Annotated in this window: 52 protein-coding genes, 1 other RNA gene and 2 pseudogenes; 35 read left to right on the forward strand and 20 right to left on the reverse strand. The window is 47.8% G+C overall.

From position 1 onward, the window contains the following. The 4 genes from HMPREF1640_RS13485 to HMPREF1640_RS03265 all read left to right on the forward strand — a co-directional run. The coding region (locus tag HMPREF1640_RS13485) for a hypothetical protein (protein ID WP_036892351.1) at positions 1-1,528 on the forward strand (1,528 nt) is incomplete at its 5' end. Positions 1,529-2,009: 481 nt separating this feature from the next. Continuing rightward, entirely contained in the window at positions 2,010-2,570 is a 561-nt protein-coding gene (locus HMPREF1640_RS03255) for an RNA polymerase sigma factor (protein ID WP_036892353.1), read from the forward strand. After that, complete coding sequence (locus HMPREF1640_RS12530) at positions 2,567-3,892, forward strand: outer membrane beta-barrel protein (RefSeq protein ID WP_052051683.1); 1,326 nt, start codon at positions 2,567-2,569, stop codon at positions 3,890-3,892. The genes HMPREF1640_RS03255 and HMPREF1640_RS12530 overlap by 4 nt, the downstream gene beginning before the upstream one ends. A 183-nt stretch (positions 3,893-4,075) precedes the next feature. Further along, on the forward strand, positions 4,076-4,678 hold the full coding sequence (locus HMPREF1640_RS03265) for a DUF4840 domain-containing protein (protein ID WP_036892355.1): 603 nt from the start codon (positions 4,076-4,078) through the stop codon (positions 4,676-4,678). 372 nt (positions 4,679-5,050) lie between these two features. Here the strand turns inward: HMPREF1640_RS03265 and ssrA are convergent. Continuing rightward, positions 5,051-5,449, reverse strand: a transfer-messenger RNA (tmRNA) gene (ssrA, locus tag HMPREF1640_RS12735). On the opposite strand from ssrA, the gene HMPREF1640_RS13155 reads away from it, so the two are divergent. Further along, complete coding sequence (locus HMPREF1640_RS13155; RefSeq protein ID WP_156098697.1) at positions 5,405-5,599, forward strand: hypothetical protein; 195 nt, start codon at positions 5,405-5,407, stop codon at positions 5,597-5,599. The two genes, ssrA and HMPREF1640_RS13155, sit on opposite strands and share 45 nt — an antisense overlap. Before the next feature lie 119 nt (positions 5,600-5,718). On the opposite strand, the gene HMPREF1640_RS03270 is transcribed toward HMPREF1640_RS13155, so the two are convergent. Together HMPREF1640_RS03270 and HMPREF1640_RS03275 are read right to left on the reverse strand one after the other, a co-directional pair. Continuing rightward, positions 5,719-6,645: a Dam family site-specific DNA-(adenine-N6)-methyltransferase gene (locus HMPREF1640_RS03270; RefSeq protein WP_036892357.1), complete on the reverse strand. Its 927-nt coding sequence runs from the start codon at positions 6,643-6,645 to the stop codon at positions 5,719-5,721. 5 nt (positions 6,646-6,650) lie between these two features. Beyond that, a complete protein-coding gene (locus tag HMPREF1640_RS03275; protein ID WP_036892359.1) occupies positions 6,651-7,454 on the reverse strand; it encodes a type II restriction endonuclease in 804 nt (267 codons plus the stop codon). A 315-nt stretch (positions 7,455-7,769) separates the two neighbouring features. Between HMPREF1640_RS03275 and HMPREF1640_RS13160 the strand changes: the two genes are divergently transcribed. Continuing rightward, a complete protein-coding gene (locus tag HMPREF1640_RS13160; protein WP_156098698.1) occupies positions 7,770-7,934 on the forward strand; it encodes a hypothetical protein in 165 nt (54 codons plus the stop codon). Positions 7,935-8,101: 167 nt separating this feature from the next. Here HMPREF1640_RS13160 and HMPREF1640_RS03280 read toward each other — a convergent pair whose 3' ends face one another. Then, positions 8,102-8,392, reverse strand: coding sequence for a hypothetical protein (locus HMPREF1640_RS03280; protein WP_036892361.1), 291 nt, complete (start codon positions 8,390-8,392; stop codon positions 8,102-8,104). Positions 8,393-8,505: 113 nt separating this feature from the next. Between HMPREF1640_RS03280 and HMPREF1640_RS03285 the strand changes: the two genes are divergently transcribed. The 12 genes from HMPREF1640_RS03285 to HMPREF1640_RS03340 all read left to right on the forward strand — a co-directional run bounded on the left by HMPREF1640_RS03285 (position 8,506) and on the right by HMPREF1640_RS03340 (position 22,874). Then, positions 8,506-9,594: a bifunctional hydroxymethylpyrimidine kinase/phosphomethylpyrimidine kinase gene (locus HMPREF1640_RS03285; protein ID WP_036892363.1), complete on the forward strand. Its 1,089-nt coding sequence runs from the start codon at positions 8,506-8,508 to the stop codon at positions 9,592-9,594. Between the two features lie 99 nt (positions 9,595-9,693). Further along, positions 9,694-10,566, forward strand: coding sequence for a pyridoxal 5'-phosphate synthase lyase subunit PdxS (pdxS, locus tag HMPREF1640_RS03290; RefSeq protein ID WP_036892365.1), 873 nt, complete (start codon positions 9,694-9,696; stop codon positions 10,564-10,566). After that, positions 10,563-11,123, forward strand: coding sequence for a pyridoxal 5'-phosphate synthase glutaminase subunit PdxT (gene pdxT / locus HMPREF1640_RS03295; RefSeq protein WP_036892367.1), 561 nt, complete (start codon positions 10,563-10,565; stop codon positions 11,121-11,123). Before pdxS ends, pdxT begins: the two co-directional genes overlap by 4 nt. A 313-nt stretch (positions 11,124-11,436) precedes the next feature. Beyond that, positions 11,437-14,037, forward strand: a complete 2,601-nt coding sequence (locus tag HMPREF1640_RS03300; protein ID WP_036892369.1) for an SLBB domain-containing protein — start codon at positions 11,437-11,439, stop codon at positions 14,035-14,037. A gap of 20 nt (positions 14,038-14,057) precedes the next feature. Continuing rightward, complete coding sequence (locus HMPREF1640_RS03305; protein ID WP_036892371.1) at positions 14,058-15,392, forward strand: lipopolysaccharide biosynthesis protein; 1,335 nt, start codon at positions 14,058-14,060, stop codon at positions 15,390-15,392. Further along, positions 15,380-16,672 (forward strand): glycosyltransferase, encoded by a 1,293-nt coding sequence (locus HMPREF1640_RS03310; RefSeq protein ID WP_036892373.1) that lies wholly within the window; start codon positions 15,380-15,382, stop codon positions 16,670-16,672. Before HMPREF1640_RS03305 ends, HMPREF1640_RS03310 begins: the two co-directional genes overlap by 13 nt. An 11-nt stretch (positions 16,673-16,683) precedes the next feature. Then, entirely contained in the window at positions 16,684-17,745 is a 1,062-nt protein-coding gene (locus HMPREF1640_RS03315; RefSeq protein ID WP_036892375.1) for a Wzz/FepE/Etk N-terminal domain-containing protein, read from the forward strand. Continuing rightward, complete coding sequence (locus HMPREF1640_RS03320; protein WP_052051684.1) at positions 17,746-18,411, forward strand: acyltransferase; 666 nt, start codon at positions 17,746-17,748, stop codon at positions 18,409-18,411. Then, on the forward strand, positions 18,408-19,556 hold the full coding sequence (locus HMPREF1640_RS03325) for an EpsG family protein (protein ID WP_036892377.1): 1,149 nt from the start codon (positions 18,408-18,410) through the stop codon (positions 19,554-19,556). Before HMPREF1640_RS03320 ends, HMPREF1640_RS03325 begins: the two co-directional genes overlap by 4 nt. Before the next feature lie 20 nt (positions 19,557-19,576). Next, positions 19,577-20,671, forward strand: coding sequence for a glycosyltransferase (locus tag HMPREF1640_RS03330; protein WP_036892379.1), 1,095 nt, complete (start codon positions 19,577-19,579; stop codon positions 20,669-20,671). Then, a complete protein-coding gene (locus HMPREF1640_RS03335; RefSeq protein WP_036892381.1) occupies positions 20,668-21,801 on the forward strand; it encodes a glycosyltransferase family 1 protein in 1,134 nt (377 codons plus the stop codon). Before HMPREF1640_RS03330 ends, HMPREF1640_RS03335 begins: the two co-directional genes overlap by 4 nt. A gap of 11 nt (positions 21,802-21,812) precedes the next feature. Then, entirely contained in the window at positions 21,813-22,874 is a 1,062-nt protein-coding gene (locus HMPREF1640_RS03340; RefSeq protein ID WP_036892383.1) for a glycosyltransferase family 1 protein, read from the forward strand. Positions 22,875-22,903: 29 nt separating this feature from the next. Here the strand turns inward: HMPREF1640_RS03340 and HMPREF1640_RS03345 are convergent, their stop codons facing one another. Further along, complete coding sequence (locus tag HMPREF1640_RS03345) at positions 22,904-24,019, reverse strand: glycosyltransferase (protein ID WP_036892458.1); 1,116 nt, start codon at positions 24,017-24,019, stop codon at positions 22,904-22,906. 635 nt (positions 24,020-24,654) lie between these two features. Between HMPREF1640_RS03345 and HMPREF1640_RS03350 the strand changes: the two genes are divergently transcribed. Then, complete coding sequence (locus HMPREF1640_RS03350) at positions 24,655-25,320, forward strand: sugar transferase (protein ID WP_036892386.1); 666 nt, start codon at positions 24,655-24,657, stop codon at positions 25,318-25,320. 26 nt (positions 25,321-25,346) lie between these two features. On the opposite strand, the gene HMPREF1640_RS03355 is transcribed toward HMPREF1640_RS03350, so the two are convergent. Continuing rightward, positions 25,347-25,784 carry a lipocalin-like domain-containing protein gene (locus HMPREF1640_RS03355; protein ID WP_036892388.1) on the reverse strand — a complete coding sequence of 146 codons (438 nt, stop codon included), beginning with the start codon at positions 25,782-25,784 and terminating at the stop codon, positions 25,347-25,349. After that, entirely contained in the window at positions 25,781-27,355 is a 1,575-nt protein-coding gene (locus HMPREF1640_RS03360; protein ID WP_036892390.1) for a capsule assembly Wzi family protein, read from the reverse strand. The genes HMPREF1640_RS03355 and HMPREF1640_RS03360 overlap by 4 nt, the downstream gene beginning before the upstream one ends. Positions 27,356-27,580: 225 nt before the next feature. Between HMPREF1640_RS03360 and HMPREF1640_RS03365 the strand changes: the two genes are divergently transcribed. Next, complete coding sequence (locus HMPREF1640_RS03365; protein WP_036892459.1) at positions 27,581-28,657, forward strand: hypothetical protein; 1,077 nt, start codon at positions 27,581-27,583, stop codon at positions 28,655-28,657. 530 nt (positions 28,658-29,187) lie between these two features. Here the strand turns inward: HMPREF1640_RS03365 and HMPREF1640_RS03370 are convergent. After that, positions 29,188-29,694 carry a histidine phosphatase family protein gene (locus tag HMPREF1640_RS03370; protein ID WP_036892392.1) on the reverse strand — a complete coding sequence of 169 codons (507 nt, stop codon included), beginning with the start codon at positions 29,692-29,694 and terminating at the stop codon, positions 29,188-29,190. A 183-nt stretch (positions 29,695-29,877) separates the two neighbouring features. On the opposite strand from HMPREF1640_RS03370, the gene HMPREF1640_RS03375 reads away from it, so the two are divergent. Further along, on the forward strand, positions 29,878-30,510 hold the full coding sequence (locus HMPREF1640_RS03375; RefSeq protein ID WP_081935255.1) for a DUF308 domain-containing protein: 633 nt from the start codon (positions 29,878-29,880) through the stop codon (positions 30,508-30,510). Positions 30,511-30,703: 193 nt separating this feature from the next. Here the strand turns inward: HMPREF1640_RS03375 and udk are convergent, their stop codons facing one another. The 3 genes from udk to HMPREF1640_RS03390 form a co-directional block, all read right to left on the reverse strand. Further along, positions 30,704-31,357 (reverse strand): uridine kinase, encoded by a 654-nt coding sequence (gene udk / locus HMPREF1640_RS03380; RefSeq protein ID WP_036892394.1) that lies wholly within the window; start codon positions 31,355-31,357, stop codon positions 30,704-30,706. Between the two features lie 55 nt (positions 31,358-31,412). Next, complete coding sequence (locus HMPREF1640_RS03385; RefSeq protein ID WP_052051687.1) at positions 31,413-32,036, reverse strand: uracil-DNA glycosylase family protein; 624 nt, start codon at positions 32,034-32,036, stop codon at positions 31,413-31,415. 109 nt (positions 32,037-32,145) lie between these two features. Further along, positions 32,146-33,192 carry an endonuclease/exonuclease/phosphatase family protein gene (locus tag HMPREF1640_RS03390; protein ID WP_036892396.1) on the reverse strand — a complete coding sequence of 349 codons (1,047 nt, stop codon included), beginning with the start codon at positions 33,190-33,192 and terminating at the stop codon, positions 32,146-32,148. A gap of 145 nt (positions 33,193-33,337) precedes the next feature. Here HMPREF1640_RS03390 and HMPREF1640_RS03395 point away from each other — a divergent pair, with 145 nt between their 5' ends. The 5 genes from HMPREF1640_RS03395 (at position 33,338) to HMPREF1640_RS03415 (ending at position 39,461) form a co-directional block, all read left to right on the forward strand. Next, positions 33,338-35,818 (forward strand): hypothetical protein, encoded by a 2,481-nt coding sequence (locus tag HMPREF1640_RS03395; RefSeq protein ID WP_036892398.1) that lies wholly within the window; start codon positions 33,338-33,340, stop codon positions 35,816-35,818. 10 nt (positions 35,819-35,828) lie between these two features. Then, a complete protein-coding gene (locus HMPREF1640_RS03400) occupies positions 35,829-36,686 on the forward strand; it encodes a DUF5689 domain-containing protein (RefSeq protein WP_036892400.1) in 858 nt (285 codons plus the stop codon). A gap of 18 nt (positions 36,687-36,704) precedes the next feature. Next, positions 36,705-38,057 carry an OB-fold nucleic acid binding domain-containing protein gene (locus tag HMPREF1640_RS03405; protein ID WP_036892402.1) on the forward strand — a complete coding sequence of 451 codons (1,353 nt, stop codon included), beginning with the start codon at positions 36,705-36,707 and terminating at the stop codon, positions 38,055-38,057. A 129-nt stretch (positions 38,058-38,186) separates the two neighbouring features. Continuing rightward, complete coding sequence (locus HMPREF1640_RS03410; protein ID WP_036892405.1) at positions 38,187-38,438, forward strand: type B 50S ribosomal protein L31; 252 nt, start codon at positions 38,187-38,189, stop codon at positions 38,436-38,438. Positions 38,439-38,555: 117 nt separating this feature from the next. Next, positions 38,556-39,461 (forward strand): DNA/RNA non-specific endonuclease, encoded by a 906-nt coding sequence (locus tag HMPREF1640_RS03415; protein ID WP_036892407.1) that lies wholly within the window; start codon positions 38,556-38,558, stop codon positions 39,459-39,461. Positions 39,462-39,951: 490 nt separating this feature from the next. Here the strand turns inward: HMPREF1640_RS03415 and HMPREF1640_RS03420 are convergent, their stop codons facing one another. Together HMPREF1640_RS03420 and fldA are read right to left on the reverse strand one after the other, a co-directional pair. Beyond that, positions 39,952-40,311: a DUF2023 family protein gene (locus HMPREF1640_RS03420; protein ID WP_036892409.1), complete on the reverse strand. Its 360-nt coding sequence runs from the start codon at positions 40,309-40,311 to the stop codon at positions 39,952-39,954. A 68-nt stretch (positions 40,312-40,379) separates the two neighbouring features. After that, positions 40,380-40,868 carry a flavodoxin FldA gene (fldA, locus tag HMPREF1640_RS03425; RefSeq protein ID WP_036892410.1) on the reverse strand — a complete coding sequence of 163 codons (489 nt, stop codon included), beginning with the start codon at positions 40,866-40,868 and terminating at the stop codon, positions 40,380-40,382. Between the two features lie 463 nt (positions 40,869-41,331). On the opposite strand from fldA, the gene HMPREF1640_RS03430 reads away from it, so the two are divergent. Together HMPREF1640_RS03430 and aroC are read left to right on the forward strand one after the other, a co-directional pair. Further along, entirely contained in the window at positions 41,332-41,910 is a 579-nt protein-coding gene (locus HMPREF1640_RS03430) for a peptidylprolyl isomerase (RefSeq protein WP_052051685.1), read from the forward strand. 172 nt (positions 41,911-42,082) lie between these two features. Then, complete coding sequence (gene aroC / locus HMPREF1640_RS03435) at positions 42,083-43,159, forward strand: chorismate synthase (RefSeq protein WP_036892466.1); 1,077 nt, start codon at positions 42,083-42,085, stop codon at positions 43,157-43,159. Positions 43,160-43,466: 307 nt separating this feature from the next. Here the strand turns inward: aroC and HMPREF1640_RS03440 are convergent, their stop codons facing one another. The 4 genes from HMPREF1640_RS03440 to holA all read right to left on the reverse strand — a co-directional run bounded on the left by HMPREF1640_RS03440 (position 43,467) and on the right by holA (position 47,558). Continuing rightward, positions 43,467-44,372: a dihydroorotate dehydrogenase gene (locus HMPREF1640_RS03440; RefSeq protein WP_036892413.1), complete on the reverse strand. Its 906-nt coding sequence runs from the start codon at positions 44,370-44,372 to the stop codon at positions 43,467-43,469. After that, positions 44,366-45,139 (reverse strand): dihydroorotate dehydrogenase electron transfer subunit, encoded by a 774-nt coding sequence (locus tag HMPREF1640_RS03445; protein WP_036892416.1) that lies wholly within the window; start codon positions 45,137-45,139, stop codon positions 44,366-44,368. The genes HMPREF1640_RS03440 and HMPREF1640_RS03445 overlap by 7 nt, the downstream gene beginning before the upstream one ends. Positions 45,140-45,282: 143 nt before the next feature. After that, positions 45,283-45,747, reverse strand: coding sequence for a helix-turn-helix transcriptional regulator (locus HMPREF1640_RS03450; RefSeq protein WP_036892418.1), 465 nt, complete (start codon positions 45,745-45,747; stop codon positions 45,283-45,285). Positions 45,748-46,529: 782 nt separating this feature from the next. Next, positions 46,530-47,558: a DNA polymerase III subunit delta gene (gene holA / locus HMPREF1640_RS03455; RefSeq protein ID WP_036892420.1), complete on the reverse strand. Its 1,029-nt coding sequence runs from the start codon at positions 47,556-47,558 to the stop codon at positions 46,530-46,532. Positions 47,559-47,637: 79 nt separating this feature from the next. On the opposite strand from holA, the gene HMPREF1640_RS03460 reads away from it, so the two are divergent. Continuing rightward, on the forward strand, positions 47,638-48,087 hold the full coding sequence (locus HMPREF1640_RS03460) for a type I restriction enzyme HsdR N-terminal domain-containing protein (protein WP_036892422.1): 450 nt from the start codon (positions 47,638-47,640) through the stop codon (positions 48,085-48,087). Between the two features lie 258 nt (positions 48,088-48,345). Here HMPREF1640_RS03460 and HMPREF1640_RS13490 read toward each other — a convergent pair whose 3' ends face one another. Continuing rightward, the gene (locus HMPREF1640_RS13490; protein WP_197051476.1) at positions 48,346-48,564 is read right to left on the reverse strand and encodes a hypothetical protein; all 219 of its coding nucleotides are present in this window, start codon (positions 48,562-48,564) and stop codon (positions 48,346-48,348) included. A 129-nt stretch (positions 48,565-48,693) separates the two neighbouring features. Between HMPREF1640_RS13490 and HMPREF1640_RS03470 the strand changes: the two genes are divergently transcribed. From HMPREF1640_RS03470 to HMPREF1640_RS03480, 3 genes are all read left to right on the forward strand, one after another. Next, positions 48,694-49,512: a DnaJ domain-containing protein gene (locus HMPREF1640_RS03470; protein WP_036892426.1), complete on the forward strand. Its 819-nt coding sequence runs from the start codon at positions 48,694-48,696 to the stop codon at positions 49,510-49,512. A gap of 587 nt (positions 49,513-50,099) precedes the next feature. Continuing rightward, complete coding sequence (locus HMPREF1640_RS03475) at positions 50,100-52,460, forward strand: outer membrane beta-barrel protein (protein ID WP_036892429.1); 2,361 nt, start codon at positions 50,100-50,102, stop codon at positions 52,458-52,460. Positions 52,461-52,472: 12 nt separating this feature from the next. Beyond that, entirely contained in the window at positions 52,473-53,405 is a 933-nt protein-coding gene (locus HMPREF1640_RS03480) for an OmpA family protein (RefSeq protein WP_036892431.1), read from the forward strand. Between the two features lie 157 nt (positions 53,406-53,562). Here HMPREF1640_RS03480 and HMPREF1640_RS03485 read toward each other — a convergent pair whose 3' ends face one another. Continuing rightward, positions 53,563-54,399, reverse strand: coding sequence for a zinc ribbon domain-containing protein (locus HMPREF1640_RS03485; protein WP_036892467.1), 837 nt, complete (start codon positions 54,397-54,399; stop codon positions 53,563-53,565). A 23-nt stretch (positions 54,400-54,422) separates the two neighbouring features. Continuing rightward, complete coding sequence (locus tag HMPREF1640_RS03490; RefSeq protein WP_036892434.1) at positions 54,423-55,244, reverse strand: Nif3-like dinuclear metal center hexameric protein; 822 nt, start codon at positions 55,242-55,244, stop codon at positions 54,423-54,425. A 752-nt stretch (positions 55,245-55,996) separates the two neighbouring features. Here HMPREF1640_RS03490 and HMPREF1640_RS03495 point away from each other — a divergent pair. The 3 genes and pseudogenes from HMPREF1640_RS03495 to rhuM all read left to right on the forward strand — a co-directional run. Further along, positions 55,997-56,221, forward strand: a pseudogene (locus HMPREF1640_RS03495) (tyrosine-type recombinase/integrase); the annotation flags it as partial. A 131-nt stretch (positions 56,222-56,352) separates the two neighbouring features. After that, positions 56,353-56,418, forward strand: a pseudogene (locus tag HMPREF1640_RS13910) (XRE family transcriptional regulator); the annotation flags it as partial. A 186-nt stretch (positions 56,419-56,604) separates the two neighbouring features. Continuing rightward, positions 56,605-57,636 carry a RhuM family protein gene (gene rhuM / locus HMPREF1640_RS03500; protein WP_036892468.1) on the forward strand — a complete coding sequence of 344 codons (1,032 nt, stop codon included), beginning with the start codon at positions 56,605-56,607 and terminating at the stop codon, positions 57,634-57,636. The last annotated feature ends 35 nt before the right edge of the window (positions 57,637-57,671 follow it).

Raw genomic sequence — 57,671 nt, forward strand, 5'->3', positions numbered from 1 at the left:
AACGTCGTGCTCTCAAGAGCTTGAAGAGGGCAAAGTTCAGACGGAAAACAACAAAGCAGAGCTTAACAACGTAGTAAAACTAAACTTCGCTACCGATGCCTTGACACGGGGCACCATGTACGATGATATAGCGCAAATGCCCGACGATGCCACCTTTGGCGTATATGGCTATGCGCATAAAGATGGCGACGCCACTCCCAACGAACCCAACTTTATCAACAACGGCAGTGCGAAGAAAGACGGCAAAGTGCATGTAAGCGGCAAGGTGGCAACATACAAGACAGACATGCCGAAGGTGCAGCTCGCCGCCGTATACCCGAGATTGGACGATAGGGACGGTGACAAGTTAGTAAGGGATGGCAAAGACAAATATACCCTTACCTACTCCCTGAAAAAAGACATGGCACAGCAGAAAGACTTGATGATAGGGCAGGCTGAGGAGTTTGAGATAAATGATAAGAACTCTACCGATGAAAATATAAACAGCGGTACGAAAATAAACATGCACCATGCCCTTACAGCCATCAACTTCGCCATTGGCGACCGCGTACCTACGGGTTACACCATAGAGGGCATTCTTCTAAAAGGGTTATGCACGAATGGTACATGCAAAGTAGATTTGTCTAAAGACAAAAACGTGGAACGCTTTAAATGGGATACCAAAAACGCGAAAAAAGACTCGGTGTATATCAAGCCCAACCATGCAACCACCACAAAGATAAACGGAACCCAGTTTACCGGACTAAAAGGTAGCGACAAAAAGTACGATAACCTTACCGTCTTCATGATACCACAAGAAATCGACAAAGATGCTGTCGCTAAGGTATATTTGAAGATAGAAGGAAAAGTTAAGATTAACGAAGATAAAAGGAAAACAAAAATGATACGCATTCCTCTCCTGACCACGACAAAGACCAAAGATGATGGCGGAGGCAATGTAACCGAATATAAGGGAATAACCGAATACAGAGCTGGAGAAGTGAAACTATATCGCATAAGCGATAATACATACAAAACGATAAATCTAAAAGAAACAGATGTAAAGCTATATGTAAATCCATTGAAAATTAAAGATGTAGAAAATTATTATAATCATAAATTGGATTCTAATTATTTGAAAAATAAAAACGCATATATATACTTTAATAAAGAAACGTCATGTGAAAAAGTCAAGGACCAACCACACACATACAAGGTGTACATAGAAAGTTCTCGATACGCTGGTGATTCAAGTGGAAAAGTTGCCGAAAGAGCAGAGGTAGCTCCTCAAACTTTTAAGATTAAAAGGATAAAATATGAGATAAGTAAAGATACATATGCAGATCTGCCAGAAGGAAGTTGGAAAGCTAAGGTTGTAAAACAGCCTAAAGGGTATGACAGAGTAGGAGCTTTCACCTTGACTTTCCACCCTGAAAAATTTCCTCCAGAACTATCCAAACGTAATGCCAAAATATATATAGTAATAGTATTAGATGGTTTTGAAAAAACAGAATTGCAAATAAAGGGTAAAGGTTTTCCCACGGCTTAAAAGCCATAAACCAAACAGCTGCCAAGCGGTAAAAAGAGCAAGCGCAACGCCACGTAACGACAAACGCGGGACGTTGCGCTTTACGTTTGGTCGCTTTATATCGCACATTTTCGCGCGCCTTGTTGATTTCGTTGTCGAGTTCTTCCACACCGCTTAGAACAACGATACAGGCCGTCTTTTTATGAAAAAGCCTCTCAAGCCCAACTCGTTGGCAAATTGGGTAAACGGAAGCCATGAGAAACACTCGGCCTGTTGTGAAAATACATCATGCCATCATCCGTCGCGAGCTTTGATGGGAGTGGTTTCTGTCGCGACAAGCGGCTTGGCCAGACCACCTGCCCTGAGAAAACATCAGCAGCTTTGGCAAGAAGCTCGAAATCCTTAAAAATTGACTTGTAAAATACAAGTCAGATCGCAAGTTTGTTTAAAAACCATGCAAGTTTTACGGTCTTATGACGTTTAGAAGACAGAAAAACTATTCATGACGTACACCCAAACTGGCAAGGAGAAAGATATAATCAACCTGTTTCGCGAAGACAACGTCTTGGCGATGAATAAATTGTACGCCGAATTTGCCCCATATCTCACGGGCATTTGTGCCCGTTACATCGCGGAAGACGCAGAGTTGAAAGATGTGTTGCAAGAGTCTTTTATCAAGATTTTCACACGGATAGACCACTTTGAATATCGTGGCCAAGGTTCGTTACGGGCTTGGATGGCCCGTATTGTGATCAATGAAAGCCTGCAAACACTGCGTCAGAAAAAGAAGCTCCCTTTGACATCACTCGATAATGAACCGGTTGATTTGCCTGATGAAGAGCCCACCACTTATGGAATAGACACTGAAACGATGGCTCAACTTATCGGGAAATTACCAGCAGGATACCGAACGGTGCTCAATCTATATATCATTGAAGGTTTGTCGCACAAGGAGATAGCGAAAATGTTAGGCATTAAGCCAGACACCTCCGCGTCTCAATTACACCGCTCCAAAAACATGTTGGCTAAACTAATTTTGGACTTTAAACGAAGCAAACAATGAAAAAGCAATGGAAGAAAGACCTTGAACGCCTTGGGACGGAATACGTGAAGACTCCGCCCGAAGGGTTATTGGCCGATATCAAACGAGAGATGTTGGCCCGCGGCATTGTACCAGCTCAGCCCAAACGAAAGATTAGTCACGCGGTGTCTTGGCCACAAATGGCAGTGGCCGCAAGCGCGTTAGTTCTTCTTGGAGTAAGCGCGATAGGCTATCTACATCACTATCACAAGAGCGAGCGCACTATGGCCGACAAGACAAAGTGCGAGAAAAAAAAGACTTGGGATTACGGTACATCCCAAAACGCTGCCGCAAATGTAATTTCCACAGCTATCAATGACGCTGGGTATCAACTCAAAAAAAATGAGAAAAAAGATATGGCACAGAGTTTAGGGAAAATGGTGTCACGTCTAAAATTTGCCACGGGAAAAAGCCCATCAGCGCATACCAACCACGAGGGCAAGACTCTTTTAGCCCAGTCTGACATTGACCATGATGTGGCCCAAACACCTTTAAAGCATGAGGAAGATGCCAAAATTGTCGATCAGGATAACGCCAGCCAAACTCTTATGGGCAACGACCTGCCCCAATCTCGACACTATCGCCCTCAATATTCTACCAACCGGCATAACACATTGCATCATGCCGATACATGGCAACTCACAGCATACTATATGGGGCAACCCCATCATCAATCGGCCGATGGCGCGGACATGATGTATGCCACCAGCATGACCCTTTTTGCAAGCGAGCCAGTAAACGGGGATGACAACAATAAATCCATGTCCGCCATTAGCGCTCCGCCTGTGAAACGCGAATATCACCATCGTCCCATCAAAATAGGCGTATCAGCTCAGTACATGATTGATGATCGATGGAGCGTCCTGTCCGGCTTGACTTATAGCAAACTAATCTCCACTTTCACCGAAGAAACGGTCGTTTCCACCAAAACAACCGAGCAAACCCTGCATTATATCGGCATACCCATCAGTGTCACTTACTCTTTGTGGCAGTCTAATTATTTCAATATATATGTCAAGGCTGGGGCTGAAGTTGAGAAGCTCGTCAAGGGAAAAAGCGTCGCGAAAAGCGTTGATATAGACCATACCGCTCCTCCCGTCTCAAAGAATCTAAGCGAACATAAACTATTATTCAGCGCACACGCCGCCGCCGGATTGGCATACAAGCCAGTAAAGATGATGAGCGTTTTCGTTGAGCCAGGATTAGAATATTATTTTAAAAATCAAAGCGATATCAAATCCTCGTACACTGACAAACCTTTGGGGGGCAATGTCAATGTAGGTATTCGGCTGAACATCAAATAGCGCGAGTTTTTCAAAACTCATGCCATTGGCCCCTTCGTAGGGCAGCTATTAAGGTGAATTTTATAATATACTTATGTCTCGCGCTGTATTCCCAGCAAAAAAAAATTACCAAGACATGCAAGATTTAGACAGTCTAAGCATTTAACGAACAAGAAAAAACAAATTAATAAACATCGTTAAAACATGAAAATTATCAGATCTATCTTTCTCGCTTGCTGCGCATGTGCGGCGGTGACGTTCACATCTTGCATTGGCAATGATGAGCCGACAGTGTTGACCAAAGAACAAAAGGCGGCAGCTTTCCAACAAATTAAAGGTAACTACACTGGCAAGTTGGTTTACAAAAATCCAACTTCCACCACCGCGTCAAAATTAGACTCCGTCGATGTCAAATGGGAAATGCTGACAGACTCCACCATGCGCATCAATAATTTTCCGACCGCCCCACTGGTCAAGAACATAACTAACAAAGAGATAAGTGCCGCCCTTGCCACACTCCCACCCCAAGCGTTAAACTGCATGATAGACATACGGAAGAACGACCCATTGCTCTTTACTGTCAATCCCAAACCCTTGGAATACAACACGACGTACGAGGGCAAGGCTCATCACCTAAAAATACTATTCTATATCAATATCAGTGGTTCTTTCGGTGGATATATCCCAGCCCAAAAACGAATCCAAATTCAGATAGTCATCGCCTCCGTCTTTGTGGATGGCAAGCCCAAGCCTGAGCTTATCAAGGGTTACATCCCTGTCGTACTGGATGGAAAGAGAGAGAAATAAAGGTCAGTTAAAACAACCCATTAAGTGCCAATAATAGCCCAAGACACCCAACTTGGCAAATGGCAATTATGCGGATCACATCTCCAAGGCGTAAATACCATTCATAACATTACGGATGTTTACAGTTTTGGGCAACAATAAAGCTTGCGGCGGAGCAAGCGCCATCTGATCTAAACCATTTTAAACACACAGCCCCGTTTTTCGCGACACGCGCGGAGACGGGGCTTATCGTACGCGCCAATTACAAAACAAGGACGCCCCCATGGCGCATGCCACAATCCGCCAGAGGATATATACAAAAAAAACGCTTGAAATTAGCTACACACAGGGCTAATTTCAAGCATTCTTTCTTACTGGTCTACCTTATCCTAAAAGTGGAGCTGGCGGGAGTCGAACCCGCGTCCAAACAGGGAAATCATACGCTTTCTACACGTTTATTCCAGCCTTCGATTTTCGTGTGACGGCAAGACCTGGACCACCAACCGGCACCTTATCCTCTAAATTTCACCCTTGCATCGAGGCCCGCGAGAGCTATTTCCGATTTTTCTGCACCGCTAAGCCCTCAGATTCGGAACAACATCCTTGGAGCGATGTCTCGTTCCATCACCTTGTGACGGAATTAAGCCAGTAACTTACTGTTCTTCGGTTAGGCAGCGAGAGCGTAATTGTTTTCGCCAATTAATTTTTTGACAGCTCAGATTAAGGAGCAAGCTACCAAGGCTCCGCGTGCTTACGTACCATCTCATCCTGCTGTCAAATCCAGTCAACCCCGATACATCGCGCTCTACTGAAAATCAGCGTTCCACGTGTCGCATGGCCTTTAGCGCGAACGACGCTTGCCATCATTTCATGGGCATCGTCCTCATTCCGGCCATTTTCCAATTTGCAAAGATAGCGAGAACAAGCGAGAAGACAAAATAAAACACCCCAAAATTGCACTTCTATCTTGAATATTTACAACTTTACGTTGAAACTTGCATCTCGTTTAAACCGTTCCGCTCACATCATCATCTCCACCATTTGTCAACCGTCAAGACGAATTATGTTAATCTTGCAGATTCAAGAGTAAACAATTCCAATTGCCGATGGGCATCGCATTCCATTTTATCGCGCAAATCAAAATTAAAGACCATCGCCTCAACCATGGAATGTCGATTTTCGATTTTTCCTCCATTATGGTAAAAATGCTCCTTTGTCATCACATTGAATCGCCCCCAAAAACGCTTTATCATCTCATTAGGACGATAATTATTATGATGCCAACAGGAAAGTATAAACTTGGCGCGAGTTTTTGTCAAGGCATAGAAAAGTTCTTCCTCGTCTTTCTCCGTCCATCCATTATAGTAATCTACATACCGACCGTAATAGGGAGGGTCGCAATAGATAATATCGTCTTCGCTTGCTTGCGATATTGTTTCAATAAATGATACATTTCTAAAAACCCAATCTTTCTTTTGTATCGCCCGGGCGACGCTTCCCACCTGATTGCAAACTTTTGTTATGTACGCGGGGGCAAATCTATCCGGTTTTTTGCAGAATGGAATATTCCAAGCGCCGCGCTTATTGAAACGCATCATTCCATTGAAGCCTGCCCGAGACAGGAAAATAAAATCATACGGGCTATGCTCTTCGTTAAACCGATTGCGTACAAGGCGATAGTGTGCGTAACCATCCTCGTCCGCCGTCCTCAACAGTTTGCCTTCACAATCAAGATATGCACGCATGGTATATGGTGTAATTTCTCCTCTTTGCACTTGCTTGTAGAAATTTATGATATGGGGATTGGTGTCGCCCACTATGTGCGTCCCTTTGACAGGAGAATTGAATCCGACAACGCCCGTGCCAAAAAAAGGCTCTATCCATCGCGCGTTAAGCGAAACGCCCGATCTTAAAATCAAGTCGTTAATCCATGGCACCAATTTTGTCTTAATGCCTTGCGATTTAATGGGAGGAATGATAATAGACATGCCAATTATTTTAATTTCACGAGTATCCCATGTTCTTTTTTTAAATACTCTTGATAAGTTTTGAGATTGTTGTAACGCGGTTTGTCCAATCCGGCAGTCTTTGCGTCGGCCGCATTGTCGAAATTCATCCAATAATGATCAAAGACCTCTTCCCCAAGCTCCGCGAATGGCCCCTCCCCATTTATAAGCTTATCAATATTGACAACACCGCCAATATTTCTCGTATTGCCACTGCCGGGTCTGTCGCACGCTATCTTCCATTTAGGCTGCACAAAGAAAACAAGTCGCCCTATGACGGATTTTATCGCGTCCAACTCATCGATGCCATACACCTCCTTTTGGTTCCTTTCCACGGCGCTCTGTTTGTAAAGCATTCCAAGGACAAGATGACATTTATAGTCACCATATGGATAGTCTGTATTCCTTTTCACGTCGCGATTACGAAAATACCCCCAATAAGAACCAAGAGTAAGCCCATTTACTCGTTTGTCATCCCCATAGTAGCTTGACTTGAAATCTACCGCAAAGAGATTTCCGTCTTCATCCCTAAAAGTGATGTCAGGATAAAAATTTTGAGCAGAGGGAAATTCCATTGCCAAGCCATGGCGTTTGGCAAAAAATTCAAGTTGGGGAATAAGGATAATTTCTATAATCTTGGAAACAACCTTAGTGTCATTGGTTATTGCATAGACGTTCTTGTTCACGTCTATAAAACCTTTTACTATCCACTCATTGTCTTTTGTCTCAAGTAAGGCCTTGTATGATTTTACCTCCTCGGAAAGGATTTCCTGAAATTCCTGTTTGTTCATAGATCTATTTAGTGCAAGACATGCTTTTCTTTACATTTTGATTTTGCCCTTAAACAACAAAATGTTGCCAGGCGCCTCCGTCATATCGTAGGAATTCGTTTGATACCGTCTACAATTAGAAGCAGCGACCAGGACAATTGACAGGACAAAAATATAAATAAAAAATGAGAAACTCACCATTTACAAAGGTATTTTTCCATCATGGGGAAAGACCGTCTATCATCAAGGCAAGGGCGAAAATGGCAAATGTCTATATGCCAACGAGCATCCAAGTCATATTTCCAAGATACGATTGCCCATGAAACATAAAGGTATATGAGACATATCACCCCACAGGGCATCCAACCCAACGTAGACCAAGCCACGAGACACCCTTTTCACATCCCATCCTACGCCCCGGACCTCCCACTTTCGGCGAAACGCGTCGGTCAACAACAACCCCTACATGTCGACACCCGATGCGCCGCGAGAGCGGAATAGGCCGCGATGTCGGCATGTCAAAAGCCGGGAAATGTCAGGATAATTCCGAATTTTCAGGGGTTACGAAATGGATTCAAATAGCTTCGGAAAGGCAAGAGGCGAGCTTCCAAACGAAGAGAACAAGACTGTTATCGTGGAAAACCCATCGACTTTTACCCAAAATGCACTCAAAAAACGGACTCAAGATTGCTCTTTACTGCTTTTTCTTCATGCGACAAAGACCTAAACGGCGGGCCTTTGCTATCCCATCGCGTTGCCATCGCTATCCAATCGCGCTGCGATTGGATAGCGATGGCAACACCAATTTTTGTCAAGAAAGCACAAGCCTCTGTCTTCAAGCGCTTTGCCAAATTATCATTTTTTTGCCCATTTTTCCGCCCCCCAGCCTTGTCTTTTAGCGAGAAAGCTAAAAACAGAATGGTTTTATCCGTTTTTTTCAACGTTATTTTTTTATCCACGCTTTTGACGGAACAGCCACATCAAGCACACAGACAACCGCCCCGTGAGCATAGTGCCAATTTTTGGCGGCGGAAAGAGCGGCTTTCCATAGAGGATTTGCTATCTTTGCACCATGAAACCAATGATTTCAGTGCTAAGCATCACCGGCTCCGACAACACGGGCGCAGCCGGCATACAGGCCGACATCAAGACCATCACGGCCCTTGGCGGCAACGCCTTGACAGCCATCACCACCATGACCGTGCAAGACAGCGGCGGCATCCGCAGCCTGCTCGACCTGCCGCGCGACATGGTTGTGGGACAGGTGAAGGCCATCGTCGAGGATCTTCATCCACGCGCCGCCAAGGTGGGCATGGTGCGCGACGCCGCGACCATCCGCGCCCTGAGGCGCGAGATCATCGGATGTCCGCGGACTGTGCTCGTGCCTGGCATCGTCAGCTCGCGCGGCCAGCGACTCCTCTCCGACGACGCTGTCGACGCGTGGCGGCGAGAGCTTGTTCCCGAAGCCACGCTTCTCATCCTGCGCTGCAATGAGGCCGAGCTGCTACTGGGGGGCGCCATCCGTTCAGACGACGACATGACGGCCGCCGCCGAGGCATTGAAGGAGATGGGAGCCGAGGCCATTCTCCTGCGTGGCGGTCACCAGACGCAAGGCCGCCTCACCACCCTGCTCTACGGAGCGGGCCGGCAGCAGTTTTTCACCTCGCAAAACACCGAGGGCTGGCAGCGTCACGGTGTGGGCGGTGTGCTGTCGTCAGCCGTCGCCACCCGACTGGCCATGGGCGACGACATTGCCACGGCCATCCGATTAGCCCACGACTATCTGCACTCGCAGGTGGTCTATGCCGTGGAGCCACACGGAGGAGGACTTCGGCCCGCCGACCTCTACAACCAGTACATGACGCTCATTGCGGCCCACTACCGCACGGCCCACGGCGTGGCCTTCTACGCCGACCGGCTGGCCATCACGCCGAGATACCTCGCCCGTATCACCTCGCAGGTGGTGGGCAAGTCGCCCAAACAAATCATCGACGACTACCTGATGACGGAAGCCGAGAGCCTGTTGGGTGCCACGAGGCTGTCGGTCAGCGAGGTGGCCTATCGGTTGGGGTTCTCCTCCCCGGCCATGTTCAGCAAGTTTTTCGGCGCGAACGCCAATTGCCCGCCCAACGCATACCGGAACAAATTGGGCGACTTGTGATTTTCGGAACAACATTTTACGATAAGGGAACGACCGTCGCGCCGTTCCCTTTTTTATGTTTAGCTTTGCGGACAAACCATAAATTAATACAATCATACAATGGAAGATAGAACAACTCTTAACCGCAACTTGGCACAGATGCTCAAAGGCGGTGTGATCATGGACGTGACAACCCCCGAGCAAGCGCGCGTAGCCGAAGACGCTGGCGCGTGCGCCGTAATGGCTTTAGAGCGCATCCCAGCGGATATCAGGGCAGCTGGTGGCGTGTCGCGCATGAGCGATCCACACATGATCAAAGGTATCCAAGAGGCCGTCAGCATACCCGTGATGGCCAAATGCCGCATAGGCCATTTCGTGGAGGCGCAGATATTGCAAGCCATCGAGATAGACTACATAGACGAGAGCGAGGTGCTCTCTCCGGCCGACGATGTTTACCATATAGACAAACGCCAATTCAGCGTACCATTCGTATGTGGCGCCAAGGATCTCGGCGAGGCCCTAAGACGCATTAGCGAAGGCGCGACCATGATACGCACCAAGGGCGAGCCCGGTACCGGAGACGTCATTCAGGCCGTGCGCCACATGCGCATGATGCAAAGCGAAATACGCCGCATCACCTCACTTAACCACGATGAACTGTACGAGACTGCCAAGACGCTGCGCGTGCCGTTTGAATTGGTGGAATATGTACATGACAACGGCAAGTTGCCAGTGATCAATTTTGCCGCCGGAGGCGTGGCCACCCCCGCCGACGCAGCCTTGATGATGCAACTTGGGGCCGAGGGCGTGTTCGTGGGCAGCGGCATATTCAAGAGCGGCGATCCCGAGAAACGAGCTCGCGCCATCGTGCAGGCCGTGACAAACTATGACAACGCCAAGATGCTGGCCGAGCTGAGCGAGAACCTCGGCGAGGCCATGGTGGGCATCAACGAGAGCGAAATACAAATACTGATGGCCGAGAGAGGAAAATGAGAATAGCCATTTTAGCACTGCAAGGAGCGTTTGCCGAACACCGGCAAACGCTTCAGAAAATGGGCATCGAGACCTTTTTGGTACGAAACCTGTCAGACTGGCGGCAACCCAAGGACGGACTTGTGATACCGGGGGGCGAGAGCACCACGATGATGAGGCTTGTTCGCGACTTGGGATTGTACGAGCCCATCAGGCGGGACATCATCGACGGCCTGCCCACGTTCGGCACTTGCGCCGGCCTTATCATGCTTGATGGCGAACATTTGGGCACCATGAGCATAGACGTGAGACGCAACGCCTATGGCCGACAGCTCGGCAGCTTCGTGACAAGAGCCGAGATGAGAGGCGTGGGCAAAGTGTCAATGGTCTTCATCAGGGCACCATATATAAACAAGGTGGGCAAAGATTGCGAGGCGTTGGCCATCGTAGACGGACACATCGTGGCCGCGCGACAGGGCGACCAGTTGGTCACGTCGTTTCATCCCGAGTTGAGTGATGAGACCGCCGTGCACCAATATTTCATCGACATGTGCCAAGATCGAGCCAAACGCAAATAGGCTGAAACCGCACGCATGACATGGAACCCAATGGGCTGATAGCCCACCATGATATGTGGCGAGCGCATAAGGCATGCGCCAAATATCAAAGAGCAAAGGCATAGCGCAAGAAAAACACGCGACAGCTTTTGCCCTTGCTCTTTTAGGGTGTATTTTTGCCATCGCCATACACCCAAGCGCATGCAAACATCGCGGTTGGATGTGACACAAAAAACCTGTCAGGTTTACTTAGTTACAAATTTTTATCGTAACTTTGCACACCATCCACAACCTTTTGGCAAAAAGGTAATTTTAAATTATAATCAAGACAAGAATGAAGAAAAACATCGTTTGCATCATACTGTTGAGCTTATTGCCATTAAGTTTATGGTCACAAACGTCCATGACCGACTCGCAAGTAGCCGAATTTGTGCAGAAAGAAACGGCAAGGGGAACCTCGCGGGCACAGATAGTGACAAAACTGATGCAGAGCGGTGTGGATATAACGCAAGTGCGACGCGTAGAGAAAAAATACATGCGCATGCTCAACAACGACGGCTTGGGAGACGCGAGCCATGACGCCAACGGCAACAGACGCATGCGCGCCAACAACACGCGATACAAGGAATACGACAAACAGGCCACGGAGACAGAAGCTGAGAAACGCGCCACCGCCACCACCCAGCGACTGCAAGGAAACACAAAGTGGAAGGCGCAATACAACGAATACGACCCTGACTTCTCGCAAATGCAGGTGGCGCTCGACAATATGACCCCCACCGACTCCTTGAAACTGCTGAGAGACATCTTAAGCCACAAGGAACAAGAAAAAAACAAGGTTTTCGGGCGCGACATCTTTAACAACAAGGATCTGACTTTCGAACCAGCCATGAACATCGCCACCCCCCAGAACTACAGGCTGGGACCGGGCGACGCGGTGATTATAGACATATACGGTGCGTCGCAAAAAACGATAGACACCACTATATCGCCAGATGGCGACATAGTGATAGAAAACTACGGACCCATCCAAGTGAGCGGACTGACCGTGGCCCAAGCCAACCGCCGTATACGCGGCATGTTGGGCACGAGATACCAAAGCAGCCACATAAAGATCTCTCTGGGGCAGACACGCACCATATCCATCAACGTGATGGGCGAGGTGAAAACACCCGGCACCTATACCTTGTCAGCATTTGCCAGCGTGTTTCACGCACTGTACATGGCAGGCGGAACAAACGACATGGGAACGCTGCGCGCCATCAAGATATATCGCCACAACCGATTGGTAAGCGTATGCGACATCTACGACTATATCCTAAATGGCAAGATGAGGGGCAACGTGCGTCTGGCTGATGGCGACGTGATCATCGTGGGACCATACGATTGCTTGGTCAACATATCGGGCAAGGTGAAACGCCCCATGTTCTACGAGATGAAAAAGAGCGAGAGCGTGGAAAGCCTGCTCAAATACGCGGGTGGATTTACGGGCGACGCCTACACCAAGTCGGTACGCGTAAATCGCAAGACAGGACGCGAGCGCGCGGTATTCAACGTGGAAGAATTTGACATGAGCAGTTTTCGCGTGGCGGATGGCGACAGCGTGAGCGTGGACTCCATATTGCCCCGATACCACAACACGGTCGAGGTGAAAGGAGCCGTGTTTAGACCCGGGATGTATCAATTAGGCGAAAGTATCAACAGCGTGCGCACACTGATAAAACACGCCGAGGGATTGACAGAGGAGGCTTTTACCACTCGAGCCGTGATGCACCGCATGAAAACAGACCGAACGCTGAAAGTGATAAGCGTGGACGTGGATGGCATAATGAGCGGTCGCGTCGCGGACATACCACTGAAAGAAAACGACGTGCTCTTCATACCCAAGAAACAAGAGGCCATGACAGAGCGCACGATAACCATACACGGTGAAGTGCAATACCCCGGCATATACAAATACGCCGACAACGAGACATTGGAAGACTTTGTGCTGCAAGCCGGCGGACTGAAAGAGACGGCGTCTACCGTGAGAGTGGACGTGGCTCGCAGGGTGAACAATCCCAAAGCCCTAACCACCGATAGCATCATCGCGCGCAATTACAGTTTCGCGCTGAAAGATGGCTTCGTGATTGACGGCGAGCAAGGGTTCGCGCTGCAACCCTTTGACGAAGTGTACGTGCGCAAGAACCCCGTCTACTCAGAGCAACAAAACGTGACCATTGAGGGAGAGGTGATGTTTGGCGGCACATACACCCTAAACAAGCGCAACATGCGACTCACCGACCTGTTGCAGGCGGCAGGCGGGGTGACAGACATGGCCTATATCCAAGGGGCGCGCTTAGAACGCATACCAAACACGGCCGAACGGGCACGCATGGAGGCAGCCTTGAAAATGCAGCAAGAACAGTTGCAGCAACAACTCCTCTCGCTTGCGTCGAGCAGCAACAACGCCGCCAATATACAGCAGATAGGACAACAGGCATCATCGACACAGCTTAAGAAGTTTGAGGTGCCCAACACTTTCCCCGTCGGCATAGAGCTTGACAAGGCACTCGCCAACCCTAAGAGCGACGCCAACATCGCGCTGCGAGCTGGCGACCGCCTCATTCTGCCCCAATACACCGCCACCGTGAAGATTAATGGCGCCGTGATGTATCCGAACACCGTGGCATACAAAAAAGGAAAAAATCCAAGATATTACATCAATGCCGCAGGCGGTTTTTCTCAAAACGCATACAAGAGCAAGGCTTTCGTCATCTACATGAACGGCATGGTGAGCAAGGTGAGCCAAGGCGCGAAAATCCAGCCAGGATGCGAGATCGTGGTTCCAAGCAAGATCTCACGCAAGATGAGCATCGCAGAAACCTTGAGCCTTGGAACCGGCATGGCCAGTATCGCCGCAATGATCGCGACGATAGCGAACGTGACAAAATAGAGAAACAACCTGTATATCTGATGAGTATAATCAGAACAAAGAATGAGCGTAACAAGATGCTACGCAACAACATATTAGGTTCGGGAGCGCTGAAGTCTATCGGACTACTTACCTCTTTGCTTATAGTGCCAGTTACAATCAATTACTTAGATAATGAAGTATACGGCATATGGATGACTATCAGTTCTATGCTTTTCTGGATAGGAATTTTCGATATTGGCTTAGGCAATGGCATGCGCAATTATCTAGCAGAATCTATATCAAATGGAGACTATAAAAGAAGTAGGAAATATATTAGCACTACTTTTTCACTATTATCCATTGTGGCAATCGTTATATTTCTAATGGCACTGATTCCAATGTCATTAATGAATTTTAATTGGCTGTTTAATACCACGCACATAGACAACACCACTTTACGCGATGCGTTATTTATAGCCATTTCGTTCACCTTGCTCAACTTTGTGCTGAAAAATATCGGATTGGTTTTCGTGGCACTCCAGAAATATGCACTCAATGACTTGCTGAATGTATTAGGCAATGTTATTTCCCTGCTCATTATATACCTGCTAACCAAATTCACAACCGGCAACCTCCTTTATGTAGTGCTTGTATATACAGGAACCTATACTTGTATATATCTAATAGCTATCTTGCCCACATTTAGACGCTATCCACAACTCAAGCCTTCATTAGCAGATTTCGACAGAAGCATAGGCAAGCAAGTTATAGGCAAGGGATTAGGATTTTTTATCATACAAATCACGAGCTGCCTTTTTATTTTCGGAGCTGCCAATGTTTTTATCACACGATTTTGCGGACCCTCACAAGTGACCGTATATAACATTGCCTATAAGTATTTCAATCTTCTGGTTATAGCCTATACTATCCTTATATCTCCCATGTGGAACGCTTATACAGATGCTTATGTGAAAAAAGATTGGACTTGGATAGAAAAAAATTTTAAACGATCATTACGCTTTTGGGGACTCTCTGTAATAGGGGGCGTTATCATGTTGTTATTAGGAAACTATTTTTACTATTTATGGGTAGGCAATAAAGTCGCAGTTCCACTTTCAGTTTCTGTGAGTGTATTGGCCTATGTATGCTCCTTTAACTTAAATAATTGCGCTACTTGCCTGATTAACGGTTTAAACAAAATCAAAATACAAATTATTACATCCGTATGTTTCACGGTAATATATTTCGTGACGGTTGTTTTTTTAGGTAAACAACATGGCATCGAGGGCATCGTGACAGCTATGGCGGCAAGTTATGCACTGATGGCCATTATCCATCTCTATCAGTGCCATCTGCTTATCCAAAACAAAGCACAAGGAATATGGAATCATTGAAACTGATAAGCAAAAACAATAAAATAAGCGTAATCACCGTTGTCTTTAATGACGCGAAACATATAAGAGAGACGATGGAAAGCTTTTTCTCACAAACGTGGGAAAACAAGGAATACATTGTGATTGATGGCGGTAGTAATGACGGGACTGTCGAAATCATTCGCGAATACGAAGAAAGGATAGCTTATTGGTGCTCAGAACCCGACAAAGGCATATACGATGCCATGAACAAAGGTATCGCACACGCAACAGGAAATTGGATCAACTTTCTCAATAGTGGTGATCTTTTTGCCGAGAAACAGTCGTTGGAAAAGGCTATCAAATATACTCCAGGCATTCAAAATGTAGCTGTTATCTATGGCAACAGTATCAAACGAGATGACGATACGGACATATTCCAAGAAGCATCTCAAAATCTTGAGGATATGCGGCATGGACCAATTTACCGTCATGGATCGTCTTTGGTGAGAACGGACGTGCATCAAACACATCTGTTTGATGTCTCTCAAGCAGAGAAATATGGTTTTGCCCTTGATTGGTTGATGATCTATAAACTTTATTCCAAGGGTTATAAGTTTAAGAAAACAGATGTTACGATTCAGATATTCCTAGCAAAAGGTATATCAAATCAACTGGAGCAGAGCCTCAAACACAATAGAATAATCGTCACAGGAAGACCTCTTTCCTGCATAGACAAGTTTAAAATCAAAAAGCATATAGTGGTTGAGCGACTGAAAATGAGCCTACCCTACAAGTGGATAGTCGCATTTGGAACCGAATATCTGCTCAACGACTGGTTACCACTCATCCCTTTTTGGAAACTCAGAAAGCCTTTCATGAAGATGCTCAAAATGAAAATAGGTAATGGGACTATTATCATGAAGCGAGTTTATATCATGACTCCGCAGAAAATCAGAATAGGAAGATACTCCCATATCAATAGAGGCTGCCTGCTCGATGGACGTGGCGGGATCACAATTGGCGACAATGTATCTATATCCTATCATGTGAACATCATGACAGGAAGTCACAATCACAACACCCGACAGTTCAGAGGAGTCTTTCTCCCCATCGTGGTTGAAGACTATGCGTGGATTGGAGTCAATGCGACGATATTGCAAAATGTAAAAATTGGTAAAGGGGCGGTGGTCTGTGCCGGTGCAGTGGTCACCAAGGATGTGAAGCCATTCACCGTTGTTGCTGGAGTGCCAGCTCGTTCAATTGGAGAGAGAAATCGTGATTTAAATTACCATTGCAAGTGGGATGTTCCCTTTACTTAAAAAAAATAAAAATGGAAGAAAACAAAATATCGCATGAAATCGACCTGTTGAAATTGGCCGGAAAAGTTTTAAAAGAATGGAAAACCCTTCTGCTCTTTATATTATGCTCGATGGCTATTGGGATTATCGTTGCCTTGAGCACACCCAAAGAGTATAGTGCCAACGTGTTACTCGCTCCCGAATTATCATCCGGTGGCTTGGGATTGTCGAATAATTTGGAGGACATGGCCTCTTCTTTCGGATTTGATATCAGTGGCAAATCGTCCATGGATGCCATCTACCCAGAACTGTATCCAGATATTTTCCAGTCGACAGACTTTCTCTTAGGTTTGTTCAACACACCCGTGAGACTCAAAGACAACCCTACCATTCGTTCCTATAAAGATCATATTCAAAACGAAACTAAGTTTCCATTTTGGGACTATCCTAAGCTATGGGTTGCCAATCTTCTGAAAAAGAAAACATCAACCAGTGAACAAGCAGGACAAAAAGACCGCTTTAAGATTTCCAAAATTGACTATGATCTTTGTAACGCTATTAGTAAAAAGATCCTCTGCAACATCGATAAAAAGACCAGCGTGATATCTATTTCGGTTTCCGATCAAGATCCATTGGTGGCTGCCATCATGGCTGACACACTACAAAACCGGCTTCAAACCTACATTACCAACTACCGAACGCAGAAGGCCAGAGCCGATATGAACTACTATAAAGCACTCACTGTCAAAGCTAAGCAAGACTATGAGAAGGCCCGTAGAACCTATGGTGGATACGCAGACGCCAATACCGATATAATCCTCGAGAGCTTTAAGGCCAAACAGGAAGATCTTGAGAACGACATGCAATTAAAATATAATGCCTACACATCTCTGAATACACAGTTGCAGGCAGCTAAAGCAAAGGTACAGGAACGCACTCCGGCTTTCACCATCCTACAGAAACCCATCATGCCTTATATTGCGTCAAGCATGCCAAGGAGCCTCATGGTAATCTTCTTCATGCTCGTCGGATTCTTCCTTGATGTATTATGGATTCTCTACGGAAAAAACTATTTGAAGAAAAAAAAATCGTAAATGTCTATCGAACTGCTCCTCTCCTTGCCTAAAAGTTTCTATGTCTCGTGGCGCCTCACATCATTTAAGGAGGCATTTAGACTTCCTGTTTTGGTGAGATTCAACACAAAACTAATCTCACTGAAAGGCCATGTGTCTATCCATTCGGCTCACAAGGGAACAACTCGGCTGATTATCGGCTTCAATTCCGTAGGCATCTATGACAAAAAATATTCCCGTGCCATACTCCAAATAGATGGGAATATCGCTCTCCATGGCAAGGCCACTTTCGGCCAGGGTTCCCGCATCTGCGTCATGACAGACGCACTTCTTTCCTTGGGCAATGGGGTCAACAACACGGCTGAGGGCGCAATCGTCTGTCGAAAAAATATCAAGATTGGGCAAAATTGTCTCATATCGTGGGAAACTGTTATCATGGATTCAGATTGGCATGCCGTCAGAGATCTCGATAAAAATATGACCATGGACGACACTCAAGATATAATGATCGGGAATAATTGTTGGCTCGGGATGCGCAGTGTGGTGCTTAAAGGAAGCCGAATAGCCCATGGAAGCATCGTTGCAGCTCAATCAACCGTGACCCACGCATTCGACACGCCCAACGTTTTGTTGGCAGGCACGCCCGCAATTATCAAAAAAGAAAAAGTGACGCTTCATAGACCATGATATATTCAATACCCTACAGCCTATTGGTCATATTTTTAGGCATCCTCGCCATGTTGTTGCATCAAAGGCGTGATGATCAGGACTTCTGCTATAAGTTGAAAATTGTGGGGGTGAGTGTTTATTTTGTGTTTTTTGCTTTTCGTGGCTTTATATTTACCGACTGGCTCACTTATTACATAGAATTCGACAATGTTAACATAGATCTGCTGCTCCACTATGAGTTGGGCAAGAGTCGAGAGCCCTTGTTTCTCATCTTAATGCTGATAACGAAAGGGATTATCAACGATTTCCACTTCTTTATTTTTATTTGCACGGCCATCAACACTTGGTTGCTAATTACATTTTTCCGAAAATATACCGACAATATTTTTATATGCCTCGTGCTATATTTGGTATTTGAGGGTTTTGGTATTTCCATCAATCTAATGCGTAATTCTATTGCCATTTTCATTTTCCTCAACGCTATAGAACACCTCGAAAAACGCCAACCTCTACAATATTTCGGAATGTGCCTGATGGCCGTTGGATTCCATTTCTCTGCATTTATCTATATTCCATTATATTTTTTTTTCCATCGCAAAATGAACAAATGGGGGTATCTCACAATATTGGTACTGTGTAATGCCGTTTTTATCTTTCATATTCCTATATTCATGAGACTCATCTCCCTGTTCGGCATCGGCGGAGCATTTCTTGAGAATAAAATCGACGTGTATTCCGAGATTGGAAATCGATTAGGATTCGGCATGGGATTTATCGAGCGTTTTATCACCGGCTTACTAGTGTTTCTCTATTATGACAAACTCAACAGCATACGTCCCACAAACAAGATATTCATCAATGGACTGATCACATATTTCATTTGTAGCTTCATGTTCAGCGAATTTACAGAAATCAGCAAGCGATTGGCCATGCTCTTCGTGTTCTCCTATTGGATTATCTGGGGCGACCTCATTAAATGTTTTGCCATCAAAAACAACCGACGTCTGTTCATTGCCTATCTCTGCGTCTATTGCCTACTGAAGACAACCGTCACCATTAATCAACCAGTAGACCAATATGAGAACTTGCTGTTTGGCAAGACCAAGTCGTTTCAGGAAAGAAAGTATATATACGACCGAACCTTCGAAGAGCCAAAATATTGACCTCAACCAAGATTTACACCATGAGAAAAATACTTTTCGTGACATTTGCCAATCAAAGCGCCTATTCCGGTGGGGAACAATGTGCCAAAAGAAATTTGAAAGCCATTGAAGATATTTACGGGCAAGAGAATGTGACTGCCTATATTATCCGTCCTGACAATGCTGAGCGAAAAATTCGCGACAAGCTCGTAAGAATGGCCGAAATCATGAAATGCTATATGGGCGGATTGCGAAAGTCGGCGCTCAACGATATTATCCATATAGTCAAAGAGCAACAGATCACAGATCTTTTCATAGACAGTTCGCAATTGGGTTATCTTGCCAAGAAGATCAAGCAGATAGCCCCAAAGACCAAGGTTTATGTCTTCTTCCAAAACATAGAATACGATTTTTTTTCCTCCACAACACTTCACAGCTACGACTACCTACATCTCTTTTGGATACCCTTGTCTTTTCAAAATGAAAAATGGGCTTGCCGATGGGCTGACAAGGTGGTAGTGCTCAACCAGAAAGACTCCCATCGGTTAGAAAAGCTCTATCACAGGCAGGCCAATGCCATCATTCCCATTACAATGGTTGACGACTACGCACCCACCATGGAAGCAATGAAAGCACCCACTTCAAGACCGCTCAGTGCTGTTTTTGTAGGTAGCTATTTCACGGGGAATGTCAAAGGTCTCAAATGGTTTTGCCAAACAGTAGTGCCATGCGTCGATTTGCGCCTTACGATTGTGGGGGCAGGCATGGACAAGTTGGCCAACGACATAGCGCCGTCAGACAAAATAAGTATTCATGGCACGGTTCGAGACCTCGCCCCATACTATGAAGAAGCCGATGTGGCCTTGATCCCTATCACTTCGGGAGGAGGCATGAAAGTGAAGACAGCTGAAGCCTTGAAATATGGCAAACATATCATCGGTACCCGGAATGCATTAGAAGGGTATGAGGGCGACTGTGAAATCATCACCGAATGTAATACGGCAGATGAGTTTGTTCAAGCCATTGAGAAGTATCGCAATCCATGGAAATTTCAGCCTAAGGCGAGACAACTGTTTCTCGAAAAGTATGCCTACGAGGCATCTCTACTATTATTTCACCAACTCTTTCAATCATGAATGTACTTATCGATGGCCGGCCATTGGTCACCAGCAGTGCCGGCATTACGTTTTTTCTAATAAACAGTCTTCAAGCCTGGGCAGCGTCAAGCCCCGAAAATCTTTTTTATGTGGCTATTCCGAAGCCACTTAACAAGACGGTAGATACCACCGGCTGGCCCAACAATATCCATATCATAGAGAACCGATCCCCATTCCTTCGTCGACTCCCCAATCTGGTTTGGCTCAACCTGATTATGCCATGGTTAGTGCGCAGACTGCATGCTGACCTTTATTTTTCACCCCTACCCTGCATTCCTTTCTTGCTGCCCCAACATCTATTTCGGCTCATTGTGGTGCACGATGTGGTCAATATTGAATATCAATCGACCATGCAGTGGACCAATATAATATCTAACGCACTGTTCTTCTCACGTTCGATACGCAAGGCTGACCTCATCTGGACCAACTCGCTTTATACCCGTTCAAAGGTGCAACAGTATTTTCCCAAACGGCGATGCCAACAGATTTTCACCGGATGCTCCGTCAACCGTACATTATTTCGTCGTCTCTCGCTCACCGAAGAAGACCGAGCCGCTGTCAAGAGTAAATACCGGATCAACGACCGTTTTATACTCTTCGTAGGCTCATTAGAGCCTCGCAAAAATCTTGGCTATCTATTGGGGCTTATGCCCGACATCTACGAGACCACCAAAGTGCAATTGGTTGTAGTGGGCGGCATGAGCTGGAAAAGCTCTGCCTTAAAAGACATTATCCAACAGGATGGATTTCCTCGCGAGAGCGTTGTATTCTGCAATTTTGTGCCTAACGACGATCTCGTCAAGCTTTACAACATGGCTGACAGTTTCGTATCGACCTCGTTGAACGAGGGGTTCGGCATGCCCCAATTGGAAGCCCTGTCGTGCGGCTGTCCCGTCATCACCTCACGAAACTCGGCCATGGCCGAGATAACAGAAGGAAAAAGCGGAGCTGTGGCTATCGAAGGCTACGATAGAAAACAATGGATCAGTGTAATCAGAAAGGTAATAGACCAACGACCCACTCCGAAAGATGACGAAATAAGCTCATACGACTGGACTTCGATCATCGCCAAACTGAAAGAGCGCCTGCCGTTCCACCGTAAACATTAAAAACAACCAATATGAAAATAGCGATAGATTGCCGCCTGATCGGCTCCAGTGGCATCGGGACTTTCATCGAAAACGTTGTGAACTACATGGTAAAATATGCGGATCATTCGTATGTCCTCATTGGGAATCCAGACTATTTAGCAACTTATCGATACCATTCGCATTGTCAAATCATAACCTGTACCTATCGTAGTTTTTCCCTCAAAGAACTATTATTTTTTCCAGTCGGGATCATTAACCAATGTGACGCATTCTACACGCCAAACTTCAATGTTCCCTTAGGTATCCATGTGCCTATCTACTCCACCATCCACGACATTGTAATGCTCGATACCGAACATTTCAACAACCGACTGAAACGCTTCATTACAAAGTTGTATCTACGTCATGCTCTCTACATCTCAAATACTGTATTCACTGTCTCTAAGTTTTCGCAAGAGCGCATCCGGTCCACTTTCAAAACTAACACTTCCATAAAGGTGGTGCCTAACGGAATTTCCAACGAACTTAGAACCTATGCAAATAACCACTTGGAAACTACATGGCGCAAGGGCATTGTTTTTCTCGGCAACCTGAAGAAACATAAGGGTTTAAGTACACTCATTCAAGCTTTCGACCTCTTGGTCCGCAACGGCCTTGCCAAACAGCTCACGGTTATAGGACGATTTGACTTTCGAACCAAAGACAAAGATATTATAAAAGTGCTTAAAACCCATCACGAACACATTCGTTTTGTCTCCAATGCCAGCAATTCCGACGTTTTCCACATGGTTTCTGAGGCTGAGCTACTTGTTTCACCCTCGCTTTACGAAGGCTTCGGAATTCCTCCACTCGAAGCAATGTATCTTGGCACTCCTGTCATCATCTCCAACATACCAGCATACCAAGAAATCTATCGAGACCTACCTGTCACCTTTTTTAAGGCAGGAGACGCTAAGGACTTGTTTGAGAAAATACGAGATCACAGTCCCCACGCACTTCACATTAGGGGAAAAATAGACAAACTCTACAACTATCAAATGGCGGCAAAGCGTATAATAGACGTCATCTATGAGCAACGGCATCCACAATAAAACGTAAAAATCAAAACAACAGAAACTTTCTAAAACAACGACTGATAAATTTTGCGGCATCCATCAATCATCTCGTCAAATTGAAATATCTCTTTATAACGACGCGACGCACCCTGCGATAACCGCTTTCGGAGGCTCTCGTTTTCCATTATTGATATCAAAGCTTCGGCCAAGGCATGACTGTCCGCGACTGGCACATTCAAGCCCGAAACACCATGCGCATTGACCCACGACACACCTGACCCAGGAATGTTAGTGGCGACAATAGGCTTACCACACGACATAGCTTCCAATTGAACAATAGCAAATGCTTCAGTTCTCAAAATAGAACTCAAACAAAACAGGTCGCATGCCTGGAAATAGTTAGGCAGGTCTTCGTCTGGCACACGTCCAAGAAGCTTTACCCTATCACTGAGTCCATAGATATCAATACGATCTTGAAGTTTCTCCCGTAACTCGCCACCACCGCCAATAAGCACTACATAGTCATCGGAAAGCTCGCGAGCCGCTTCGACAAGGTACTCAAAACCTTTATAGCGCACCAGCCGACCTAACGAAAACACAATGTGCTTTCCCGGATACTGGGCTCGAATCCGTGCTACTCTCTCATCATTCCAAACCACAGGATGAGTACCGATGGGCAAATAAGTACATTTTTTTTGAACAGCCTGTAGATGTGGAGATTGCTGAACATAGACAGGAGTGGTACCCACTACAACCGCTGCACGTCTGAGCAGCCAATTTTGCAGGGGCATATAAAGCCGTAGGAGAGACCTCTGGGATAGAATATCACTGTGCCAATGAACCACCACCTTGCCTTTATAGCCCGACAATAGCAATGCTAACGCAGCCATTGGATCGGGATGATGTACATGGATGATATCGTAATTGCGACAAATACGTCTCAACTCAATTATCATCTGTATAGAAATCATCGTGGAATATTTTTTTAGCAAAGATTTCTCACAAATAATATGAGCATTCGAAGCAACTTCTACAACTCGTCGCGACGCTCCGACCACTGCATGACAACATAGCATGTCACAGATTAAGCCTTGGTCGGATAGTCCTTGCAGCAAGTCAACCATCACTCTCTCAACACCACCAGAAACTGGATAGAATTTGCCTAACTGAAGTATTCTCATTAACATTTCTTTTATGCAAAGGTATTAAATTAATTATAATACTTCAAAAGAAAAATGTATAATAATATTGATAATTGCTTATTTGCTACTTAAAAATTTTACTCTGAATGAAAATTCCACGTCAAAAAGTGACAAATCCTATCTCATTCATAGTATTGGCAACCACTCTCGTCATCTTGCCGCTACCACTGATGTCAGATCCGTAAATCAAACTCATTCAGGCGTACCCTTTGGCCAATATATCGCATGAAACCTCTTTGTTTAATTGATTTGCCAGATCAACAGAAATGGCAATGGGCCAAGCGGCCTCTTTTCAGTTTATACAACTTCCTCCCAAATTCCTTGAAGAAATAATATCAAGACAAAAAAATCCGCAAAGAGCGGCGCGACTCTGCTAAAACGTCATAAAGAACTGGAACAAAAATTAAACAGACATTGCTAAATCTCAAAACACAAGACAACACTATTACTAACCTATATCTACAAAAAAATAGAAAACAAGACAAAATCAGCCATAAAATACAAATAAAAATGAACAGCGATACAATAAAAATGAGCCGTTTGCGTTTTAATACAACAAGATACACTATAACGACAGGAAACTTTAACAGAAATTATATCTAAGACTTAATCCAATGTTCGACAATATCTTTTCAAGTACTGTATACAACGACGACACTGCCAACAAACGGTACATTCCCGATGGGATGAATGAATTTGAGCGTAATGTTAAGCGCGTCTTTGATTTTCTTGCAGCCATTGTCTGTATAATTATTTTCTCTCCTGTATTTCTTATTTGTTATTTTCTTGTCAAGCGAGAGGATGGTGGGCAAGCCATTTTTCGGCAGGAACGCGTTGGGCGTTTTGGACGACCTTTCACCATCTACAAGTTTCGCAGCATGCGGACAGATGCCGAGAAACACGGACCGCAACTGTACGGGCACGACAAAGACGACAGAATGACCAAGATTGGGCATTTTCTCCGCAACCACCATCTCGACGAGTTGCCCCAGCTATGGAATGTCGTTAAAGGCGACATGGCTTTCATCGGTCCGCGGCCAGAGCGAAAATATTATATAGACCAGATTGTCGAGCGTGACCCAAGGTATGTTTACCTTTACCAAATCCGCCCGGGTGTCACGTCTTACGCCACCCTGTACAATGGCTATACCGACACCATGGAAAAGATGCTCAAGCGCTTAGAGCTCGATCTTTATTATTTGGAGCATCGATCATGGTGGTTCGACTTGAAAATATTGGTGAAGACATTCTTCAATATCGTATTTGGAAAAAAATTCTGAGATTTCGTCATCATCAGGTTTTCAACCTAATATTTTCTGAACGTCAGCCTTAGCGTCTCGCTTCTTAGGATCATCCTTTGGCTGGTGAGTTGCTCCACCACGAACAATTCCTCCAGCTTGCTCATGCCGTAAGGTCTCAACCGGTCCACGTTGGTCACGGGCACGTCACCGGCCTCGCGATCGTTTATCCTCGCGTCATAAATTTTCAATTTGTTGTCGTTCAGCGAGAACCTGAAGATGTATCGCTTACCGTTCGCGGTGGCGTTCATCTGCAGCATTTTGCCTTGCACGGCATAATACACGCGGTTCGCCGTCGTCTCAAGGATGCCTCCCGTGGCCAAGGTGTCCATGCGGGTCATTTGCCACAAGCCGTCCAGCTTGCCGTTTCTTGATGTGTCGACCCATTCACCACAAGCGGTCAGCCCCGCCAATATCAATGCGAACGCAAAAAACAATTTCTTCATAAGTTGAACACCCCCGATTTTGCAACCGTAAATTGAAAGCCAAAATTATTTCCTATCAGCGTGCCAAAGTCCAAGCCACAGGCCGCTTTCATCTGCCAACGTCTTGGAAAACAGTATGTGGCCTCCACCATGAGGCTCGTGTCGCGCCTCTTGTCAGCGTAAGGCATGTCGTAAGTGCCCCACCCCGTCTGGCAGGTTATCATAGCCCGATAGCTTACGCGCTCCGTGGGCTGGCCATCAAAGGCGAGATGCCACGCCACGAAGCGGTTGTTCTTGAACTCTATTCTGCCATCATCGTTATATATAGGCGATGTGTACAGTGGGTTGCCCATGGCCTGGCCCCAATGCTGCCACCCCGCGAAGATATAGTGATTGTAAAAATTGTCCCTTCCGCCCAAATGGTCGGACAGCCCCTTCGAGTGGTCGTGGTAGATGGGGCCGCTCTGGTATTTTGTGCAGATATATTCCAGCACGATGTCGCGCAGCCAACCGCCCAACTTCAAATTTAGCTCGGCGCCCACCATCACGTCTTTCAGGTCGTACATGAAAAAGTGGTTGCGCTTCCTCACGTTCCATTCCTTTCCCGCGCCATATCCGTCATAATCGAGGAGGAACATGGACGAGTGGTCCTCGAAGAACTTGTCCGCGTACACGCCCAAACGCCATGTGTCCGCGTCGTAGTTCACGCGCGCCACCCAGCTGCCCACCACGTCTCCCTCCGCGTTTTCATACACGGTGCCTTTCTCCAGCACGTCTTCCCCGCCGGGGACAAAGGCTTTCAAAAAACTTCTCAACCCGGTGCCGTTACGTATCGTCACCAAATGGCCTTTTTCGTCCATGCGGCAACTCTTGCCGCCAAACAGCGTGGCCATCTCCAAGCCCATCTCCACCGACAAGGGCAACGACCTGTCCTCCTCGCTGCCTATCTTCAGGTAGCCGGCCTTGCTGTGGAAGAGCGCGTCCGCCGTGTACTTCGATTTTCCACCCGTGAAGCGTCGCTGCCAGCCATCGTCGGTCATCTTGCCGTACGCTATGTGCCCTTTCAGGTGCAGCCACCTGCCCAGCGCGGGTATCGTCCAATACTCGGGCAGGGCCAACCGCACCTGCGGCACCGGGCGGGCGTTCACTCCCAGCGTTTGCGACCCCGCGCTCAGCCGGTTGTTTTTCAGCTCCATGGCATACTCCTTGGCGCCCACGGTCAGCGTTCCGCGCAGCCATCGGCCCTCCACGAATACTTGCTGCGCCACCACGCCGGCGGCATGGTTAAGGGCCAAAGCCATGTCCACGCCATATCCACCCCCCCATCTCCGGGCAGAGTCGGCGCTCAGGGGCCGCGCCACTTGGCATCGCCAATAGCCGTTCACGGCGTCTATCGATGACAGTCCATGCTTGTTGGCGTTGAGCCACAATGGCGTGCGCCCGTCAGACACAGACGCTTGCGCCTCCACCTTGTAATGGATATTCTTGCCCAAACACAATTTTTCACGCTCGGCGCCATATTGTCGGGCATGTTGAGCCGCCACGTTTTGGGTCGCCAATGTCATGGCGAGAAGTATAGGCAAACGGTTCATTCTTCAATGTTATAAATCCAACGATTGTTTTACATAGCGCCACGTGGCGTCCGTGCCACATAGCCTGACGTAACCTTACATTGCAAAGATAACGCTTTTTTAGGGATTTTCCCCCACCCGCATAGGGAAAAACCTTTCGCGCCCTGTCACGATATGGCTATCTTTGCAATATATAAGCAGGGAGACACGCTCCTTGAAGCTGTTGAACCACAAAACATCAAGGATATGAAAAAATTAGCGTTAGCATTCGCGGCGTTGCTCGCCGTCACCATCCAAGCGTCGGCCATGAGCTATGAGCGGGCCCGCGAGCAGGCCTTGTTTCTCACCGACAAAATGGCTTACGAGCTCAATTTGACCGAAGACCAGTACGAGGCCGCCTACGAGATAAACTTAGACTACCTTATGGGCATAGAAGATTATACAGACCTTTATGGCGCGTATTGGACGCGCCGCAATCTCGACTTAAGCTATATCCTGCTCGACTGGCAGTACCGCACCTATGTCAACGCGGCCTATTTTTATCGCCCACTCTATTGGGACTCCGGCTACTGGCATTTCGGTGTATACGCGCGCTATCCACATCGCGACTATTTTTATTTTGGGAGGCCACGCTTCTACGTAACCTATAATGGCTACCACAGTTGGCATAGCAATGGCGGGCGCAGTTGGTATCGTGGCCGTAGTTTTGGCGGCAGGTGCTCTAATGGCGCGGCTCGAGTGGGCATGCGCGACGGCTTCGACCGGGGCGATTTTGGCCGCGGCACCCGTTTCACGTACAATGGCGCCCGGTCTTTTGGCAATGGCACCCGTCGCATAGACGCCGACGCGCGTTCCTTCGGCAATGGCAACGGTCGTTTTGGCTCTCGCAACAGGTCGTATGGCTACGGCGATCGTCGATTTGACGGAGACGAGCGCTCGTTTGGCGGTGGCAATCGTCGCATGGACTCCGGTTCGCGGCCATACGATTTCGGCGGTCGTTCAGACGACTCGCGCTACGGAAGCCCACGTTCTTTTGGCCATGGCTCTTTTGAGGCAAGCCCTCGCTCGTTTGGGCATGGCCGACAGAGCAGCACCCGCTCCACTGTCACTCGCCCCAATCCCAATCCCTCGTTTGGCGGCGAGGCGCCCCTATTCACAGCCCCGCGCCGCACGTTCGCGCCTCGCAACAGCGATGGCTCGCAATCATTTGGCAACCGTCCTTCCATCCGGCAGCCCAACGCGCCGGCTCGCTCTTTTGGCAGTGGCTACGGCGGCAGCCCTAACAGCCAGTCCACGGGCGGCCACTTTGGTCGTGGCAGATAATGTCGACAAATCATTCCAGGCATGCGTGCCTGTAGCCATTGGCCGCGCGCGGACTCCACGCGCGGCCATTTTTAGCAGGCGCCCACCGTGCGCCACCGTGTCGTTTGTCAATAAAACATCACAAAAAACTGCGCTTCCAAACAATTGGTTTTAGCAAGCTCCTAAACTCATCGCCGCATACTTCGCGCTCGTTTTGCCAACGCGCTCACGGCGCCGGCTCTGCCTTGAAGCGCCATTCGCGCTGCCAAAACCATCCAAACACGAGCTGGTCGCTACCCATTCAGCTTGCCTTTAGGCCTTGTTCGAGATGCGAACAAGGCCTAAAGGCAAGCCTATCAAAAAACTTTCGAGACAACACTGGCTTGAAAAATTCACAACATTTTATAATACAACCAATTACAAAAAACTCAAATGCAGCGCGTATTTGCGCCCAGCCGGCAGTCCATACGCGAATACGCCAAGCGCGCGATGGATTTTGTCATATTTTTTCAACGCCATATTCCAACGGCCGGCGCCGATCGCGCCAATTCTCACAGCATGAGCACGCGCACCTCGGCATTGCCCATCTTGCGTATCTCGCCCATGGGTTTGTCAAAGTGGACGCTCTGGATGGCCTTGTTGATGATGCCATGCCCCACGGCCAGCACCGTGCGCCCGGGATAGGTCTCCTTGAGCCACGCCATGAAATCGCGCGCCCTACCCCTCATGCGCTCCAAGCTCTCAATGTCCGGCGGCCATTCCTCGTCTCGCAGATCGGGGATATACCTGCCGGTGAACCCTCCCCAATCGCGTTCCCTGAGCAACGGCGTGGTGACCACGTCCTTGCCGTGTGGTTCGGCGACAATCTCGCAAGTGCGCACCGCTCTGCGCAAGTCGCTCGCCACAAACACGTCTATGCGCTCATGGCTCAGCGCGTCTCTCAACGCCCTGGCCTGCTCGAGCCCCTCGTCGCTGAGCCGCCCGTCTGTCTGCCCCTGCATAATCTGGGCCTTGTTCTCCACGGTCTCGCCGTGCCGTGCCAACAACAATTTTACCATCGCGCGTTTTTTAGATAGGTGTTAAAAAATAAGCGTACAGCCTGCGCCACCGTTTGTCAACGTGTTTTCGGCTCACAAGCCGTAAAATTACAAATTATATGTGACGATGCCTTGCATATCAAAAAAAATAATATAAATTTGCAAGAGGATACCCAAAGGTATCCCCAACTAAATTTTCTGACCATGAAATTACTCCGAAGTGGCATATTCCGCGCCATCTGTTCCATCATCGTCGGCGCGCTGCTTGTGAAATATCGCGAGCAGACAATGACATGGCTCACCGTGGCCATAGGCGCGCTTTTCTTTCTGCCGGGGCTCATCAGCTGCGTCGCTTACCTCGCGGACAAACACAACAGCGACAAAACTCAAGTTTTCGACTCTGAGGGCAAACTCATCCAAGGTGACAAGCCCAATTTCCCCCTCGTGGGTATTGGCAGCGTCGTGCTTGGCGCGATATTGGCCATGACGCCCAACTCGTTTATCAACGGACTGACGTACGTTCTCGCGGCAATTCTCATCCTTGGCGCCATCAACATGTTTTACAATCTCGCCTCCATCATGCGCATAGCCAAGATAGGCGTGGCGTGGTGGGTGGTACCCATATCGCTGTTGGTCACAGGCGTCACCATCATCGCCAAGCCCACCCTTCTCCCGGCCTCGGCCCTGTTCATCATAGGCTGGGCCATGATGGTTTACGGCGTGACAGACCTCGTCAACGCCATTAAAATTCAGCAGGTGGCCAAAGCCCACGACCGATCGCTCAAGGCCCAAGAGACCGCCGCCACAGAGGCGGAAGACGCCACGCCGACCGATTGATTTTCACCGCCGCCCCAATGGGCGCCGGGGCTCAACGCGATGGCCACGCAGCTTTGACCACTGACAGTGGGGCCGCGTGGCCATCGGCGTCTTCGCGTCACGGCGCGCCATCGCATGCCAAGGATAGCCGCGCCGCCGCGAGGCGGTCTCGACGAGACGGCCTGGCACGTTAGCCGCGGGGTGACGGGGGCGGCTATACCGCGCCCGTAAGCTCTGACTTCGATACCAGTCCCTCTATATATTTGCACAATATGCCTATGCCCTTAAGGTTCTCGCCGCCCTGCGGTATGATGAGGTCGGCATAGCGTTTGGTCGGCTCGATAAACTGCTCATGCATGGGCTTGAGCACCTTGAGATACCGATCCACCACCATCGACACCGTGCGGCCGCGGTCTATGGTGTCGCGCTGGATGTTGCGAATGAGGCGCTCGTCGGGGTCTGTGTCCACGAAAATCTTGAGGTCCATCATGTCGCGCAACTTCTTGTCAATAAGGGTCATGATGCCCTCAATGATGATAACGGGCTTGGGCTCTATATGGATGGTCTCGGGCAGGCGGTTGCTCAGCAGGTAGCTGTAGGTGGGCTGCTCCACGGAATGCCCCTTGCGCAACTCTTTGACGTGCTTGATGAGAAGCCTCCAGTCAAATGCGTCAGGGTGGTCAAAGTTGATGGCCTTGCGCTCTTCGTCTGTCATGCCCGTGGTGTCATTGTAATAGGAGTCCAAGGGCACCACGACCACATGGTCCGGCGGCAACGCCTCCACAATCTTGTTTACCACGGTGGTCTTGCCCGAGCCGGTGCCACCGGCTATGCCAATGATGGTGATATTGTCTGTTTTTGCGTCCATAGTGTATCTGTTGACTTATTATTAGAAATGTTGTCTCATGTCGGGGCGGCAAGCCTCACAGCAGGCCGATGTCGCCAAACATCCTCGCGTAGTACTCGGCCTTGGCCTCCAGCCTCATGGGATAGGCCCTCGACGAGCTGGGCAGGCGGTATAACGACAAGACGCGACCGTCAAACCGGAAGTCTCTATGGTCGCCCATCCTCATGCCCTTGGCGTCGATGCCATAACGCCCGGAAAATATGTGGGTGGCCAATTGCCCGGCCGCCACCACGGCCCGGCAACGCGGCAACGCGCGCAGCATGCCGTCGAGGTCTGCCTGCCGCACCACCTCGAGGTCCTTGTCCGATGCCGTGCCCTTGGTGCGGCGCACGCTCAGGCAGGTGTCAAAGATGGCTATGCCCTTGTCTCGCAGGAACGCTTTCAGCGGCTCAAGCCGGTAAGTCTTGCGCCCCTCGTCCACGAAGCGCAGCTTGTCGCCAAAAAAGCAAAGGCCAACGATGCGCCACATGTCGTTGGTGAAGTTGGGATAATACCACGGCATGCACCAACGCTTGGGCGCCGGGGGAAACGTGCCAAGCATGAGAAGCTTGGCGTTAGGTGGCAAAAATGGAACAAAGGGGTGGACTTCCACGCCACCCCGTTCCTCTTTTAGAGCCAAATCACGCGCGGATTTGGACATTTCGGCAGTATCTGACATTAACTTTTGGTTTTCAACGCCCGCGCCCTCCGGCTGTCAGCGAAGCGCGCCTTGTCGCTCCGCGCGCCGGAAACACGCACGCGGAGCGCTGTCATTTCTGCTCTTTAACCAAATAGACGCACACCGGCAGGTGGTCGGAGAAACCGTCCAGCCACACGCCCCCGGCCGAGGTGCGCTTGGGAGCTCCCTTGTATTTGCCATCGGCCTGGAACAGGTAGGGCATGCGCTGTATCTCGTTTTTCCAGTATTTCAGGGTGCGGTAGTCTTTGGAGCCCTTGGGGTTGAGCAGGTTTGGGGTCATCAAAATCTGGTCGAACAGGTTCCAGCGGCCTTGGTACATCAGCGTACCGGTGCCCTGCTTGACGAGGATGTCGTACCAAGGGTTGTACATGTCGCCCGGGCCCACTTTCGCAATCTCCTCCTTGCCACCAAGCACTTCGTACATACTCTTGTTGGTGGGATCGTCGTTCATGTCACCCATGACAAACACTTTGCGCCGCTTGTCGTCGCGGAGCAACGAGTCTTTGACGGCCTTGGCCTGCGCGGCGCCCACCTCGCGATAGTAAGAGCCGCTGAAACGACTGGGCAGGTGACACACGACGAAGGCCACGCGCTCGCCTGCCATCTCGCCGCTCACGGTGAGAAAGCCGCGCGTGGCGAAACCGCTGTCTTGCTTGGCGGTGGGCACGTATGGCACCAACTTGACGCTCTCGACCTTGAAAAGGGCCGGATTGTAGAGCAGGGCGCAGTCTATGCCTCGCTTGTCGGGACCCTCGACATGGCAAAAGCGGTAGCCGCGAGCCTTGAGCGCAGGCTGGGCGCAGAGGTCTGCCAGCGCCCTCGCGTTCTCCACCTCGGCCAGGCCGATAACGGCACAGCCCACGTTTGGCAGCACGTTTGTGCCCATGTCGCTCAGCGCGCGGGCCATGTTGTGGAGCTTGTGACCATATTTAAAGCCGTTCCAACGGTACGATCCAGTGGGGAGAAAGTCGAAATCCCTCTTCCCCTCGTCGTGACACGTGTCGAAAAGGTTCTCCTGATTGTAGAACCCCACGGCGTAAACAGAATACTTTTTTTGTGCCGACAGTGGCAAAAGCGTTGCCAATGCCAAGGCAACGAGCATAATTTTGTGTTTCATCGCGTACATTTTATATTTGTTGCAAATATCGCAATAAAATCCGAAACAGAACCGTCTTTCACAAAATTTTACCGAAAAAGCCGCGCCGATTTAAAATATATTTCGTTATTTTGTAAACACAAACACAAATATTAATCTCTTTATTATGCAAAAAAAGCTTATCATGGCCATGATGGCCCTAAGCTGCGCACCATTGGCTTATGCACAATCCGACTCGACAAGCGTTGGCGAGGCGGCATTCACCTTTACAGAAGCACAATTGGGCGAGGACGACAACATGGAGCAAAACATATCCATTGTCAACTCTAACTCGAACGCTTACGCCTCGGGGCTGGGCTATCTTTTCTCACCGATGAGATTTAGGTACAGGGCCTTGAACCAAAAGTACAACGAGATTTACATTAATGGAGCGCCCGTCAATGACATGGAGTCAGGACAGTTTCGCTACTCCTTGATAGGAGGACTAAACCAGCAAACGCGTGGCATGGAATCGGTGTTGCCCTTCGAGAGCAACAATTTCGCCATGTCGGGCATGGGAGGGTCCAACAACTACAACTTCAGGCCGGCCGCCATGCCGACAGGCCACCGCGTGACCTTGTCGGGCGCCAATCGCAACTATACACTGCGAGGCATGTACACATACAATAGCGGACTGACCAATGACGGCTGGGCCTTCTCCGCCAACGTGACCTATCGGTGGGCCAACAGGGGCTACGCGCCAGGCACATTCTACAACGCCTTGTCTTATTTCTTTGGCATCCAGAAACTCATTGGAGACCACCACTCCATCTCATTGTCCACGTGGGGCAACCCCACCGAGCGCGCGGCGCAAGGCGCGTCGACAGACGAGATGTACTGGCTGGCCAACAACTACCAGTACAACCCATATTGGGGCTACCAAAACGGCAAGAAACGCAACAGCCGCGTGGTGAACGACTTCTCGCCGGCGGCTATCTTGACATGGGACTGGGACATGAACGACAAGAACAGGTTGACCACCTCGCTATTTGGCAAATACGGCATGTACTCAAGCTCAAAGCTCAACTATAACAACGCAGAGAACCCACACCCGGACTATTACAAGCGCCTGCCGTCCAACAGTTACAACCCTTGGGGAGTCGGCGCCGCGAACTCGAGGCAGGGATACGACGATTTCATTTGCACGAGAGACTATCTCATGGGCAACGAGAGGGCGCGCCAAATAAACTTCGACGAGCTGATATTCGCCAACCGCCAAGCCGCCAAGCAGGGCGCTGACGCCATGTACTACATACAGGCCAAGCACAACGACGCACTCAACGTGACGCTCTCCTCCACGCTCTCCTCTCGCGTGACAAGGAACAGCGTTTGGAACAATGGCTTCGCCTTGGCCCACAACAACATCAACCACTACCAAACCATGGAAGACATGCTGGGAGCCTCTTCTTACCACAATGTCAACAACTACGCCTTGGGCAGGTACGCGGCAGGGTCGGACAAGTTGCAATACGACTTGAACAACCCGAACGCGACGGTAAAGGAGGGCGACCGCTTCGCTTACGATTACCACATCATCACCAACAAGGCGCAATTCTGGACAAGCTACAGCGAGGACTTCGGCTTGGTGCACTACAACGTCTCCGCTCGCGTGGGTGGCAAGACCATGCAGCGTGACGGCAAGATGCGTAACGGTCTATTCGCAGACAACTCGTATGGCAAGAGCAAGACGGCCAAATTTGTCGAGGGCGGCCTCAAGGCCAGCGGAGACTTCAATCTCGGGCGCGGCAACACGCTGACGCTGGGCATGGGCTACGAATCGCACGCCCCCGAAGCGTACACAGCGTTCTACGCCCCGGAAATGAACAACGACTTTGTGGGCAACCTTTTCAACGAGCATATATTCTCAAGCGAGGTGGGCTACCAATTGAGCGCCAGCTGGCTGCACGCAAACATCACCGCATACTACAACCACTTGTCGCACGTGACAGAGTGGACATGCTTCTATTTTGACGACATCAACAGCTTCTCGTACAACTCCCTGAGCGATCTTACCAAGGAATATTACGGCGTGGAGGCCGGGTTGAAGGTCAAATTGTCTTCGGCGCTCGACCTGAAACTTATCGGGACGATGAGCGACGCCAAGAACACGAGCGACGCCAAGGTGCGATACCTGAACTCCACGCAGGGCACATACAACGACGACATGGCCTTGGTGAAAAACATGAGAGAGAGCGGAACGCCACTCACGGCCACGTCGTTAGGACTGAGCTATCACCAAGGCGGATGGTTTGTCGACCTCAATGGCAACTGGTATGACCGCATCTACCTGAGTTACTCGCCCTATCACAGGTACAAGAGCAACTTAAGCAAAGGCAAGGAGGCGGCGCCACAAGAGAAAGGACACGGCGGCTGGATGCTCGACGGCTCCATTGGCCGAAGCGTTTATCTCAAACACGGCAGCCTTTCCATCAATCTCATGGTGACAAATATCCTGAACAACCAGAAGATTGTGACCGGAGGATACGAGCAAAGCCGTTCCGACTACAGCGCGTCAGGCAACAATCGCATGTATATCTTCTCTAAAAACCCCAAGAAATATTATGCCTTTGGCACAAATGCCATGCTTAACATCGCTTACAAATTCTAACAGAACCACTATGAAAACATTAAAATATATCATGGCCATGGCTATGGCATGCAGCGTCAACATGGCCTGCATGAACAGCAATTGGGACGAGCCGGAGCTTAGTCCCGAACAAGCCGGCATAGGAAACAACGCCATCAAGGAAACTCATGTCGTGAGCGTCGCCGACCTGAAAGCCAAATACAAGGAATATATCAACACCGATTGCCGTGACGGAAACTCTTTCACGCAGGTGGCCGAGGACATGCAAATAAAGGCCGTCGTGACGGGTAATGACGCGCAGGGAAACCTCTACAACGAGATATCCGTGGACGATGGCACCGGCGCCATCATCATCGCCATAGCGCAAGGCGGCATATACGGCCAGCTGCCCATAGGCACGGAAATACTCGTGGACCTGAAAGGACTCTACGTGGGCAACTATGGCAAGCAAGCCGAGATAGGCGCTCCAAATACCAACGCACATGGGCAGACTTACGTGGGCCGCATGAATCGTTTCGTATGGGCGCGGCATTTCAAGGTCACCGGCGACGGAAAGACCGTCGAGCCTGTCTTGTTTGACAAGAGCATTACCGTCAACAAGTATGGCAACGTGTACGACGGCAAGCTCGTCACGCTGAAAAACGTGAGCTTCAAAAGCGCCGACGGCAAGGCCACATACGCGTACGCAGGCAGCGGCCCGGGATCGAAACAGGTTTATTTTAACGAGTACAACAGCAAGTTGGTGATGCTTTACACCAGCAATTTCGCCAAATTCGCCGCCCATCCACTGCCTACCGGCAAGGTGAACGTGACGGGTGTCATGAAGCGGTTTAACAACACTTGGGAAATCGTCATTCGCACATTGGATGATGTGGAAGAAATAAAATAACAATAAAAACAACAAGAAATGAAAAAACTTATCTATTCTATGCTGGCGTTGGCCATCACCACGCTCGCATTCACAAGTTGCGAGGATGTTCCCGCGCCATTCGATACCGACTATCACGAAAATGGCGGCGCCATCCCCACAGACCCCACCGGCGAGGGCACTTTGGCCTCTCCATACAACGTGGCCAAGGTAATACAGATTATCAAAGCTGGCGAACAAACCGAAAAAGAGGTGTATTTCAAAGGCGTCATCACCAAAATCAAGGATATTGAAACGGAGAAATACGGCAACGCCACCTACTCGGTCAGCGACACGAAAGATGGCAAAAACTCTTTCTTGGTATATCGTGGCAAAGGTTTGAACGGCCAAAAGTTTACCACAGGAAACGAGATTAACGTGGGCGACACGGTGGTAGCGCTCGGCCGGTTGACCATATTCAACGGCACGCTCGAGACCACACCCGGAAGCATGATTATATCCATCAACGGCAAAGGCGGCACCGGCGGAGACGACACGCCCACCATCACCCCAGCCGGAGAGGGCACCAAAGAGTCGCCCTACAACGTAGCCAAGGCGCTCGCACTGACCAAGGCACTGCCCAAAGATGGCAAATCCAACGACGTTTACGTAATGGGCACCATCGTCGGGACTCCCTCAATCGACACCGGAAAATACGGCAACGCCACCTACGACATATCTGATGACGGCAAATCGGCCGCCACTTTCAAGGTGTTTCGCGGCTACGCTTTCAACGGCAAAAAGTTTAAGGCAGGAGACAAACTGAAAGCAGGCGACAAGGTTGTGGTATATGGCAAGTTGCTCAACTACTTTGGCAACACGCCAGAAATGGCCCAAGGCAACAAACTCATATCCGTCAATGGCAAGACTTCGTTCGACAACACAGGCGAGACACCGGGCGAGAACCCATCCGACACGCCCACGGGCCTGACCATAAATGGCACCACCGTGACGGCCGTGAACGCTGAAGCGACCGCTGGCGTCACCACGGCGACCGTCAATCTTGGCAAACTTAAGCTGGCCAAGGGTGCGGAAGTGACCACCGTACAGCTTTCCGACGGCTCGACAATCACGTTCGGGGGTGGCGAAAACACGAACAACAAGCCTGTGTTCTATCCAGCCACAAAAGGCGTGCGCGTATACGCCAACAACATAATCAAGTTTGACTGCAAAGCCAAGATTGCCAAAATAGTGTTCACATGCGACGTTTATCAAGGGAAAAACTGTGTTGGCAACAAGACCGCGACCATCACTTTTGATGGCAACAAGGCCACCTACATCAACAAACACTTTGAGAACAAAGGTGGCGTCCAGCTGCGCGCGCAAACCATAACAGTGACTTACGCAAAATAAAAAAACTTAATTGTCAGCGCCATATAGGCAAAAAGTCAGCGAATTGCTTGCCAAGTCGCATTATTCTTCGTAATTTTGCAGCCGCTAACAATATAGCGTAGACAATATTCACAAATAATAATTGACACAATGAAAAAAGGTATTCATCCCGAAAACTATCGCCCCGTCGTATTCAAGGATATGTCCAACGGCGATATGTTCCTCTCAAAGTCTACATGCAAGACTACAGATACAGTAGAGTTTGAAGGCGAAACTTACCCCGTGGTAAAGGTCGAAATCTCAAGCACTTCCCACCCATTCTACACTGGCAAGAAGAAGCTCGTCGACACAGCCGGTCGCGTGGACCGCTTCATGAACCGTTACGGTAAGCTCAAGAAGTAACACGGCGAAATACCTATACGGTATAAACGATTTTAACAAAAGTGCGGTCGAACGTAGTTGCATATGCGTTCAATCGCACTTTTTCTTTTGCCAGACACACCCCATAACATCTTCTATATGAAACTCACGCCTCTCCTCATATTGTGCGCCATGCCACTTTGCTTTGCCTGCGGAGATGACATAGACCCCGACAAGACCGACAAGCCTGGAAAGCCAGCCATCACGAGCGACAACGCAAACGCAAACCCCACCTACGACAAGGCATACACCCGATTGGAAATGCCACGCTTGCGCCAAGGCAACGACACCATCTTGGTGCACCGAACGCACGGAAACACCGTGAACTATATCACGGAGTGGGACATTGGCAAGAAATCGCAGCGATGGAGTTGCTACGTGATGAACCGCGCGTTGGCCCGGAAAAACACGAAGCGCTATTACAGCGAAGACAACCAATACCCTCGCGACCCACTCATCCCCCCATCCATGCAATGGGAAAAAGACCCATATTGGTACAACAGCAAAAAACTCGACCATGGACATATCTGCCCCTCGGCCGACCGCCTGTCGTCGTTCGACATGAACTACCAGACATTTTTCCTCACCAACATGCAACCCCAATTCAATGCCTTCAACGCCGGGTTGTGGGCCAAATTGGAGAAGAAAGTGCGCATCATCGCGTCCACTTGCGACACCCTTTATGTATGCAAGGGCGGCACCATAGACGAAGGTAAGTATGGCGGTTACAACAAGGTGTATAGCAGATTGGGCAACGGACTCATCATGCCACGCTACTTCTTCATGGCCATGCTACGCTTGAACAACGGCCAATACGATGCCATAGGCTTCTGGACCGACCAGATAGACAATGCCCACGACAGCGGACAGCGATTGGCGCAATACGCAATAAGTATCGACGAGTTGGAAAAACGCACGGGCATTGATTTCTTTTGCAATCTTCCAGATGCCGTCGAGGATAAGGTGGAAGCGGCTTTCGGCTTCGCCGTCTCGTGGGGATTGTGACCTCTGAGCCACGCAGGCGAGCGAAGCGCCCAAATCATCGCCGCTCGGCATGGGCAACGAGCGCGGTGGGCAATGACGGAGACACCATGCCTATAAGCATCCTCTCATAAGGCAAACAGAAACGATCCATTTACGATTAAATGGAACTCGCTTCTTGAAAGGGAATGCCTGCCATACCAATCTTATTAGGCCTCATGCAAGCCAAGTAGGCACTCAGGCGTTTTAAACTTGTAGCAATAAGAAAAAATGAGCTGGAGAAATGAAACGCGCGCGGAAAAGATGGCAGAGCGCGTTCTTGCCATTTTCTTTGTATCGGAAAAACATCCAGCCGCAACACATTTGAAACAAGACTTATAAAAACATAAAAGCCGCGCTTCACAGCGAGGCTTAAACATATTATACAAAAACATTATGAATTTCTATTTTACTATTACACAAGATGAAATTTATGGCTAATGATGAATTGATTAAAATCTATTTATGTATTGTATTAGCATCCCGAACATCTGCCCATCTTTGTCTTGCGCTGACAATAGCGCTCACACTGCATGCGGATGTCATAACCTAAGAGCGCGCCTAACATAAAATCTTCTTCAGGCGTCAAGTCGCTCAACGATTTGTTAACAACCAACCGAATGGCATCCAAACACTCCTTGCTACCAAAAAAAAGGTTGACGGTGTCGGCTCCGGCAGGATGCATGACATAATTGATGCCCCGATGCTCCAATCGCTTGATGGCATATGCGGCATAACGGCGGTTAAAGGTGTAGAGAACCATCTGTCGAACGCCCTTCTGATATTCATAAATGTGGTTCATAAGAACCTTCATCTCTATGGGGACATCAGCCATGTCATTAATTTTTTAAATATTAAACTATAAAAAACACTACAAGAGTCTTTCTCGCAACATTGACGAGTTTAGAAACCGAGCGTCGGTATCCAAGCGTCTATGCGCTCTTCTGTCTTGCCATCCTCGTTGACATCGTCAAGAGCCAACCCCACGAAATGGCCATCCACCACAGCGTCAGAATCGTCAAACTCATAGCCGTCTGTCGACACCTCGCCAACGAGTGTGGCGCCTGCTTCTTTGGCTGCGTCATAGAGTTCTTTCATGGCGCCACAAAAAGTGTCGGAATACGAGGCGGAATCTCCACAGCCAAACACGGCAACTTTCTTACCTGACAAATCGGCCTTTTTAACTATCTCTATACCATCATACCAATCGTCTTGCAACTCTCCCGCGCCCCATGTGGAACTGCCAAGAAGGATATTGTCTGCCTCGGCAAGCTGATCGGCGGTAAGGTCAGAAACAGCTATTACCTCTGCGCCAAGTTTGCTGGCGATAGTCTGTGCGATGCTCTCGCAAGTTCCGGTTGACGAACCGTATACTACAATCGTTTTGCTCATTTCGTTTGAAGTTTATGTGTCATTTTGTTTTTACAGTTGCAAAGATAATTGGTTTTCGAATATGTCACAATACCTAAAAATTAGGATTTTGCGGAAATACCTACATGTAATGAATATTTTTTTTTAAAATCGCCCCACTTTTGCAAGCATGGATCAGGCTTGAGAACGCCGGCAAGACGGCGAGGGGGAGGCAGAAAACCAAACTATGGCTTGCCGGCAAATACGCGCTGGCCAATTTGCAACAGTTAATTCACCTATTTATATGGCGAATAGAAGATTGCCTTTCAAACAAAGCAAAGCATACGGCGTATTGTACGCGATAACAAAAATTTTGTTGACACGCATCAAGCATGAGCGCCAACTAATATGACTTGTTTTTTGATACAAAAATGACGATGTTATAAGAAATTTGCAAAAAATGCTCTATCTTTGTAAACCAAAATAACAAACAAGCGTATGCAAGATGATGGAAAAGTACATTAGCATATATTACCGGCTCTTTGACGTGACAGACGGTCGAAAAGAACTTATCGAGGAGTGTTCTAAAGATTGCCCGTACCATTGCATATTGGGCATTGGAGAACTTTTGGACGAATTTGAAAGACAGATTTCTGAAATTGAAGCAGGCCATGAGTTTGACATCACCTTGCGCCCGGAACAGGCTTACGGGGAATATAGCGACGAGAAGGTGGTGGAGATTGAAAAAGAAACTTTCGTGGTGAACGGCGCGTTTGATAGCGAAAACGTATACGAAGACGCCGTCATACCTCTTCGGGATGAAGATGGCAACTACCTAAAAGGGATTGTCATGGAAGTGAGGGACAACTCTGTGATAGTGAACCTAAACCATCCGTTGGCTGGCCGAACGCTCAATTTTCATGGAGCTGTTATCGAAAACAGAGAAGCGTCCAAGAAGGATATAAACAATATCATGGAGGAACGCAATTGCGCAGGCAATCATTGCGACTGCAATAGCAACCGCGAAGACAACAACAGCAAACATCAAGGCGAATGCCGTTGCAAACATCGCCGCAGAGAATAACGAACGAAAAACCAGACTTAAACCTCGTTAGCGCGATTGATTTGGGGGAAACGCAACATGGGCAACCATGTCGCATCGTAATGACGGCAATGTATTTTTGCGGAAAAAAGGCATGGGCGTCATTCCTCTTAGACATGAACGCCTATCGGACTTCACATCGGGAACAAAAAAAATGAGCAACACTTTTGGCAACGTCTTCACACTGACCACTTTTGGCGAGAGTCATGGCAAGGCTGTTGGCGGCATCGTTGATGGCATGCCCGCTGGCATAAAGATAGACACCGCTTTCATACAGCAGGAATTAAACCGACGCAAACCGGGCCAAAGCAAAATAACCACGTCGCACAACGAAGAGGATCAAGCGGAATTGCTGAGTGGTGTCTTTGAGGGGAAAACGACCGGAGCGCCAATAGGATTTGTGGTTTACAACAAAGGCCAGCGCCCGAAAGACTACGACAACATGCGCCACCTGTTCAGGCCATCGCACGCAGACTATACCTATTATGAGAAATATGGCTTAAGGGATTATCGCGGAGGCGGACGCGCGTCAGCACGCGTCACCATCAGCAGAGTAGTAGCGGGCGCGTTGGCAAAGATGGCATTGCGACAAATAGGCATTTCCATACAGGCTTATACGACCCAGGTGGGCCATATCAAATTAGAAAAAGACTATCATTTGTATGACCTAAAACAAACCGAAACCAACGCCGTGCGCTGCCCGGACGCAGAGAAGGCCCAGCTCATGGAAAACCTTATTTTGCATGTAAAGGAAGCCGGCGACACCATAGGAGGGGTCATAGCCTGCGTTATCAAGGGCACACCCATTGGCCTGGGCGAGCCGGAATTTGGCAAGCTACATGCCCAACTCGGCGCTGCCATGTTGGGGATCAATGCCGTGAAAGGTTTTGAATATGGCGAAGGTTTTGACGGCGTGGAAGCCCTTGGAAGCGAGCAGAATGACGCTTTCACTATACAAGACGGCAAAATTGAAACTGCCACCAACCATAGCGGTGGAGTTCAGGGAGGCATAAGCAATGGGCAGGATATCTTTTTCAGGGTCGCCTTTAAACCTGTAGCCACCATTTTACAAGAACAAGACACCGTGGACACAGACGGCAACGCCACCACACTTATCGCGCAAGGCCGACACGACCCATGCGTTTTGCCAAGGGCCGTACCCATAGTTGAGGCGATGGCGGCCATGGTGATGATAGATTATTACCTGCTCAACAAGACAACCCGTATATGAGCTCTTTATAAAATATTATGCAATTTGTTTCCAAAACATACGAAAAACAAAAATATACCGTATATTTGCGACAAAATATGATGAGGGATTTGTGAAAAGCCCCAATTCGATTAGTTAAGTCTGGTTTAGTTTTTGTGTTGGTTGGGGGCTGCCTCGTGGCAGTCCCCACTTTTTATTTCCACTAAACGTATGACTTGTTTTCGTTCTCGAAATTAGCCAAACATCTACAGGAAATACTGTAAACGCGCACAAACACCGCCAACGACGCAGCTTGTTCAAAATGGGAAAGAGAGGGATACGCGAACGATTAGACTACGCCTATAATTTCGGACACATGCTTACAGCCATGATTTTCAAGCCACCCGGCAATGCCTTCTTTAACCTTCACGGTAATCATGGGATCGACAAAATTGGCGGTTCCAATTTGAACGGCGGTGGCTCCGGCCATCATAAACTCAATGGCGTCGGCGGCATTCATAATTCCACCAAGTCCTATCACCGGTATTTTAACGGCATGAGCCACATCCCATACCATGCGAACGGCTACCGGTTTGACAGCCGGCCCACTCAAGCCACCAGTGCGAATGCTGAGTTTAGGACAGCGACGCTCTATGTCGATAGCCATCCCCATGAGCGTATTGATAAGCGAGACAGAGTCCGCCCCTTCCGCTTCGCAAGCTCTTGCGATATCCGCGATATTAGTGACATTGGGCGAAAGTTTCACTATAAGCGTCTTGTGATAGACCTTACGCACAGCCTTTACAACAGCGGCGGCGCCACCGCAAGTTACGCCAAATGCCATTCCACCCTCCTTCACATTGGGGCACGATATGTTAAGCTCTATGGCAGGAATACGCTCCAAGGCATCTATTTTTGCAGCACAAGCCGCATAGGTCTCGGGCGAATTGCCACTAACGTTGACGATGACTGCCGTTTTGATACTTTTTATCTTAGGATAGATTTGCTCACAAAAATAATCCACGCCTTTATTCTGTAAGCCTACACAGTTCAACATGCCCGAAGCTGTCTCCGCCATGCGAGGATAATCGTTTCCTTCGCGTGGCTCAAGCGTAGTGCCCTTGACAATGATGCCCCCAATTGCGTGCAACGGAACAAGATCTTGAAACTCCAACCCATAACCAAAAGTGCCGCTGGCCGTCATTACCGGGTTGCTCAGTTGTAGATGATTTATTTTTACATTTAAATCTACCATAACAGTCTTTCAATATTAAAAACAGGCCCATCGGCGCACACACATCTATTTCCTGACACCGTCTTTTCCACACAACAAAGACACGCTCCAAGGCCGCACGCCATCAAGTTTTCCAAAGAAGCCTCACATTCTATATGATGCGACATGGCATATCGCGCAACCGACATCATCATTGGCTTTGGCCCACAAGTTTGGATAAAATCAAAAAATGTATCCCTCAATATACTGTGATCCGTCACAAAGCCCTTTTCTCCTTTTGAAAAATCTTCCGTGGTGACATGCACGCTGCCCAACTTTTCGAAATATTCAAGTTCTAAAAGATCTTTCTCTGAACGGGCTCCTAAAAGAAATGACGGCTCGTTGCCCGCCTCCGCCAATTTTCTTCCTTGGTATAAAAGAGGTGCAACACCTACCCCTCCCCCAACCAAGAGCACTCTTTTATTTCGTAATTGTTCGGCACTTGTAAAACTATTGCCCAATGGAAACAGGCAATTCAAGCTGTCACCCTCTTGTAATTGTAACAACCTTCGCGTGCCATCGCCCACGGCAGCAACAAGCAACCACAACTCGTTTTTAGACACATCCACATCATTTACAGATATTGGCCTGCGAAGAAATGTATTGGGAGAATTGTCAACACGAACCTCAACAAATTGCCCCGGAAACATTTGGGGTAGCGGATTATCATGCGTCAACTTAAGCAACGCATGCTTATCACTTAATTTACGCACCGAATTAACACGTAAATCGCGACAATATTTTCTCATACACAACTATATTTGAAGCTATATTTCACACCAAGACTGCGTAAGCCAAAAGCTTGTCAAGCACAACTTGAAGCCCATTGCGAACCTATATCTTTACAAAGATAGACATTTTTCCGGTGATGATTTAATGATAATAAGAAAAATTATCGCTTGGGTTCAAACGTCTCCCACGTCTGATCATCATAGAATATCCTTATCTCTGTTATTTTCCGCACAGGTTTGTCAATATATTTGATAACAGTTTTTTCTTCACCACACGACTGCTGGGGTACGGAATTGTCACTTGCCCGCTGTTGACTTTCAAAAAGACTTGGTGCCTGCCGAACAGAATGCGAAGTCGAAATAACCGAATGGTCAACAACGTTAGGCGCCATGGACGGAGTGTCACCATCGTCGTTTTTTTTATACATGGAACCTATACCAAATAACAACCATTCAACGGAAATATTTGGAAGACGATCATGAATAGACTCTATCATCTGTACTGTTGGTCTCGTCCGGTCATTAAATATTCCACTTAACGATCCTTCTGATATTCCGGTGAACTGTGCGAAATCTTTTTGAGACATCTTGAGACTTTCCATAATCTCTCTAATTCGATCTTTCATATACCTAATTTATTATGTCGACAAAGAAAATAGTGGATTAAAACCTTATTTCTTACGGTTTACAAAATTAAATATTAAAATTCTAATATCCAAACGAAACGCTTGGAAAATTTATATATTTCAATTCACATACGTATAGTCAAAACCCTAAGTGTCAAATGCAAAAAATGCGCAATGCGTGATTTAAGTTTGCAAATCCAAATTTAGATATGAAATCAAGCGTTAAGCAATACAATAGTCAATAAACACAAGTGATTGGTTATATTATAAATATTATGCCTCTTTTTTACTTCTAAGCCACAAACATTCGAAAAACTGATGATTTCTAACTCGCTTTTATATATTAACACTTGATTAAAGATATGTAAACCCCTGATTTTAAAGATAATGACCAAACTATACACCTCTATATAAAAAACAATTTGCGTTTTCAAACAAACAACCGCTCGTTTGTATACTCAAATTCGCAAGATTGAACTCGTTAGGTCGACCTGTGATTTGCGTTTGAACATGCGAACGCATGCCCATTTCTTTCAAATTCGATTTTTAAAATTACGAAAAGTTAAACGTTGCAAAATGTTAATATTGAATTATTTTGGGGAGATCTTGCAAAATATGCTCATTTCTTGCGTATTTGCCGGCAAGTGGTTATGTCGTTTAAAATATGCGATTTTTAAGGGTGTTAAAATTGCGTAACTACCCTATTCCATACGAGTTAAGCCTAAAAAAGAGCGTCATGGAAACGCTCATTATAGAAGAAAAAGTCAGATTGGGAGATGTTTTTAGTGCAAAATATAGAAGATAAGCTCTTTCATTAGGTCTCCCGTAGAGGTGTTCGGATTGTCCAAGCCCTTACTTTTAGTATCAGTTTCCCTTATCTTGTCCAATATTTCCAACGTTTTCCTACCAGAGTAATTTTTCATACCGGTTATATAGTCTGTGACCCCCCAAAGGCTTTTCAATTCTATATAATTTGCCACACTCTGTTTGTCTGCCCTATTAGGTGCGTAATAGGCAAGCATCAAGTTTTGAAAGAAATTGAAGAGCAAAGGCAAAAACGAATATACGGAGCCAGCCTTGGGATTATTGTCAAAATATTTGATAATTTGATTTGCTTTGAAAACGTCTTTGTTTACAATGGCGCTTCGCAGCTCAAAAGCATTGAAATCTTTGCTCACTCCAATATTCCGCTCCACCATTTCCGGCGACACACAACGATTATCCTCCGGCAATGAGATTAACAGCTTGTCCAACTCCGAATGCAATCGGCCAAGATCCGCCCCAATACACTCGGCTATCATGTTAGCGCTTTTTTCGTCTATGGCAACTTTTCGTTTGGAAAGATACGACTGCACATATCCTGGTAGTTGCCATTCTCTAAGTTTTTTGCTTTCAAAAACCAATCCTACCTTTTCAACTCCAGACATAAACTTGGTACGACGGTTGATGGTCCCGTTCTTGTAACAAATGACAAGTATGGTTTTCGGTTGCGGGTTTTTGACATACTTTTCCAACTTCTCTATCGACTTCATACCTTGCGCTTCCTTCACAATAATCACGCGCGCCGGAGCCGTCATGGGGTATTGCATAGCCAAGTCTGTCAGTTGAGCCGCGTTTGTGTCCAGGCCATAAACCACAATTTGATCGAAAGCTTGCTGGTCCGGTTTCAAAACATGATTTTGTATATAGTCGCTAATCTGGTCTATGTAATAAGATTCGTCACCCATCAGGACATAAACTGGCAAGAAACGACCAGCTTTCAACTCACGCATGATCGCGTCGAAAGATTGCGTTGCTTTCTTTTCAGGCATAGTTTATCGCTATTTTTAAAAGTATCTTCATGCGATTTATTATCTTTGCACTATCAAAAACTCATGCAAAGATAATAAAATGATTCCATTAAATCTGCCTTCTTTCAACATAAAATTACAAGGCACGCGAGAGCGTCCGCGCGTATTTGACATTCTGCGAAGACGCTACGTAGCCCTAACGCCCGAAGAATGGGTACGCCAAAATTTCATACATTATCTTATAGAGAGCCTCAACTATCCCGCCACCCTGCTTGCCAATGAGATGCGTTTGCAAGTAGGGCAAAAGCGATTGCGCGCCGACAGCGTACTGTTCGACACCGAATTAAAACCCCGTATGATCATAGAGTACAAAGCCCCCAATATCGCTATCACCCAAAAAGTCTTTGACCAAATATCCGCATACAATCTCATGCTTCACGCAGATTATCTGATTGTATCAAATGGCATGCGTCACTACTGTTGCAAAATGGATTACGACAATAACAGATACCTGTTTATGGACCATATTCCCAAGTACGAAGAAATTTGACAAAACACCTTTATCTGTCACTCAAGAAACACAACACACGAGCACGACATATCATTACATTGAAGATACATCGTGCTCGTATGTTTATATCATTCTTGGCATTATTGAAATTGTGCCAAGGATTTCCCTATTTAAAAAAATCAGCCTACAGCATCGTAACCTCTTGTGCTATTATCGCGCAAGATGTCACGCAAACTTTTTTCCACATACTCGCCATCTTGGTGCGCTGTTGGGTCAGGGTGGTGAGGTTTATCTTCTTCATAATGAAAGTTTTTGTAGTTCATTTCCCCAATTCCCCACAACACTGCGGCCATGACAAGAAATGCCACAAATATGAAAGCGATATTCATTTCTATTGTCTGATTTATTAATTATTTGCTGCAAAGATAGCATTTTTTCAGCTAACAAGGGATAAGTGAGAGAATATTTTATTAAATTTGCATTAAACAGACGGCGAGGGTCTCGAGCAAAAACCATGTCGTTCTTTTAAACAAATATCACTCGTGACAACGTTGCGCTCAAGACACGCACATCGATTGCATCGGATCGACACGATGACATCATTTGAAATTAGCGTTGTCACGACATAAGAAAGGAAACGTAGTTATGGCCAAAATTGGCAGATGGATAGGTGGCGCGTTAGGCCTTATAGTCACTGGCAGCCCCCTTGGCGCCTTAGCGGGGTACGTGTTAGGCTCCCTCTTTGACACCAAGGATGAAGACGCCAATTTTTCTTTCGGTAACGGAGATACACATTATAGCGGCTCCAATTATCAAGATGACACGAGATGGCAAACTAATCCGTATGGCCAGCAGCGCAACGACTTTTTGTTTTCGCTGCTCGTCTTGGCCTCTTATATTATCAGAGCCGACAACAAAGTAATGCACTCCGAGATGAATCTTGTACGTCGATGGCTACGCGCCAACTTTGGCGAGGCCGGTGCCACCGAGGGCGAACAAATCATTCTAAAACTTTTTGAGCAGCAAAAAATACTTGGAGCTGTCGAATATCGGAACATTGTGATGAGCAGTTGCCAACAAATCAGGATGTACATGTCTTATGAACAGCGACTTCAACTCCTCAATTTCCTCGTGCTTTTGGCACAGGCCGATGGTGTCGTTGTCAATGTCGAAATCCACGCCTTAAAAGAATGTGCTATCCAATTAGGCCTCTCAGAAGCCGACCTCAAATCCATGTTGAGCCTCCAAGATGCTAACACAAGTCTTGACGCAGCCTACAAAGTCTTAGGCGTGTCGCCCAACGCATCTAACGAGGTGGTAAAACGAGCTTATCGCAAATTGGCATTGCAACATCATCCAGACAAGGTTGCCAACCTCGGTGAAGACGTTCGCAAGGCCGCGGTCAAGAAATTTCAAGAAATCAACGCTGCCAAAGATACCATCTGGAAAGCCCGAGGTTTATAACGTTACAAGAAACACGGTTTGTTGTAACCCATCAACACCTTATATCCTTAGTACATGTCCCGAAATCCTTTCATTAAGCGTATCTCCATATCCGCCCTTTTACGCTTATTGGTTATAGGGTAGTTCTTAAAAGATTCCATCGTTTAGAAGAGGCCTTGGATAACGCCTTGCCTTCTTCGTGTTTCCATTCGCCTCGAAATCCAAGTCCGTCCATCTGCCTCGTTATTTTCCACGCCTCCTTGCATCTTTCGCTTTCCAAACAAAACCAAAGTCTGCCAAGGCTAATTATACCAATATCATGCGCCCGACAACTACGCGACGTCTCCCTCGAGTTGGCTGGCGGAATGTTGAAAGTAAATAATATTTTCAAGAAAAATAGCGAAAAAACTAAAATTTAACACAGCGACTTGTAAATTTTACAAAAGTTTTATTATCTTTGTAAAACATCAACGACATGGCGTTAAATAGGTTTCAAGTTTGGGCACACGGCCGTCCACCCTTTCCCCAAGCATAAACCATACACATGCGTTATATGAATATTCTTTCATTTACATCCCAATTATCAAATTAACATAAAACGTTCAGCAATGAAAAAAAACATTACGAAAACACTTTCCTTAGCAGGCATGCTGCTGTTGGGAAGCCTCAAATCAGCGGCGCAAGTCAATGACGTGTCTTTCATCGTGTCTCCCGCCGCGGAGCACATTTGGTGGGACAAGGATCTTTCCATTGACAACATGCCGCTATACGGTGGCAAAATTGGATTCGGTTTCGGGCCGCTCTTTGAGTTGCGGGCATTCTATTTGCGTGGCAACGATGCCAACGCCAAAGTGCGCTTGGAAAACTGGCGCGCGGACAAGTTATGGCCTGCCAATATCAAAGACACCAAATTAGACTTGACAAAATATGGCGGAGAGCTGAAGCTCAACTTGTGGAAAAACGCGTTCTTTACGCCATACCTCACAGCGGGGGCCGGTGTGCAAACCATGAAGTACAACAGCTACAAGGGCGACGTCTCGATGACAGTCGTACCCATGAAAGACGAACAGCTTTTCGTGGCACTTGGCGTGGGAGCCAAGTTCAACCTTGGCAGTCGCACAGCGCTCGCCCTCGAGGCCAAGAACACCATGTTCAACGCCAGCGAGGGAAGCTATCTCATGCGTCCAGAATACAACAAGGCCGATGGCGGAAACCATCTATACAATTGGACAGCGGGCGCGACGCTCGATTTTTATTTGGGCGGAACCACCGACAATAGCGGCGACGCCATCAGCCGCGAATACCGCGACCTTTTCTCCGGCGGTTTCAAAGGCTTGAAATTCGTTGTGGAGCCAGCCATGGCTTACATCAATTTTGACAAGGACATGCCCATGACCGACACCTATTTATTAGGAGGCAGCGCGGGGTTTGACCTCTCTTCGCTCGTAGGCGTCAGGGGATTCTACTATCAAGCCAACAAAGAGGCTGACAAGCTGTCATTGTCGTTCAACAAGCATCTGGCCCTCTATGGTGGCAACATCATCACCCGATTAAACTTCCCAAGAGGCATCAATCCCTATTTGCAACTCGGTGGAGGTTACATGAACGTGGGCGACAAGTACACTGACAAGAGAGGTAGCTCGGCAGCTGAAAGCTCCGCCTTCGTGTTTGGAGGCGCGGGTGTAGAGATACCTTTGTCAAGGTACGTGGCTCTCTTTGGTACCGCAAATGCCCTGTTCACCACGGAGAAAGGCGTAAACGAAGAAGACATCCAAAATACAAGCCACATCAACACCAGCGTGATGTACAACGCAGGCTTAAGGCTCAATCTTGGCATGGCAGCCAACGGCGAGAAAAAATACAAGAGATACCTCAACCGCAGGCTTGACGCTCAACGCGAGGCATTAAACGAAAAGATCAACGAGCTGAGAGCGAATTACGACGAACAAATTGACAATTATGACAAGAAGATCTCTGATTATGATACCAAGATCTCCGAATACGACCAGCAGATAGCACGGTATGAAGAGCGCGTCAACGCCCTCAAAGCCGACTACGAGAAGCGCATTGGCAAATTAGACAGAGATTTGGATCAGGCGTTAAAGGCCAACGACACCATCCGGGTGGCAGAGCTCGCGCGTTTGAGAGACCGCGACAAGCAAGAACTCGAAGGGATTGAAAACGACGAGTTGGCCATGAAGAGAAAAATGATCTGCGAGCTTGGGCAAAACCATGGCAACAGCATGAAAATGACACGCGGCGAGCTCAACGAATTGGTGGGCCGCATCATAAGAGAAGCCAGGGAATGCGCTCGTTGCGGCGACTACGGCTACAGCTACGAGCAGCCACAACCACCGTACCGCTCTGTCGCTCCATCGCAAGTATTGGAACCCGTCCAAAACAACGAGACCGAACTTCTGAGAAGAGAGCTTCGCGTCGTGAACGAGAAATTGGACAAGGTCATCAGCCAAGGGAACAATGGCAAAACCACCGTTATATATGGAGACAACGCCACGCCAAGAACAGAGTTGGCGCCCGCGACAGTGTATAACGAAGGAGCGTACCACCCCGCCACCGGCAATCACTTCAAGCTTAACCGTGTCAGCGTGTTCACAGGATTGGGCTTTGGCGACTTGACCGCGTGGAACGTTGGCGTAAGAGGATACATGCAGGTAGCCTCCACCAATTTGGATTTCGTACCCGAGCTGTACGCGTCCATGGCAGACAAAAGCGGAATGGGCGTCTCCGCCAACATCATTTACAATTTCAAGATCAACTCTTTGGGCAAGTTCACGCCCTACGCAGGTTTCGGTCTTGGCATTTTCCACGGCAAAGACACGCATTTTGGCTCCAACATAATCGTTGGCGTCAGCACCAACATGCTTGGCGGAAAAGTATTTGCGGACTACTCCGCACGCAGCCTAACCAAACAAAACCAAGTGGCTATAGGCTATTCATTCGTATTCTAAAAATCACCACACATGCAAAAAAAGTTTAGTCTGGCAGCATTAGCCTTTCTCGCTTTACCTATCTCTCACGCAGGCGCGACCCCCACACATGGGTCGCTGCCTGTTGGAGAAGACACGATCATCGTGGATCGAAACGAGCTGATAGACGTGCTTAGAGGCGTAGCGGCCAGCGAAATGAGAAGATGGCACAGGCCTGCCAGAAGCTCTTCGCAATATGAAAACCGGCCTTATCAACAAGGCGAGACCATGCCAGTTTACAACACCGTCTCAAAACAGGTGGAGTATGTTCCAGTTTATGTGCCGCGATATACAAGGCAACAACCTTACCTTACATACGAGCCGGCGCAAAATTCGCTATCAAAAAGCGTCAAAGACAACGAGCCCCGGCAGACAGAACGTCTCCAAAAGCAAATTGACGAACTGCGAAAGCAGATAGAGACACTTGGCAAGACCGTACAAGATTCTGCCATCAAACAGCAAATGGACTCTTTGGAGGAGCGTATCAACACGATCCGCGCCGAAAAAGACACGGTCGTCATATCCAACAACCTTGTGGGAAACGAGGCGGAAAATGTAATTGAGCGACATGCGGACGAGCCGGGTCAGGCCTCAAAAATGGCACTTTTCGACACCAACATACGACAAGTGTTTTTTGAGATCTCGTCCAACCAGCTCACCAATGAGGCAACACGCACACTCAAGACCGTGGCCGAGATGATGAGAGAAAATAGAGATTTGAAAGTAGAGCTGACAGGCTTCTCAAGCAAGGACGGCCCCAAGGCTTTCAATCGAGACCTTGCCATGCGACGCATGAAAAGCGTCAAGGACTTTCTGCTCCACAACGGAGTTGACGCTCGCCAGATCAGCGCAATGTCATACGGCATAGATAAACAATCGGACATGAGCACTTACGCGCGCAGAGTGGAGCTCTGCGTCTCATTGTAAAAGTACATTACCTATTATAAAAATGCCACTTGCGCGGTTTTCAACGAGGTCTCCGTGGAGACATGATTGAAAACGCCGCAAGTGGCATTTTTTAACAAGACCTATTCAAGAGACTTGATTGTAGGCCCTTGAAGACAAGCCGTCATTTAACAATGGCTCACTCAGAAGCCGTTTCCTCGTCCTTTTTCTTCGCGCGGCGAGTGGTGCGCTTGCGCTTGGGCTTCTCCGACGCCGCACTCTCGGTCTTCACGCCCGCGAGTTCCGGATCTATCAATATACGTCCGCAATATTCGCACACAATAATTTTCTTGTGCATCTTGATGTCAAGTTGGCGCTGTGGCGGTATCTTGTTGAAGCAACCGCCGCACGCGTCGCGCTGCACGTACACCAAGCCCAACCCATTGCGGGCGCCCTTGCGTATGCGCTTGAAGCTCTCCAGCAACCGAGGCTCTATCCTTGTCTCCAATTTCTTGGCCTCTTCTTTCAGCTTTTCCTCCTCCTCGCGCGTCTCTTGCATGATCTCTGACAGTTCCTCCCGCTTGTGACCCAAGTCTTCCTGACGTTCGCTTATCACGGCCTGCGTCTTGGCAAGGTCCTCCTTGCGCTCTTCCACCTTGGCCATGGCCTCCTTGATTTTCTTGTTGCACAGCTCTATCTCGAGCGTCAAGAACTCTATTTCCTTGCAGAGGGTGTCATACTCACGGTTGTTTCTCACCTCCTCCAGCTGTCCCTTGTAGCGGTCCACGTTCATTTGCGCCGTCTCTATCTCGTTGCGTTTCTGGGCGATGGCAGAACGAAAGTCTTCTATCTCTGCCTCTATTTTGCCTTGGCGCGTGCCAAGGCCTTCAAGCTCGTCCTCAAGATCTTGCACCTCCAAGGGCAACTCTCCGCGCAGGGCGCGCTTTTCGTCTATAGCCGACAGTGTGGTCTGCAATTGGTAAAGGGTGGACAATTTCTCTTCGACAGACAAGTCTGTAGGGTCTTTTTTTGCCATAATATAATAAGTGTATTTAAATTTTACAAATAAATTATCGGGTTTGTGTTCGTCTTCGCCATGTGGCATGGCACGCCGTGACACGCGTCTTGAACAATGTCACGAAACACCTCGTTAGTGTATTGTTCGCTCTGGTAGTGCCCCATCACGGCTATCTGTATTTGCTGCTCGTGACCGAAATAGTCATGATAGCCCATCTCCCCAGTCACGAAAGCGTCCGCTCCCTCGCCTATGGCCTCACCCAACAGGAAAGAGCCGGCGCCACCACAGATGGCCACCTTCCTTATCTCGCGTCTCAACAGCTGGTTGGTCATCAGGCATTCCACGTCAAACACCCGCTTTAGCATAGTGACAAAGTCATCGGCCGCCATGGGCTTGGCAAACTCGCCTATCACGCCATCGCCACCTCTCACCATGACGGGCCTGTCTCCATCGGTATCGCCTGGAACGGCAACCTCTCGCTGCTTCCCAAAGAAGCGCAGGTTCTCAAGCCCCATTTTCTCCGCGATCTTGCAGTTCACGCCCCCCCACGCACTGTCCATGTTGGTGTGCATGGACACGATGGCCACGTCGTTTTTTATCGCCTTGATTATCGCGCGCTGCACATAGTCTGCGCCACACACGCAAGACAACTTGCGAAATATAAGCGGATGGTGCGACACTATAAGGTTGCACCCCAAGCGGACAGCCTCATCCACGATTTGCTCCGTGACGTCAAGACACAACAAAGCCCCTGACACTTCCGCCTCTGTCAATCCAACCTGCAGGCCGGCATTGTCAAAATCAGCTTGCAGGGGCAGAGGCGCAAATCGCTCAAGGGCGCTCACCACTTCTTTTATTTTCACGTTTACAATACGTTTTAGGGTACAAAGGTAGCCATTTTCATAGATACTGACAACGAACGACTGCCCAGTTTTAGTTAGTTTAACAAATTCGCGCGCTTGGGTGCATTCGTAGCCCACCCTCGCTTCGTACCGCCACATGCCGTCTCATCGTTTTTGGCCGTTTTGCCTTGCGGCAGTTTTTGCTTAGCCATCATTTTAGAAGTCACATGTGATTGTATGCGCCAAGGTAGCGCGAAAAACTCGCGCGCCCAACAAAACGGCCATTAAAAAATGCGTTAACAGAGCCCGACACATCGGTGAAACCATTCGCCGCGCATGGCATTTTGTCAATAATATATCACAAAAATCGGTACCTGCGAACACGCCCTTCCAGATTGTTCGCACGGCACATTTAAGCGATTTTTCATGGTTAACGACAGCGCCGTCCGTTTGCCATAGCCCGTTCAGGCCTAATAGGCACGCTATTGGATAACAGACGCAACGCGACAAGCGCCAAACGGCATCGCCATTAAAGCCTAAACGCCACGCCATTAGTGTCTTATCACGCCATCATAACAAAGCCGTCACGACACGTTCCGCGAGAAAATGGCGCAAGACTCTAATCATCAACCACTTGTCAAACTGTCAAAATACGGGCGTATTTGCGGGCGACGCCCCACTCGCTCGCAAATACGCCAAACACAAAAAGGCTTTTGTATATTTTTTTCCATGCTGATATAAGCATGACCGAAAGAAAACAACCATCTGTGTTTTGTGGCAAATCTTTAAAACGGTGGGTAAAACGTGCAGGCATTAACAAACACATTAGTTGGTATTGTGGCCGTCATGGTTTTGCCGTGAATATACTAAATAATGGTGCCAACATCAAAACCGTCGCAAGTTTGTTGGGACATAGCAGATTGAAACACTCCGAGAAGCATACCCGGTCGTTAGACAAGTCGGAGGCAATCAATAGTTTGCCAGCATTGAAAATTTAAAATGAAAAACGAATTGGAAACATTTTTTAATTCATCATATCTATATTTCCACTTTGGTTTACACATAGTTTGAGAAATAATAAGTAATTTTATAGCGCAATCAAGTTACATAAGCATGGAACGCAAGAAAAATCAATCGCCTAAAGGTGGTACTTGCCGAAAAAGGCATGACAAATAAACAAATGGCAGTATACTTGACACTTTAAGCGAGGTATCAATCCAATGTACAACTCTACAGAAACAATAAAAAGTTCATTTGAGTGATGTGAGAAACTGTCTAATATCATATCACAAGTCACTAACCAAATGCTCAAAGGATATGGTTATCACAATGTTTCCTGATAAGTTCGAAAAAAAGGAAGACATTATAAAAGAATAAAATGATGGAAGCAAGCAACAACGACAACATGCTCATCTATCAGTCGGAAGATGGGAAAATAAAGATAGATGTTCGATTTGAAAACGAGACGGTGTGGCTGTCACAGGCACAGATGTGCGTACTTTTTGGACGTGAGCGCAGTGTTATCACCAAGCATATAAACAACATTTTCGAAGAAGGAGAACTTGATGAAAATAGCAATGTGCAAATTTTGCACATTGCATATTCCGATAAACCTGTTAAGTTTTATAACCTTGACGTAATCATCTCGGTAGGCTATCGGGTGAAGTCGCGGCAAGGCACACAGTTCCGCATTTGGGCTACCCAGCGACTGAGAGAATACATCATCAAAGGCTTCGCGCTGAACGATGAGCGATTCAAAACGGGGTCTTCCTACAATTATTTCAAGGAACTCTTAGACCGCATTCGTGAGATACGTCTTTCTGAGAAAGTATTTTATCAGCAGATAAAGGATATATACGCAACAAGTATCGACTATAATCCATCGGCTGAGATAACATTGGCTTTCTTCAAGGAAGTACAGAACAAACTGCTCTGGGCTGTCAGCGGGAAGACAGCCGCAGAACTCATGTACTATCGTGCCAATGCCTCATTGCCAATGATGGGACTTACTTCCACGGAAAAAGAAGGAAAAGTTACCAAGAATGATGTCATGATAGGCAAGAACTACCTGAACGAGAAAGAGATTGGTCAACTAAAACTTATCGTAGAACAGTTCCTTGCCTATGCTGAGGCGCAAGCATTAGCCGAAAAACCAATGTACATGAGCGACTGGGTGCAGAAACTTCGACTTGTACTCACCATGAACGAGAAGAATATTCTTGAGCATGCCGGCACCATTTCTCACGAAGCGGCAGTTGCCAAAGCTACAAAGGAATATATTGCTTACAAAGAACAACAACGGAAAATTGAACATCTTGAAAGTATAAAGCAGCTCGACCAAGACCTGAAGCGTATCGCACCACGAAAGCACAATAAAAAAGAGAAAGACAACGAAGAGAATAATCAATACTAGTCTCTATGCGCTTAAAGCAGCCTTTAAGTTATCAT

Source organism: Prevotella sp. S7-1-8, from assembly GCF_000758925.1.
GTDB lineage: Bacteria > Bacteroidota > Bacteroidia > Bacteroidales > Bacteroidaceae > Prevotella.

Excerpts from the sequence above, each read along its gene's own strand:
- HMPREF1640_RS03255 (WP_036892353.1), top strand. The coding sequence starts at position 2,010 with ATGACGTACACCCAAACTGGCAAGGAGAAAGATATAATCAACCTGTTT.
- HMPREF1640_RS12530 (WP_052051683.1), top strand. The coding sequence starts at position 2,567 with ATGAAAAAGCAATGGAAGAAAGACCTTGAACGCCTTGGGACGGAATAC.
- HMPREF1640_RS03265 (WP_036892355.1), top strand. The coding sequence starts at position 4,076 with ATGAAAATTATCAGATCTATCTTTCTCGCTTGCTGCGCATGTGCGGCG.
- HMPREF1640_RS03270 (WP_036892357.1), bottom strand. The coding sequence starts at position 6,645 with ATGTCTATTATCATTCCTCCCATTAAATCGCAAGGCATTAAGACAAAA.
- HMPREF1640_RS03275 (WP_036892359.1), bottom strand. The coding sequence starts at position 7,454 with ATGAACAAACAGGAATTTCAGGAAATCCTTTCCGAGGAGGTAAAATCA.
- HMPREF1640_RS13160 (WP_156098698.1), top strand. The coding sequence starts at position 7,770 with ATGAGACATATCACCCCACAGGGCATCCAACCCAACGTAGACCAAGCC.
- HMPREF1640_RS03285 (WP_036892363.1), top strand. The coding sequence starts at position 8,506 with ATGAAACCAATGATTTCAGTGCTAAGCATCACCGGCTCCGACAACACG.
- pdxS (WP_036892365.1), top strand. The coding sequence starts at position 9,694 with ATGGAAGATAGAACAACTCTTAACCGCAACTTGGCACAGATGCTCAAA.
- pdxT (WP_036892367.1), top strand. The coding sequence starts at position 10,563 with ATGAGAATAGCCATTTTAGCACTGCAAGGAGCGTTTGCCGAACACCGG.
- HMPREF1640_RS03300 (WP_036892369.1), top strand. The coding sequence starts at position 11,437 with ATGAAGAAAAACATCGTTTGCATCATACTGTTGAGCTTATTGCCATTA.
- HMPREF1640_RS03305 (WP_036892371.1), top strand. The coding sequence starts at position 14,058 with ATGAGTATAATCAGAACAAAGAATGAGCGTAACAAGATGCTACGCAAC.
- HMPREF1640_RS03310 (WP_036892373.1), top strand. The coding sequence starts at position 15,380 with ATGGAATCATTGAAACTGATAAGCAAAAACAATAAAATAAGCGTAATC.
- HMPREF1640_RS03315 (WP_036892375.1), top strand. The coding sequence starts at position 16,684 with ATGGAAGAAAACAAAATATCGCATGAAATCGACCTGTTGAAATTGGCC.
- HMPREF1640_RS03320 (WP_052051684.1), top strand. The coding sequence starts at position 17,746 with ATGTCTATCGAACTGCTCCTCTCCTTGCCTAAAAGTTTCTATGTCTCG.
- HMPREF1640_RS03325 (WP_036892377.1), top strand. The coding sequence starts at position 18,408 with ATGATATATTCAATACCCTACAGCCTATTGGTCATATTTTTAGGCATC.
- HMPREF1640_RS03330 (WP_036892379.1), top strand. The coding sequence starts at position 19,577 with ATGAGAAAAATACTTTTCGTGACATTTGCCAATCAAAGCGCCTATTCC.
- HMPREF1640_RS03335 (WP_036892381.1), top strand. The coding sequence starts at position 20,668 with ATGAATGTACTTATCGATGGCCGGCCATTGGTCACCAGCAGTGCCGGC.
- HMPREF1640_RS03340 (WP_036892383.1), top strand. The coding sequence starts at position 21,813 with ATGAAAATAGCGATAGATTGCCGCCTGATCGGCTCCAGTGGCATCGGG.
- HMPREF1640_RS03345 (WP_036892458.1), bottom strand. The coding sequence starts at position 24,019 with ATGAGAATACTTCAGTTAGGCAAATTCTATCCAGTTTCTGGTGGTGTT.
- HMPREF1640_RS03350 (WP_036892386.1), top strand. The coding sequence starts at position 24,655 with ATGTTCGACAATATCTTTTCAAGTACTGTATACAACGACGACACTGCC.
- HMPREF1640_RS03355 (WP_036892388.1), bottom strand. The coding sequence starts at position 25,784 with ATGAAGAAATTGTTTTTTGCGTTCGCATTGATATTGGCGGGGCTGACC.
- HMPREF1640_RS03360 (WP_036892390.1), bottom strand. The coding sequence starts at position 27,355 with ATGAACCGTTTGCCTATACTTCTCGCCATGACATTGGCGACCCAAAAC.
- HMPREF1640_RS03365 (WP_036892459.1), top strand. The coding sequence starts at position 27,581 with ATGAAAAAATTAGCGTTAGCATTCGCGGCGTTGCTCGCCGTCACCATC.
- HMPREF1640_RS03370 (WP_036892392.1), bottom strand. The coding sequence starts at position 29,694 with ATGGTAAAATTGTTGTTGGCACGGCACGGCGAGACCGTGGAGAACAAG.
- HMPREF1640_RS03375 (WP_081935255.1), top strand. The coding sequence starts at position 29,878 with ATGAAATTACTCCGAAGTGGCATATTCCGCGCCATCTGTTCCATCATC.
- udk (WP_036892394.1), bottom strand. The coding sequence starts at position 31,357 with ATGGACGCAAAAACAGACAATATCACCATCATTGGCATAGCCGGTGGC.
- HMPREF1640_RS03385 (WP_052051687.1), bottom strand. The coding sequence starts at position 32,036 with ATGTCCAAATCCGCGCGTGATTTGGCTCTAAAAGAGGAACGGGGTGGC.
- HMPREF1640_RS03390 (WP_036892396.1), bottom strand. The coding sequence starts at position 33,192 with ATGAAACACAAAATTATGCTCGTTGCCTTGGCATTGGCAACGCTTTTG.
- HMPREF1640_RS03395 (WP_036892398.1), top strand. The coding sequence starts at position 33,338 with ATGCAAAAAAAGCTTATCATGGCCATGATGGCCCTAAGCTGCGCACCA.
- HMPREF1640_RS03400 (WP_036892400.1), top strand. The coding sequence starts at position 35,829 with ATGAAAACATTAAAATATATCATGGCCATGGCTATGGCATGCAGCGTC.
- HMPREF1640_RS03405 (WP_036892402.1), top strand. The coding sequence starts at position 36,705 with ATGAAAAAACTTATCTATTCTATGCTGGCGTTGGCCATCACCACGCTC.
- HMPREF1640_RS03410 (WP_036892405.1), top strand. The coding sequence starts at position 38,187 with ATGAAAAAAGGTATTCATCCCGAAAACTATCGCCCCGTCGTATTCAAG.
- HMPREF1640_RS03415 (WP_036892407.1), top strand. The coding sequence starts at position 38,556 with ATGAAACTCACGCCTCTCCTCATATTGTGCGCCATGCCACTTTGCTTT.
- HMPREF1640_RS03420 (WP_036892409.1), bottom strand. The coding sequence starts at position 40,311 with ATGGCTGATGTCCCCATAGAGATGAAGGTTCTTATGAACCACATTTAT.
- fldA (WP_036892410.1), bottom strand. The coding sequence starts at position 40,868 with ATGAGCAAAACGATTGTAGTATACGGTTCGTCAACCGGAACTTGCGAG.
- HMPREF1640_RS03430 (WP_052051685.1), top strand. The coding sequence starts at position 41,332 with ATGATGGAAAAGTACATTAGCATATATTACCGGCTCTTTGACGTGACA.
- aroC (WP_036892466.1), top strand. The coding sequence starts at position 42,083 with ATGAGCAACACTTTTGGCAACGTCTTCACACTGACCACTTTTGGCGAG.
- HMPREF1640_RS03440 (WP_036892413.1), bottom strand. The coding sequence starts at position 44,372 with ATGGTAGATTTAAATGTAAAAATAAATCATCTACAACTGAGCAACCCG.
- HMPREF1640_RS03445 (WP_036892416.1), bottom strand. The coding sequence starts at position 45,139 with ATGAGAAAATATTGTCGCGATTTACGTGTTAATTCGGTGCGTAAATTA.
- HMPREF1640_RS03450 (WP_036892418.1), bottom strand. The coding sequence starts at position 45,747 with ATGAAAGATCGAATTAGAGAGATTATGGAAAGTCTCAAGATGTCTCAA.
- holA (WP_036892420.1), bottom strand. The coding sequence starts at position 47,558 with ATGCCTGAAAAGAAAGCAACGCAATCTTTCGACGCGATCATGCGTGAG.
- HMPREF1640_RS03460 (WP_036892422.1), top strand. The coding sequence starts at position 47,638 with ATGATTCCATTAAATCTGCCTTCTTTCAACATAAAATTACAAGGCACG.
- HMPREF1640_RS13490 (WP_197051476.1), bottom strand. The coding sequence starts at position 48,564 with ATGGTTTTTGCTCGAGACCCTCGCCGTCTGTTTAATGCAAATTTAATA.
- HMPREF1640_RS03470 (WP_036892426.1), top strand. The coding sequence starts at position 48,694 with ATGGCCAAAATTGGCAGATGGATAGGTGGCGCGTTAGGCCTTATAGTC.
- HMPREF1640_RS03475 (WP_036892429.1), top strand. The coding sequence starts at position 50,100 with ATGAAAAAAAACATTACGAAAACACTTTCCTTAGCAGGCATGCTGCTG.
- HMPREF1640_RS03480 (WP_036892431.1), top strand. The coding sequence starts at position 52,473 with ATGCAAAAAAAGTTTAGTCTGGCAGCATTAGCCTTTCTCGCTTTACCT.
- HMPREF1640_RS03485 (WP_036892467.1), bottom strand. The coding sequence starts at position 54,399 with ATGGCAAAAAAAGACCCTACAGACTTGTCTGTCGAAGAGAAATTGTCC.
- rhuM (WP_036892468.1), top strand. The coding sequence starts at position 56,605 with ATGGAAGCAAGCAACAACGACAACATGCTCATCTATCAGTCGGAAGAT.